The organism is Actinobacillus capsulatus DSM 19761, assembly GCF_000374285.1.
Lineage (GTDB): Bacteria > Pseudomonadota > Gammaproteobacteria > Enterobacterales > Pasteurellaceae > Actinobacillus > Actinobacillus capsulatus.
Window position 1 is genome coordinate 1 of sequence record NZ_KB893942.1, and the last position, 57,671, is coordinate 57,671.

Here is a 57,671-nt window from a genome sequence, read left to right on the forward strand (position 1 = left end):
TAGAAGAAAAGTGATTTATGGTAAATTGCGAGTGGATATAGAAGGATATTAAAGCAATTATGTCACTATAAAAATGTGGAAATTATCAAAGCACATGCAATGAAGAACCATATTCATATGCTCGTAAAGATTCCCCCGAAACTGGCAATATCAAGTTTTATGGGATATTTGAAAGGAAAATCTTCGCTGATAATATTCGAAAAGCATGCGAATCTGAAGTAGAAGTATGGAAACCGAAATTTTTGGGCAAAGGGATATTATGTGAGTATGGTAGGCTTAATACAAAAGTAGTTGAGGAATATATTAGGAATCAAGAAAAGGAAGATATGATTTCAGATAGTCTATCGAAGAAAGAATATATAGACCCCTTTAAGGGGTAAGCCATGGTGTTATTTGCAGCTGTCAGTCTTTCACATGCCCCTTGAGGGGCTGTGAAGTCCTAGGTCCTTATAGGGTAGCCTAAAAACCGCCCGTTTTACGGGCGGATTGTTATTAGCTGGTTGAGCTTAATGACTATCTAAATTAATTCGGGATAGGTAAGTAGGGATGGAGTTTCCGAAAATAAAAAAGCAGAGCTGATGACTCTGACTTTTAAAAAGAATGTGCTGAATGATATATGGATAATTATCCTAAGAAAATACCTAAGCTAAACAGTAAGTTAGTGATCAATGCAAGCCCAGCCATTTGTCCTAAAATGGGACGTAGTTCAATCGGGTCTTTATGGCGATAAACAAATAAGCCGTGTTTTGCAAGTAATGGTACGGCAAGCAGGAAGAGGAAGCTATACCAATGCTGAAATTCACTGATTGCAAAAATTAGATAAGAAACGACCGCTAGTACTAATAGCGTAACATGATAAATTCGCCCATTTTGGCTACCGATACGGACAATTAAGGTATTTTTACCCGATTGTTTGTCTTGGTTGATATCACGTAAGTTATTGATATTTAAAACTGCTACTGATAACAGACCGCAGCCGAAAGCTGGGATAAAAATCATCGCTGGAATACTATGCGCTTGTAAGTAGAATGTACCGATTACCGCCACAAATCCAAAGAAAATCAGTACGAATAAATCTCCCAGTCCTAAATAGCCATAGGCTTTTTTGCCGACCGTGTAGGTGATCGCCGCTACAATCGAAATTACCCCCAAGCTGATAAAGACTACTAAGTCTTGGATGGATTGATAAGCATGGACCGTCAAGCTAACACCGGCAATAAATGATAAAAGACTCAGCAGAATCACTGCATTTTTTAATTGCCCTCCGGTGATTGCGCCGTGCTGAATGGCACGTAATGGACCAATACGTTCTTTAGTATCGGATCCCTTAACATGATCGCCATAGTCGTTGGCAAAATTAGACAAGACTTGTAATAAAATGGTGGTAATAAAAGCAAGTAACGTAGTGATTACATCAAAATGCTCTACCCAGTATGCAAGTGCCGATCCTACGATGATGGATGCGAGCGCCAAAGGCAATGTTCTTGGGCGAGCGGTACTAAGCCAAATGGAAAAAGTTGAATGCTGATTCATAAATAGATTTAAATAAGATAGTAAGAACTAAAATGGTTTATATTAATACAAAATACCTATGCAGATTTTGATTTTTAACAGAAAAAGTACAATTTTAATTTTATGACGACTTTACAACCTTTAATACTAAATCCAATTGGAATTATCCATAGCCCTTATGATGAAAAGTTTTCAGTGCCACGCCAGTCGAATTTGGTTCGAGAAGGCAAAGGTATACTGAAACTGTTGCCGCCTTATAATTCGCCTGATGCGATGCGAGGTATTGAGCAATTTAGTCATTTGTGGCTGATTTTCCAATTTCATCAAATCCCTGAGCGAGAATGGCATGCAACGGTACGCCCACCTCGTTTAGGTGGGAATGAACGAGTTGGAGTATTTGCCAGCCGAGCGACACATCGTCCAAATCCAATTGGTTTATCTAAAGTAGCGTTAGAAGGCATTGAGATAAATAATGGAGAAGTGTTATTAAAACTTGGCAGTGTGGATTTGGTTAACGGCACGCCGATTCTAGATATCAAACCTTATATTGCGTATGCCGACAGCGAACCTGATGCGCATTCCGGTTTTGCGCAAGATAAACCGCAAGCTAAATTGGTGGTTGAGTTCTCGGAACAAGCATTACAAGCGGTCAAATTTTGCCAAAATTTTGCAAATTTCGGTATTACACAGCCACTTGATTTTATTCGTAATGTGATTGAGCAAGACCCTCGTCCGGCTTATCAGCAAGGCAAAATCACTGAGCGGATTTATGGCATGAACCTTGCCGGCTATAATATTCGTTGGCAAATCTGTATGCAAAACGCCAATAAAGCTATCGTTCTGAGCATTGAAAATGAACTTAACGAGAAAACGAACCTCTAAGCTAGCACTTTGGGTTGAACTCATAATCATTGAGGAGACAGAATGAAATTACAAAAAATTCTTGCAATTTTACCGCTTGCTTTCACTAGCATGGGCAGTAATGCTGAGGAAAAAGCGATGACGACAAACAATATGCCAACTCAATTTTCTTTTTCTACGGAAGTGAGTCGTACGGTAGAGAAAGACTTAATGCGAGCAACGGTTTATAGCCAGAAAGTAGGCAAGCCATTATCAGAACTCAAATCAACAGTATCAACAAATCTGAATAAAGTGATTGCGGATGCTAAGCCTTATATGGGGATTAAAATTCAGACAGAAGGTGTGAGCAGTTACCCTAATTATAGTCATAAAAATAAAGTAGATGGCTGGGTGGTAGAAGGTCGAGTTCTGTTTGAATCCAAAGATTTTGCAGCGATGGCGAAAGTTCTGGACAATTTAGGCGATGAAGTAGCGATTAGTCATATTTCATTTAGTGTTTCGCCGGAAAAAATGGCGGCGCTGGAAGATGAAATGACCTTAGATATTATCAAACAATTTCAGCATAAGGCGGAAGTGGTACAGAAAGGCTTAAATGCGAAACGTTATACCTTAAGCCAAGTACAATTAGAAACGCCTAATGGTGAAGGTATGCATCAACGTCCGATGATGGCGATAGCAAAAAGCAGTTACGCTGCACAGGAAAGCAGTTTGCCTCTTGAAGCAGGCAGTGAAACGATTTCAGCAAGAGCATCCGGTACGGTGACATTTGAGTAAAATTTATCTTTTTCTAAGAAAATGTGTAATGTTATTAGCATTAGACGTTTTTTAGAATGGCTATTCAATTTAACTTAAATGGATAGCATTGGAAAGTATAGACACATCTGTGTCATTTAATTTCATTTTTAAGGAAAATATAATGAAAAAATATTTCGCCGAGTTTTTCGGTACATTTTGGTTAGTATTTGGCGGCTGCGGTAGTGCGGTGTTAGCAGCGGGTATTCCTGAGTTAGGTATTGGTTATGCGGGGGTATCACTTGCATTTGGTTTAACCGTATTAACCATGGCTTATGCAGTAGGTCATATTTCAGGTGGTCACTTTAACCCGGCAGTTTCTATTGGTTTATTAGTTGGCGGCCGTTTTAATGCAAAAGACTTAGTGCCTTATATTGTTGCACAAGTTGGCGGTGCGATTGCAGCAGCAGCGGTGTTATATACGATTGCTTCTGGCGCAGCAGGCTTTGATGTGACGGCTGGTTTTGCAAGTAACGGTTTTGCAGAACACTCTCCGCACGGTTATTCAATGATGGCGGCACTTGTAATTGAAGTGGTGTTAACCGCATTCTTCTTAATCATCATTATGGGTGCAACAGACAAACGTGCGCCGGCTGGTTTTGCACCGATTGCGATTGGTTTAGGTTTAACATTAATTCACTTAATTTCAATTCCTGTAACCAATACTTCGGTAAACCCGGCTCGTTCAACCGGTGTTGCGTTATTCCAAGGTTCTTGGGCGATTGAACAACTATGGTTATTCTGGGTTGCACCAATTTTAGGGGCAATTATCGGTGCATTAGTATACCGCTTTATTGCTGAAGAAAAATAAACTTTAGTATCGTATAATGATAAATGCAGCGCTATTTCGGTAGCGCTGCATTTTGTATATAAGATATATAGAATAAATATGAAATCGTTATTTAAAATTTTGGTGCTTACTGTAGGTTGTAGTGTATTAAGTGGCTGTTTGGTTACTTCGGTAGTAAGTGGCGTTGTCGGTACTGCTGTTGATGTGGTTGATACGGTTACACCGGATATTACCGATTAAATTTGCAAATTTCGTGCAAAATCAGACCGCTTGTTTTAACGAAGCGGTCATTTTATTTCTATATTTTGGCAAACCTTTGCAAATCTGTGATAAACCGCTACAATGAATCGTATTTTTACCTAAATATATAAAAAGGAATCTTTAATGAAAATCGCAAAAAATGTTGTTCCAAGCATTGCTTATCAAGTTCGTACGCAAGATGGTGTATTAGTTGATGAAGCACCGATAAACCAGCCGTTAGAATATTTACACGGTCATAACAACCTTGTTGAAGGTTTAGAAAAAGCGCTTGAAGGCAAAGCGGTAGGTGATGTTTTTGAAGTTCGCGTTAAACCAGAAGAAGGTTACGGCGAATACAACGAAAATATGGTTCAACGCGTACCAAAAGACGTATTCATGGGTGTTGATGAATTAGAAGTCGGTATGCGTTTTATCGCAGATACGGATTTAGGTCCGTTACCGGTAGTAATTACCGAAGTTGACGGTGATGAAGTTGTGGTTGATGGTAACCATATGTTAGCAGGTCAAGAGTTATTATTCTCTGTTGAAGTGGTTGCAACACGTGAAGCAACATTAGAAGAAATCGCGCACGGTCATATCCATTCTGGTCACGAACACGGCGGTTGCTGTGGCGGTCATGGTGAAGAAGGCGGCTGCGGATGTGGCGGTCATGACCATGAGCACGACCATCACCACGGTCACGGCAGTTGTGGCTGCGGCGGTCACCACTAATTTCGATTGATATCATTATTGGCGCAAGCGGTTATCGCTTGTGCCTTTTTAGTTTTTTCAAATCAACCTGACGTACCTCTCAATACGCCGATAGTTAAAGTATAAAAATATAAAAAATACAGAGCAGTGTTATGAGCAATCCAACAATTCAATCCGGCACCGATTATCTCCGTGCTATCTTAAGTTCCAATATCTACGACCTTGCACAAGTGACGCCACTCCAGAAAATGGAAAAACTTTCCGAGCGTTTAGGCAACCAAATTCTCATCAAACGTGAAGATCGCCAACCGGTACACAGTTTCAAACTGCGCGGCGCTTTTGCGATGATCTCAAATCTTTCAGCCAGCCAAAAAGCGGCAGGTGTAATTACCGCTTCAGCGGGCAATCATGCTCAAGGTGTTGCGCTTTCAGCAAAACATTTAGGGCTTCGTGCGCTTATCGTGATGCCGCAGAATACACCAGCAATTAAAGTGGATGCGGTAAGAGGATTCGGTGGCGAAGCATTATTGTTCGGTGCTAACTTTGATGAAGCGAAAGCGAAAGCATTAGAACTTTCCGAAGAACTCGGTATGACTTTTGTACCGCCTTTTGATCACCCGATGGTGATTGCTGGACAAGGTACAATCGGTATGGAATTAGTACAGCAACGTTCCGATTTAGATTATGTGTTTGTACCGGTCGGCGGTGGCGGTTTAGCGGCAGGTATTGCAGTGTTGATTAAACAGGTCTTACCGAATGTGAAAGTGATTGGTGTTGAATCCAAAGATTCAGCTTGTTTGCAACATGCGTTGAAAGTCGGCCAACCGGATAACTTGGAACGTGTCGGATTATTTGCAGATGGGATTGCGGTAAGACGTATCGGCGATGAAACTTTCCGCTTATGTCAGCAGTATATTGATGAAGTGGTGTTAGTCGATAATGATCAAATTTGTGCGGCAATGAAGGATATTTTTGAAAATGTACGCGCGGTTGCAGAACCTTCCGGTGCGACTTCATTAGCCGGCTTAAAAAAATATGTTAAAGAGCATCAGCTTGAAGGTAAAAACTTAGCTTGCGTGCTTTCCGGTGCGAATTTGAATTTCCATACATTACGTTATGTTTCGGAACGCTGTGAAATTGGTGAGAAACATGAAGCCTTATTAGCGGTAACCATTCCTGAGCAAAAAGGCAGCTTCTTAAAATTCTGTGAAATTTTAGGTAATCAAGCGGTTACCGAATTTAATTACCGCCATGCAGATGATCATCAAGCTTGCATTTTTGTCGGTGTACGTATTACCGGCAGCACAGAAAAGGCTGAGATTATTCGGGATTTACAACAAAACGGTTATGATGTCACTGACCTTTCAGATGATGATATTGCGAAAACGCATATTCGTTATATGGTTGGGGGACGTCCTACTACTGTTGAAAATGAGCAACTTTATAGCTTCGAATTTCCGGAGCAAAAAGGTGCATTATTAAAATTCTTGCAAACCTTAACCGATTGGGATATTTCCTTATTCCATTACCGTGCGCACGGGGCGGATTACGGTGATATTTTGGCTGCTTTTGCATTAAATAGTGAAGACGAAGCCAAATTTAAACAACATTTAGAACAGCTTGGATACCGTTATCAAAATGTGACAGATAGTCCCGCATATCGTTATTTTTTAAAATAAACGGTGGGATGCGAATTATTTGATTAATCTGTTGTCAAAGCCCATGCAATTTTTGGCTTTTTTCTTATTAACTTTTTCTACTCTCTTTCGAGGATTTAAATATGGCAGAACGTAAATATTTTGGTACGGACGGTGTACGTGGCAAAGTAGGTCAATTCCCTATCACTCCGGATTTTGCATTAAAACTAGGCTGGGCAGCAGGTAAAATTCTTGCAACACAAGGTACAAAAAAAGTTTTAATCGGTAAAGATACGCGTATTTCCGGTTATATGTTGGAGTCAGCACTAGAAGCAGGTCTTGCAGCGGCAGGTCTTTCGGCTGCATTTGTGGGTCCAATGCCAACACCGGCGATTGCTTATCTTACTCGTACTTTCCGTGCCGAAGCGGGTATTGTGATTTCGGCATCGCATAACCCATATTACGATAACGGTATTAAGTTTTTCTCGAATGTCGGTGAAAAATTACCGGATGAAGTAGAAGAAGCGATTGAGGCACTGTTAGATCAACCGATGGATTGTGTTGAATCGGCACAATTAGGTCGTGCAGCGCGAATCAATGATGCGGCGGGTCGTTATATCGAATTCTGTAAAGGAACCTTCCCGGCAAATGCAAGCTTGAAAGGCTATAAAATTGTAGTGGACTGTGCGCACGGTGCAACTTACCACATCGCACCTAACGTAATGCGTGAACTGGGTGCGGAAGTAATTGAAATCGGTACTAAACCGGATGGTTTAAATATCAATGAAAAATGTGGTGCAACTGATATTACCGCATTACAAAAAGTTGTCGTTGAATCAGGTGCGGACGTTGGTCTTGCTTATGACGGTGATGGCGACCGCATCATGATGGTTGACCATTTAGGTAATAAAGTAGATGGCGACCAAATCCTATTTATTATTGCCCGTGAAGCATTACGTTCAGGCAAATTGCACGGTGGCGTAGTCGGTACGTTAATGAGTAATATGGGCTTAGAAGTGGCATTAAAACACTTAGCGATTCCATTTACCCGTGCGAATGTTGGCGACCGTTACGTATTAGAACAATTAAAAGAAAAAGGCTGGAAATTAGGTGGCGAAAACTCAGGTCACATTATCGTGTTAGATAAAAACACCACCGGTGATGGTATCATCGCTTCTCTTGAAGTGCTTGCAGCGATGGAAGCGCATAAAATGAGCTTAAATGATCTTGCGCGCGCAGTACCATTATTCCCGCAAGTGTTACTTAACGTTCGTTTTGAAGGCGGCAAAAATCCGTTAGAAAGCGATGCGGTAAAAGCGGTTGCGGCAGAAGTAGAAAAACGTCTAGCAGGCAAAGGACGTATTCTTCTGCGTAAGTCTGGTACAGAGCCATTAATTCGTGTTATGGTGGAATGCGAAGACGGTGTATTAGCACAAAGCTGTGCGGAAGAAATCGTTGAAGCGGTTAAAAATAACTAACTAATGACAAGCGGTCGAATTTTTGCAAAAATTTGCGGAAATTCGACCGCTTTTATTTATGGTAAATCGGTTTGTTACTGATAATATTTCAAGTGTTCATTTTAAAATAAAACTAATATAAAAAAGGATTAATTATGACCCAACAAGAAATGAAAAAAATTGCCGCGCAAGCCGCACTTCAATTTGTAAAGCCGGATACTATCGTGGGTGTCGGTAGCGGTTCTACCGTAAACTGTTTTATTGATGCGTTAGCCTCAATGAAAGATCAAATTAAAGGTGCAGTAGCTGCCTCAAAAGCTTCTGAAGAGCGATTACGTGCGATCGGTATTGAAGTTTTTAACGCCAATGAAGTGGCGGAATTAGACGTGTATATTGACGGCGCGGATGAAATTACTCCTCAAGGTGCAATGATTAAAGGCGGCGGTGCAGCCTTAACCCGTGAGAAAATCGTTAGCTCGCTGGCGAAAAAATTTGTTTGTATCGTGGATAGCTCAAAACAAGTGAACGTATTAGGCTCAACTTTCCCGTTACCGGTAGAAGTGATCCCAATGGCACGTTCTTATGTCGCTCGCCAATTAGTAGCGTTAGGCGGTTCACCAGAATACCGTGAAGGCGTAGTGACCGACAACGGCAATGTCATTTTAGACGTACATAATTTCCATATCCTTGAACCGCTCAAAATGGAACATACCATCAATAATATTGCTGGTGTCGTGACAAACGGAATTTTTGCACAGCGCTATGCAAACGTAACCATTGTCGGTACTCCTGAAGGTGCGAAAATTATTGAGTAAATTCGTAAAACACACGAACTATTTTCTTGATTTGTTATGATGATAACTTCTATCAAATTCGAAAATTTTTCGTGTGTTTCGTTTTATAAAATGGTAAAACAATAAAAAGCAAACACAACAGGAATCTAGTATGACAGTTCAAATTGACAAATCAAAAATTAAATTTCTCTTACTTGAAGGCGTACATCAAAATGCGTTAGACGTATTACAGGCGGCCGGTTATACCAATATTGAATATCATAAAAAAGCGTTAGACGGTGATGACTTAATTAATGCCATTAAAGATGCGCATTTTGTCGGTTTACGTTCTCGCACTTATTTAACTAAAGAAATCTTAGCACACGCTAAGAACCTTGTTTCAATCGGTTGTTTCTGTATCGGTACCAACCAAGTCGATTTAAATGAAGCGAAGCGCTTAGGTATTCCGGTATTTAATGCACCGTTCTCAAATACTCGTTCGGTGGCGGAATTAGTATTAGCCGAAATTATTCTCTTAATGCGCCAAGTGCCAAAAGCGAATGCGGAGGTACATCGTGGCGTATGGAATAAATCGGCAGCCGGTTCAAATGAAGTGCGTGGTAAAAAATTAGGGATTGTAGGTTACGGTCATATCGGTTCGCAATTAAGCGTGATGGCGGAATCTATCGGTATGCAAGTGTATTTCTATGATATTGAAAATAAACTGCCATTAGGTAACGCACAACAAATTACAAACTTAGATGAACTGCTTGCCAGCTGCGATGCGGTTTCATTACATGTACCGGAAAATGCTTCAACCAAAAATTTAATGAATGCGGCTCGTATTGCGCAATTAAAAGAAGATTCGGTGTTGATCAATGCGGCGCGTGGTACGGTGGTTGATATTGACGCTTTAGCAGCACGTTTAGCGCAAGGTACGTTACGTGGGGCAGCGATTGACGTATTCCCAGTAGAGCCGGCTTCAGTTAATGATCCGTTTGAATCACCGCTATGCCAATTCGATAATGTGATTTTGACTCCGCATATTGGCGGTTCAACCGCAGAAGCACAGGCGAATATCGGCACCGAAGTAGCAAACAAATTCGTTAAATATGCGGATAACGGCTCCACCCTTTCAGCGGTTAACTTCCCTGAAGTATCGTTACCGATTCTGCATAATGATGCGAAACGCTTGTTACATATTCACGAAAACCGTCCGGGTATTTTGAATAAGATCAACCAAGTATTCGTAGATGGCAACGTGAATATTGCCGGTCAGTATCTACAAACCGATCCGAATATCGGTTATGTAGTAATTGATGTGGAATTAGACGATGCGAGCAAAGCGCTTGAACGCTTACAGCAAATTGACGGCACAATTAAGGCTCGAGTGATTTCATAACATTTATATCAAATGACAAGCGGTGGAATTTGCAGAAAATTTTGCAAATCCCACCGCTTATTTTTTATCTTTTGATTACTTCAAACATTGACTGAATTCATCAGCAATCGCTTGTAAGAATTGCGGGTAAGCCATTTGGCTTAATTCGATTTTTGCGCCAAGCGGATCTAATTGCCCGACTTTAACTTGTGTACCTTTGCTGAGGCTTTCAATTACTTTTGGCGTAAATTGAGGCTCGGCAAATAAACATTGCGCTTTGTGTTCAGCAATATTTTTCTTAATTACGCTTAACGTTTTCGCACCCGGTGCTACACTTGGGTTAATCGTAAATGAGCCTAATGAGTTTAAACCGTAAGCACGTTCAAAATAACCATAGGCATCGTGGAAAGTATAGTAACCTTTACCTTTCACCGCAGCTAATTGTTGACGAATCTGTTCACTCTTAGCGGTTAAATTTGCTTTAAATGTTGCAAGATTTTCTGCAATTTTCGCTTTGTGTTGTGGTAATTGTGCGCTTAGGCGTTCTGCGATCTGTTCTGCCGCAGCAAGGCTTGCTTCAGGCGAGAACCAAATGTGCCAGTCTTTATCATGGCTGTGACCTTTGTGATCATGGTGATTATGACCTTCATGAGCGTGTTCATGATGCTCATGTTTGTGATCGTGGTGTTCGTATTTATGACCGTGTTCATGTTTATGGTCGTGATTATGTTCATACTTTTCATCGTCATCATGATCATCATGTTTTTCAGTAGCATCGACAATCGCTTTAATTGTCGGCACATCATCTAAACTAAGCACTTTCTCTTTCGGTAATTTATCAATACTTTTTTCTAAAAACGTTTCTAAATCTTCACCCACCCAAACCACAAGTTGCGCAGATTTTAACTGCTCTACATCAGACGGTTTTAAACTGTAATCGTGCGGAGATGCGGTCACAGGCAATAACACCTTGCTCTCTGTAACGCCTTCGGTAATTGCACTTGCGATAAAACCTAACGGTTTTACAGTAGTAAGCACATCGGCATTTGCTACTGCGGCAGTGCCTAATAGAGATAATGCTAATACGGTTTTCTTAAACATAGGATTCTCCTTTGGGGTTAGGGTCTGGCGATTCTATCAAACTTTTACATAATTTCATAATTTTTTTATGGGTATTTTTTATTGATTGTTTTCTATATACTAGCGGTCAGAATTTTTCTGATTTTTTACCAATATGAAATATAAAGACTTACGTGAATTTTTAGCACTATTGGAAAGCCAAGGCGAATTAGTGCGAGTTAAGCAGGAAATCGATCCTTATCTTGAAATCGCGGAAATTTCCGACCGCACGTTGCGTAAGGGCGGGCCGGCGATTTTATTTGAAAACCCGAAAGGCTACCAAATGCCGGTACTGTGTAATTTGTTCGGTACACCGAAACGTGTTGCGTTAGGTATGAGGCAAGAAGATACGCAAGCTTTGCGAGAACTCGGCAAATTATTAGCGTTTTTTAAAGAACCAGAGCCACCGAAAGGTTTTAAAGAGCTGATCGGACAATTACCGCAGTGGAAACAAGTGTTGAATATGCCAAGTAAGGTATTGGGTAAAGCGGATTGTCAACAAGTGGTATTGAGCGGTGATGAGGTTGATCTGTATAAATTACCTATTATGCACTGCCACGAAGGTGATGTTGCGCCGCTCGTTACTTGGGGATTAACTATTACCCAAGGGCCTTATAAAAAACGCCAAAATCTTGGGATTTATCGCCAACAGCTGATCGGCAAAAACAAGCTGATTATGCGTTGGTTATCGCATCGTGGCGGTGCGTTGGATTTTCACGAATGGAAGGAAGCTAATCCGGATAAACCGTTTCCGGTTTCGGTGGCTATTGGCGCTGATCCGGCAACTATTTTAGCAGCGGTCACACCGATTCCCGATACCTTATCGGAATATGCGTTCGCCGGTTTATTACGTGGTCAGAAAACCGAGGTAACTAAGTCAATTAGTAATGATTTAGAAGTGCCGGCAAGTGCGGAAATTGTGTTGGAGGGTTATATTGACCCGAATGAAACGGCATTGGAAGGCCCGTACGGCGATCATACCGGCTATTACAATGAACAAGAGTATTTTCCGGTATTTACTGTTACGCATATCACCATGCGTCGTGATGCGATTTATCACTCGACTTACACCGGTCGTCCGCCGGATGAACCAGCAGTTCTCGGCGAAGCGTTAAACGAAGTATTTATTCCGATTTTGCAAAAGCAATTTCCGGAAATCGTGGACTTCTATCTACCGCCGGAAGGATGTTCTTATCGCCTTGCAGTGGTGACGATTAAAAAACAATACGCCGGGCATGCAAAACGGGTGATGATGGGCGTGTGGTCGTTCCTCCGTCAATTTATGTACACCAAATTTGTGATTGTCTGTGATGACGATGTAAACGCAAGAGATTGGAAAGACGTAATTTGGGCGATTACCACACGTTGTGACCCAAGCCGAGATACCACCTTGATTGATCATACGCCGATTGATTATCTGGATTTCGCTTCGCCGATTGCGGGCTTAGGCTCCAAAATGGGGATTGATGCAACCAATAAATGGCCGGGTGAAACCAGCCGTGAATGGGGGACACCGATTAAAAAAGATCCGAATGTCGTTAAACGTGTTGATGAAATTTGGGATCAATTGGGGCTATAACTTTAAGAAGACTGTGAAAAGTTCGCTGAAAATTACAAGAACAAGCGGTTAAATTTCCTTAAAAATTTACCAAATAAAGACAGCTTATTTCAGCAGCTTTCGCCGTGTTTGATTTTTATTTTCTATTACCATTTATGAAAGGAGAACTTATGTTACTGGTAAATCTTACCTTTATTAGCTTTTTTATTGTTCGTTTGTATAGTTTGAGTATTTCGATTAGAAATGAGAAAACGCTTATCCAAAAAGGTGCTACACAACACGGCAGTAAAAATTCAAAACTATTATCTATTGTGCATGTCCTGTTCTATTTTTCGGCATTATTTGAAGCGAATTATTTTGCCCATCATTGGGATTATTTCAGCACGATCGGCACAATTACCTTATTTTTTGCCTATATTGCGCTCTTTTGGGTAATCAATGAATTAAAAGAAATTTGGACGGTAAAACTCTATATTTTGCCAAATCATAAAATTAACACTTCAACGTTATTCAGAACGATTAAACACCCTAACTATTTCCTAAATATCATTCCGGAATTAATTGGCGTGGTACTACTTTGTCATGCGTGGAACACATTGATGTATTTGTTCCCTGTTTACCTCGTTGTGTTAGGTATTCGCATTTATCAAGAAGAAAAAGTGATGAAGCCATTATTTGAGCAAGTTAAATAAGTACCAAATAACAAGCGGCTAAATTCGCAAAATTTTCTGCAAATTTAACCGCTTGCTTGCATGGGGTTAATTATTCATTTTCAGCTTGGATATGATCTGGAGCTAAATCGTAGCCGTCTTTCGGTTTACGTTGATATTCCGGATTGAGTAACTGATTAATTTCGTACCAAGGAACAGTCAAGCTAATTTCACCTTCAGCGAATGGGCCTAACGCATACGGCGGATAAATAAATTTCACCCCGTCATCAGTAAATAAGAAATTTTCTGAAATGTAAAAGTCTTGTTTCGGGGTAAAGGTGCTGTATTTGCCGTTTGCATCCGGTTCGTTACGCTGTTCGTAATGGTCCCACAAAATCGCAGATAGCTCCACTTGTTTTGCCGGTGAAAGTAAGTCATCCAGTAAAATGATACGTTTTTTATTTACATCGACATTAAAGTATTTAGTGTGGTAATTATTATGCGCACCGCCGCTATATTCGTCATAGTTTTGGAAAAAGGTCACGATATTATGGCGTTGTCCTAAATAAATGGTTTCGGCAGTGCGAGAAATGCCGAGTGTCATTCCTTCTTTTAAAGTTTCTAAACTTTCCTGATAATCTTTTTCTAATACCGTTTTCAACTGATTTAACTCATCGCCGGTTATCGCATTACGATCTATTTTACTGTCGGCATCCGCTGGAATAGGCTGATAGCTGATTAAAATCTGTTTCGCCAATAAGTTATCTAGCCAGTCGAAGCTGGTTTTGGCGAGACTGATGAAATAATATTGTTCTGCGGAAAGAATCGCTTGTTCTTGATTAGCTTGCGGTTTGAATTTTATGCGCTCCGCCTTAGAAAAAAATGGATAAATTTCAACATTGAGCGCCGGAAAAATAGCTAATGAGGAATCGTTTTTTCCCGCAATTGATTGCTGTAAAGTGGTCAATTCTTGCTGAGATTTTGCAAGTTTTTCATTTAATTGAGAAATTTTTTGTTCGGCTTGTTGTAATTGTGCAGTGGCAGCATCGGTATTTTGTTCATCACAAGCTGAAACAAGCATGCTCATCACAACTACTATTGCTAATAATGATTTTCTCATTAAATTCTCCTTTAAAATAAGATTAAATTCCATACAAAAATAGCAAAAATTTAACAAATTGCAATATTTTCTAAATAAACGAGCTACTCAAACTAGCGATATTTGCCTTGCCTATTAAGCCCTTAAAATGCAATAATAATACGCTTTTTCTTGTCATAAAAATTGCACGGCAATCTTAGTAAAAATGACGCAAAAGCACTGCTTGCTAAGCTGCAAGTCGAAAAGCTAAGTGATTGATTCTGCGGTTAATTCGAGACAAGAAGAATGAAACGTAAGACAAAATCAGCACAAATTGAGCCACTTAATTAAAACCTACTTTTTGACAGTCGGGAGACTGCCCGAAATCCAATAAGAATACAGAGGTATTTCACGTAATATAAGAAGGATTTAATTCGGCGTATTAATGCTTAATAAAGTATGTTTAATTGTAACGGCAATTAAAAACAAAAAACAAATAATGAGAAAACACAATGAAAAGAATGTTAATCAATGCAACTCAAAAAGAAGAGTTGCGCGTTGCACTCGTTGACGGGCAACGTTTATTCGATTTAGATATCGAAAGCCCGGGACACGAACAAAAAAAATCAAATATCTACAAAGGGAAAATTACCCGTGTTGAACCAAGCCTTGAGGCTGCATTCGTTGATTATGGTGCAGAGCGTCACGGTTTCCTTCCTTTAAAAGAAATCTCTCGTGAATACTTCCCTGCGGATTACGTATTCAGCGGTCGCCCGAATATCAAAGATATCATCAAAGAAGGGCAAGAAGTTATTGTTCAAGTAAGTAAAGAAGAGCGCGGCAATAAAGGCGCAGCACTGACTACTGTTATCTCGCTTGCCGGTAGCTATTTAGTATTAATGCCAAATAATCCGCGTGCAGGCGGTATCTCTCGCCGTATTGAAGGTGATGAACGCTTAGAATTAAAAGAAGCGTTAGACTGCTTAGACGTACCGGAAGATGTAGGTTTAATAGTGCGTACCGCCGGTGTAGGCAAATCACCGGAAGAGCTTCAATGGGATTTAAAAGTACTGTTACATCACTGGGAAGCGATCAAAAAAGCGGCGGAATCTCGTCCAGCACCATTCCTTATCCATCAAGAAAGTGACGTGATTGTTCGTGCGATCCGTGATTATCTCCGTCGCGATATCGGCGAAATCTTAATTGATAACAAAAAAATCTTCGAAAAAGCGAAAAACCACATTCGCTTAGTGCGTCCTGATTTCATCAATCGAGTGCGTTTATATGAAGGTGAAGTACCGTTATTCAGCCATTATCAAATCGAATCACAAATCGAATCGGCATTCCAACGTGAAGTGCGTTTGCCGTCCGGCGGTTCAATCGTTATTGACGTAACTGAAGCATTAACGGCGATTGATATTAACTCATCACGTTCAACTCGTGGTGGCGATATCGAAGAAACCGCACTAAATACCAACTTAGAAGCGGCGGATGAAATTGCACGTCAATTACGTTTACGTGACTTAGGTGGTTTGATTGTAATTGACTTTATCGATATGACTCCGGTGCGTCACCAACGTGAAGTGGAAAACCGTATCCGTGAAGCGACACGCCAAGACCGCGCGCGTATTCAATTCAGTCGTATTTCACGTTTCGGTTTATTAGAAATGAGCCGTCAGCGTTTAAGTCCGTCACTAAGTGAAGCATCAAGCCACGTATGTCCCCGCTGTCAAGGTACGGGTAAAGTGCGTGATAACGAATCTATCGCACTTTCGATTTTACGTTTATTAGAAGAAGAGGCGATCAAAGAAAATACTGCACAAGTTCATACTATCGTGCCGGTGCAAATTGCGTCTTACTTACTCAATGAAAAACGGAAAGCGATCTCAAGTATCGAAAAACGCCATGATGTACAGGTGGTTGTAGTACCGACAGAGAGTATGGAAACACCGCATTTCAGCGTATATCGTTTACGCGAAAACGAAGTATTAACAACACTTAGCTATGATTTAGCGAAGCACTATCATGCTCGTGAAGAAGATACTCAACCAAATACACATACAGTTCCGGAAGAAGCGTTGGTGGCACGTAATGAATCAGTGATTACCGTAGAATCTGTGTTGCAAAGTTCTGAGTTAAATCTTCAACCTGCACCGATACCGGCAGCACCGGCAAAGCCTTCACTACTTAGCTGCTTAATTGCGAAAGTGAAGAGCTTGTTTGCAGCGGAAGAAAAAGTTGAAGAAAAACCGAAGCCGAAAGCTCGTAACCAACGTGAGCGTCGTAACCGTCGTGAGCGTCCAAGCCGTGCAGAACGCCAAGAACGTAAACAGCAAGACGAACAGAAAGCGCAACGTCAGGAACGTAATCAAGAACGTGTCGAATTGAAAAAAGCGCGCAGTCAAGTAATTGAAGAGGTTGCAGGTATTCAAGAATCACAAACGGAACAAACACAGAGTCTGCAACGTGAAAACCAAGCAGCAGAACGTCGTCAACGTCGTGACTTACGTAAGAAAGTGCGTGTTGAAGCAAATGACAGCAACGATGCTAATGAAGCAAACCAAGCAGCAAATCTAAGTGTTGCTAAAGTGGCTTCTGAAAAAGTGGCGGTAGAACCTAAAGTTCATCCTTTAGTAAGCCCAGAAGTGATTCCAGCAATAGAGGAGAGTAAACCGTTAGATGAAAGCGTGAAAACATCAGTGCAAGACAGCGTAGAGAAAGTGATTGCGGAAGAACGTGTTGAACAGCGTGAAAGTAATCGTCAACGTCGTTTACCTCGCCATTTACGTGTGGGTAATCAGCGTCGCCGTGAAAATAATCGCCGTGAACATTCTGTCGTTGCGGCAATGCCTTTAGCAGCGGCGGTTGCCTCTCCGGAAATGGCAAGCAGTAAGATTTGGGTGAAATTTAGCAATCAAGCATCAGTAGCTACTAGGGTAGCACCAAAAGCCGAAGAGAAACCGCGCTTCTTATCTGTAGATGAAATGTTAGAGCAGCAACGAGAACTGGAAGTTGCACCAACAGATCTAACCGTTGAGAAAAGCGTTAACTCTGCAGCACCTTTTGGCGCCTTTGTGACTCAACACTCTGATCGTGATTTAGTGAAAGAAAATAAAGAACGTGTACAGCATATTGTGTCTGATGAGCCGAAAGAAGATGCTCAATTAGTTGAAAAAGCAATGGCAAAACACGTTGCACCACTCGGTGGCTTTGTTTCTCAACATACTGATCGTGATTTAGTAAAAGAGAAGAATGAGCGTGTACAGAAACACCAAGCACAAGCAACGTCTGCGCCGGCGCTTGAAAATGTAAGCATGGAAGAGATTGTGGTTCCGGTATCAAGCTATGAAAGTAGCTATAGTTTCTCTGGTAATTTAGGTACATTCTCTCGTGTACAACATACTAAAGTGGCAATGACGGTGGCATCAGCACAGGCAGAAATGCCTGCTGAAGCAAATATAACGGAGTGGACGCAATCAAAATATTACTTCCATGGTAAAGGTTTTGGTGGTCATTCTAGTGCGGTAAGTCATGTACATTCAGCACCACGTATTGCAGGTGCAGAGGCGGAATAACCGTTATTTCATCGTTTTCAAAAAGCCAATTATTTAGTTGATTGGCTTTTTTTTGTGCAATAAAGCTGTTATAGTTGCAACTTCTGAGAATAAGCTCAGTCTAAAAATTCCGAATGCGCTTGATTTAATAAGCCGCATACTCTCTTTTTACATAAGGAAAATCAAATGAAAAAATCTCTTTTAGCATTAGTATTAGGTGCAGCGTTTACATTAAGCGCTTGTGATCAAGCAAACCAAGCGAAAGACGTTGCAGCGGCAAAAGTTGAAGAAGCGAAAGTAGCAACTCAAGAAGCTGCACAAATAGTAGTAGATAAAGCGGCTGAAGTGAAAGATGTAGCATCTGCTAAAGCTGAAGAAGTAAAATCAGCAACTCAGGAAGCGGTACAAGCAGTAGCAGACAAAGCGGTTGAAGTGAAAGATGCGGCGGCAGCTAAAGTTGAAGAAGCAAAAGCAGTGACTCAAGAAGCGGCACAAGCAGTATCGGATAAAGCAGCGGAAATGAAAGATGCAGCAGCAAGTAAAGTGGCTGAAGTAAAAGGCGCAGCAGTAGCGGAAGCAGAAGAAGCAAAAGCAGCAGCTCAAGATGCTACACAAGAAGTAGCGGATAAAGCAGCTGCAATGAAAGATGCAGCGGCAACTAAAGTTGAAGCCGCAGCTAAAGCTGTAAAAGAAAAAGCAACTGAAGTAAAAGAAGCAGTTGAAGCTAAATAATTCTTGCTAAGGTATCTCCAAACCAAAGCAAAAAAGCCCGCAAATTGCGGGCTTTTCTTTTAGGTATCGATAGCTAGTGCTACTGAATACCGATAAAAAAGCGGTCAAATTTGACCGCTTTTCTACTATTTATCTCGATTAAAGATTTTCAATCGCTTGATATTGCTGCTGCAATTTCGCGAGTCCGCTTTGGTACTCTTGCATTTTTTCACGTTCTTTGGCGATCACTGCCTCTGGGGCTTTGGCAACAAAGGCTTCATTGCTGAGTTTGTTTTCAATGCGAGCCACTTCGCCATTGAGTTTTTCGATCTCTTTGGTTAAGCGCGCTAGCTCTGCCTCTTTGTTGATAAAGCCTGCCATTGGGATCAAGATCTCGCCATTTGCCACCAATTTCGCCACCGATAGCGGTGCGTTTTCGCCATTTTCAAGCACTTTTACGCTATCCAATTTCGCCATTGATTTGAGCAAGACTTCGTTCGCATTCAAAATCGCGACTTCTTCCGCAGAGAAATTGCGTGCCACTAAATCCAAGCCTTTGCTTGGGGCGATGTTGCTTTCGGCACGAATGTTACGCACCGCCACAATCACTTCTTTGAGGAAGTTGATTTGATTTTCTGCCACTTCATCAATCGCAAGCGGGTCGAATTGCGGGAATTTTTGCAACATAATGGTATCCGCCTCAATGCCAACAAAGCCTTTCACTTTTTGCCAGATTTCTTCGGTGATGAACGGCATTACTGGGTGAATTAAACGCAGTAATTTCTCCAACACATTCAACAAGGTGCGACTTGCCCCACGGCGTTGGGCATCCGTGCCTTTGAAGAAGATCGGTTTGGTGAGTTCTAAATACCAGTCGCAGAATTGATCCCAAGTAAATTCATAGATCGCATTGGCCATTAAGTCGAAACGGTATTGCGAAAGTGCGGTGCGGAAGGTTTCCACCGTGCGGTTGAATTGGCTTTCGATCCAACGATCCGCTAATGAAAATTCGACTTCGCCCTCGCTCAGATCCAATTTTTCGTTGGTAAGCACAAAACGGCTCGCATTCCAGAGCTTGTTGCAGAAATTGCGGTAGCCCTCTAAGCGTTTCATATCCCAGTTGATGTCGCGGCCGTTGCTCGCTAAGGCGGCCAAGGTGAAACGCAAGGCGTCCGTGCCGTGAGCCGCAATCCCTTCTGGGAACTGCTTAGCAGTTGATTTGGCGATTTTTTCCGCGAGTTGCGGTTGCATCATATTGCCCGTGCGTTTTTCGAGCAGATCATCAAGGCTAATGCCGTCAATCATATCGATTGGGTCAAGCACGTTCCCTTTCGATTTCGACATTTTTTGACCCTGTTCATCACGGATCAAGCCCGTGACATACACGGTTTTGAACGGCACTTGCGGTTTGCCGTTTTCGTCTTTGACGAAGTGCATTGTGAACATAATCATTCGGGCGACCCAGAAGAAAATGATGTCAAAGCCCGTGATGAGCACGTCCGTTGGGTGGAACATTTTGAGTTCTTTGGTCTGCGCTGGCCAGCCGAGGGTTGAGAACGTCCACAAGCCCGATGAGAACCAAGTGTCTAGCACGTCTTCGTCTTGTACAAGCGGTAGGTTTTCCGCCAAATTATACTTCTGACGTACTTCTTCTTCCGAGCGAGCCACATACACATTGCCCGCCTCGTCATACCACGCTGGAATACGGTGTCCCCACCAGAGTTGGCGAGAAATACACCAGTCTTGAATATCTCTCATCCAAGAGAAATAGAGGTTTTCATACTGTTTTGGCACGAATTGGATTTCGCCGTCTTCCACCGCTTTCACCGCCACTTCGGCAAGCGGTTTGACGCTCACATACCATTGGTCGGTGAGCATTGGCTCAATCGGCACGCCACCACGGTCGCCGTAAGGCACTTTTAAATCGTGCGGTTTGATTTCGTCTAATAAGCCCAACGCCTCGAAATCTGCCATCACTTTTTTGCGTGCCACGAAACGCTCTAAGCCTTGATAATCGGCTGGAATTTTCGCCTCGTAAGTTGCGAGCGGTTTGCCATCCGTGCCGATTACTTCCGCCTCAGCACGAATATCGGCATTGAGGGTCATCACATTGACCATTGGTAGGCTATGGCGTTTACCGACTTCATAGTCGTTGAAATCGTGGGCTGGGGTGATTTTTACCACGCCCGTACCAAATTTACGATCGACATAATCGTCCGCCACAATCGGGATTTCACGGTTGGCAAGCGGTAGGATCACGGTTTTGCCAATCAAATCTTGATAACGCTCATCTTCGGGGTGAACCGCCACCGCCGTATCGCCCAGCACGGTTTCAGGACGCGTGGTCGCCACCACCAAATAATCTTTGCCGTCTGCCGTTTTCGCGCCATTGGCAAGCGGATAGCGGAAATGCCAAAGCGAGCCTTTGCTCTCTTTGTTTTCCACTTCCAGATCGGAAATAGCGGTGTGCAGTTTTGGATCCCAGTTTACAAGGCGTTTACCACGATAAATCAAGCCCTCTTCGTGCAGGCGAACGAATACCTCTTTCACTGCGTTCGATAAGCCCTCGTCCATTGTAAAACGCTCACGATCCCAGTCGATTGAGTTCCCTAAACGACGCATTTGCTGGCTGATTGTACCGCCTGAATAGGCTTTCCAATCCCAGATTTTGTTGATAAACGCCTCGCGCCCATAATCGTGGCGAGTTTTGCCCTCTTCGGTGGCAATTTTACGCTCCACCACCATTTGGGTTGCGATCCCTGCGTGGTCTGTCCCCGCTTGCCAGAGGGTATTATTGCCCTCCATACGGTTGAAACGGATCAGCGTATCCATCAAGGTTTGCTGGAATGCGTGCCCCATATGCAAACTCCCCGTCACATTTGGCGGAGGAATCGCAATACAGTAACTCGGCACGTCAGGATTCTCAGACGGCTTAAAATAGCCCTGTTCTTCCCAGTGTTTATAAAGTGCTTGTTCTACCGCAGACGCCTCAAAGCGATCTGCCATTTGGAGGTTTTGGGTCATTGTTTTACTCTTATTTAATATGATAGTTTTTGTTGTACATTACTAATTCTGTTTCTTAACTCTATACACAAATTAGAATTAACCTGATAACTAGAGTTACAGCTATTATTGTCGTATTTATTTTGCCAATACTTGATTTCCCTTGATATGTTAGTTTGTCCCTGCATTGCTCTTATCGACTGCTGATTTTCTTTAATTAAATTTTTGATATCTAATATATTTGTATCTAACTTTGATTGTAAATTATTAGTTACACTAGTGAGCTCTGATTTTAAAGCATATTTAGAAGTATTGTTTTGCAAATTTTCCAAGTCTTTTTTATATAACTCTAAAGTGTTTTTAACTTCTTGTATTGGCGTTATAACCTTTACTCCTGATGATTGTGAGAAATTATCTAGCCAATTTTTAGGTTCGATTAAACCAAAGTGAGAGCATAATAAAAAAATTAATGCTGCAGAATTAAAGTAAGATAAAAGAGATGGTTTATTCATATAATTCTCCGATAGTACTCATCAGGAGACGAGCGTTAGCATTTGGAATTGCAAATTTTTGCAGAAATCCAACCGCTCGTAATCCACGCACGGCAAGCCGTACGAGGTTACTATCAGCCTTCGGCTGAGTGAGCTACTCTGTAGCTCCTTATTTTTCTAATTTTCAGCCCCAGTGGGCAGAATTATGCATAACCTAGTACGGCTTTGCCGTGCTAGGGATTTCCTGGGCTATTTTGACTTCCTTATACCACTTCGGCACTTCATCAATAAACTGCGTTAATTCGTTTTCACTAATATGAAAAACTAAATTTGGTTGTTCGCCTGAATTATCGTAAATAAATACTTCATCGCAAAGCGGTAAGATTTTGGTTAAATTTTGCAAACTGATGTCGTAGCGGTTACGAATAGTTTGCTCATCAATAAAATGTCCACCCGCTTTTACTCTTGCTTGAACTCGCTTTACGTTAATATCAGGATCATTAACACCGATATAATTTAACCGAAGAAAAAAGCCGTTTTCTTTGGCTTTTTTTATCCGCTGTAAAATGGAATTGCCCGATAAGGTCGATTCCATTGAAAACGGAATTTGATGTTTAATCGCAAAATTAAATAATTCAATCGCCTTTCTGCCTGCGATACTATCTACCAAACGAGGATTTTCAGGGTTAATTTGCATTGCGATATGATCGGAATCGATCACAATTTGCACCGTATCTTTATTAAACCCTCGTAAAGTGGTTTTGCCCGCCCCGTTTGTACCGCAATAGAAAATCGCTAAATTATTTTGCATATTTAATTACTTTTTCCGTACCGTCTGGATAATGCTCAACGATATTCCCATTCGGTCGCATAAAGGTCAACACTTCACGCTTTTTCTTGTCGTCCATCCACGCTTTAAATAAAAGGTGTAGCTGGCGTTGCTGTTCTCTAATTTGTTCAATTTTGGTCATTTTCTTTCTCCAAAATTTGTAGATTTTTACGGAAATTTAACCGCTTGTATCCCACATACAGTAAGCCTTACGTGGCTAGGATCAGCCTTTGGCTGAGTGATCCACGCTGTTGCTCGGTATTTTTCTAACTTCCAGCCCTAGCTAGGCATCGGAATTACCTTAATTTTTAGCGTATTCTTAGTTTGCTGGTGTTTGATGGCATTTTTTTAATTTAAACACGTGTTGGAATTCCGGATCTTGAGCTTTCTCGTAGAATGCGTGGAATTTTCGGATTTCATCTTCTAAGTTAACCGTACGAATAATTTGTTCTTGGATATAATCGTGTTTGTTACGGTTTGCTTCTAAATAGCAGGTGATGGTTACTGTTTCGAATTCAACTTGTGCGGTGAGTTGTAAATCTTTATAAGGGATGCGTAGCGCATGGAAGTTGTCTTGTACATACAGTCTTAGATGTTTGCTAAGTTGTTCATTAAAAAAGTTGAAGAATTTATAGTTATTGACATATTCGTAATAATCTATGTCAAAGATATTTTCACAGCTAAAGCGAAAATACATCATTTCCCTATCAATTTGGCGATATACATAATATGCCGCACTCAATAATAAAATGATGAGAATAAGGTAATAAAGATTGTCCATCATCAATGTTTTCCATACATACAATTGTTAACGAGTTAACGCCATATCCAAATGCGGGATGTTATCTTCCAAATAAACATCGGAAATCGCACTAAAGCCAAGGGATTGATAAAACTGTGCTAAGTGAGATTGTGCTTGGATATATATAGTGTGCTGCGGCCAAGTTTGTGCAGCGTAAGCAATTGCCGTTTGCATTAATTCACGAGCTAAGCCTGAGCCTCGAGCCTCAATTGCAACCAGCACTCGACCGATATGTACGCCATCTTCTTGCAGGAAGATACGGCAATAAGCGGTCAAATTCTGTTGTTTTTTTGCGAAATGGTGATAAGCAATAAGATCTTTATCATCCACTTCTTGATAGGGGCAATCTTGTTCAACCACAAAAACGGCAGTGCGTAATTTGTAGATTTCAAATACTTCCGTGGTGGAAAGTTGTTCGAACGATTTGGTTTGCCACTTCATATTCGTCTATACCGTTCTATGCTTGTACCGTTTCAAGTTGCCAGCCAAGTTGGCGATATTGTTTATAACGTTCGCGCGCTTGCGCTTTTTCCGTTTCATCCGCCGGTACGAAATCAATAATTTGATTAAAGCTATTAATAAAGTCCGGTAGATTTTTTTGGAGCGAAATAAGCAAATCACGACGCTGTGCATTACGTTTGCCGAGCCATGATATTTCTATCGGTGTGGCATATTGGGTAACTTCGCCAGAAAGATTATGCGGTACAAAAGAATCAGGATCTCTCGCCCATAACGCTTCATCAATTTTTAGGGCTTGTTGTTCGGTTTCGCAGGCGATCAGAACTCGTTTGCCGAGTTTCCAAGCCTGAGCGCTTAATTCACAAGCCATTGCTTCGGCAGCGCTGAGATCTTCAGAAGACGCTTGGCTCAGTAAATAAAATTTAACTTGTTTCACCTAACTGCCCTAATAAAATAATCAAGAATATAAAGGGGATTAATTCTAGCCGAAAATGCGGAAAATTTGAAATGTAAGCGGTTAAATTTGCAATATTTTTTGCAAATTTAACCGCTTGTTGTTTGAATTTAGTGAAATCTATCTAAAATGAGGTTTGTGTTAAGCGCATATTTGTAATGCTTTGCCTATTGAACTAATCTTGCTCTTAAGGTTCTAATTCAGTGATCCGGCTATTTCAATCACCTTATAATGGTGTAAAATATAGTCTCCCTTAAACCTAACTTTAGAGGACTTTACCATGGGTTTATTTGATTTTGCAGCGAATATCGGCAAAAAACTTTTTAATAAAGAAGAAGAGGCGTCACAAGCCGTAACGGAACATTTGAACGAAGACAATCCGGGCGTTGAAAATGTACAAGTAACCGTTGAAAACGGTGTGGCAAATTTAAGCGGTGTGGCGGCAACAGCTGCTGCGGTAGAAAAAGCGGTATTAATGGCGGGTAACATTGAAGGTATTTCAGAAGTGAAAATCGACGGTGTTCAAATTGCTAACGGCGAAGCGCTTGCAGGTGATGACGAATTTTATGTGATTCAAAAAGGCGATACTTTATGGGAAATTGCAACCAAAGCTTACGGTAACGGTGCAAAATATAAAGCGATCGTTGAAGCGAATAAAGAAGTGATCAAAGACGAGAACAAAATCTTCCCAGGTCAAAAAATTCGTATTCCAAAAAGCTTATAATTTTTTAGGAAAGAAGGCGTAACCTAACGCTATTGCAAAAAATCAGTAAAATCACACCGCTTGTTCGGTAAATTTTGCTGATTTTTTTCATTTCTGCGCCATCATTTGGCGATGTTCTGCGCAATATTCCTCGACAGCCCATTGACATAACGTTACAATGAATGTCTATTTCTGTATCTTTTATATACCCACAACTTGAGGTTTAAGAATGTCAATTTCTATTGAAACTTTAGAAGGCTTACAACGCCGTGTAACTATTACTGTAGCTGCAGATAAAATTGAAGCGGCTTATAGAGAACAATTAAAAGGCTATGCGAAAAATGCTCGTGTAGATGGTTTCCGTAAAGGTAAAGTACCACACGCAATTATCGAACAACGTTTCGGTTTAGCGGCTCGCCAAGATGTATTGTCTGATGAAATGCAACGTGCTTTCTTTGATGCAGTAATCGCTGAGAAAATCAACCTTGCAGGTCGTCCTACATTTACTCCGAACAACTACCAACCGGGTCAAGAATTCAGCTTCACTGCAACTTTTGAAGTATTCCCAGAAGTTGAATTAAAAGGCTTAGAAAACATCGAAGTTGAAAAACCGGTTGTAGAAATCACAGAAGCTGATTTAGACAAAATGGTCGATGTGTTACGTAAACAACAAGCAACTTGGGCTGAATCACAAGAGGTTGCACAAGCAGAAGACCGTGTTGTGATCGATTTCGTAGGTTCTGTTGACGGTGAAGAATTCGAAGGCGGTAAAGCGACAGACTTTACTTTAGCAATGGGTCAAGGTCGTATGATCCCTGGTTTCGAAGAAGGTATCGTTGGTCACAAAGCTGGCGAACAATTTGATATCGATGTAACTTTCCCTGAAGAATACCATGCTGAAAACTTAAAAGGTAAAGCAGCGAAATTTGCAATCACCCTTAAGAAAGTAGAAAACATCGTATTACCTGAATTAACAGAAGAATTCGTGAAAAAATTTGGTTCAGCAAAAACTGTAGAAGATTTACGTGCAGAAATTAAGAAAAATATGCAACGTGAACTTAAAAATGCGGTAACTGCACGTGTTAAAAACCAAGTAATTAACGGTTTAATCGCACAAAACGAAATTGAAGTGCCAGCTGCAGCAGTAGCGGAAGAAGTTGATGTATTACGTCGTCAAGCGGTTCAACGTTTCGGTGGTAAATCGGAAATGGCTGCACAATTACCGGCAGAATTATTCGAAGCGGATGCAAAACGTCGTGTTCAAGTAGGTTTATTACTTTCAACTGTAATTGGTACTAATGAATTAAAAGTTGATGAAAAACGTGTTGAAGAAACGATCGCAGAAATCGCTTCAGCTTACGAACAACCGGCAGAAGTTGTTGCTCACTACGCGAAAAACCGTCAATTAACCGAAAATATCCGTAACGTGGTATTAGAAGAACAAGCGGTTGAAGCAGTACTTGCAAAAGCGAAAGTAACTGAAAAAGCAACCTCTTTTGATGAAGTAATGGCTCAACAAGCTCAGGGCTAATTCTCACATACAAAGCTCTCCATTCTGGAGGGCTTTTAATTAGCATTTTATAAGCGGTTGATTTTAGGAAAAAATTTGCAAAAATTTCTCTAAAAGTAACCGCTTTTATTTTAACCAAAAGAGAGTTTAGTCATGGATTTAACCTTTACTCAACAGCTTCAACAATTTGTTAGCGCCCATCCAATTCTTGTGTTTGCGTGGGTTGCGGTATTTGTTGCGGTGTTATTTAGCCTTTATAAAGGCGCTACCAGTAAATTTAAAACAATCGAAAATGCACAAGCGACACAACTTGTGAACAAAGAAGAGGGGGTATTCCTCGATTTACGTTCAGAAGATGAGTTCCGCTCAGGTCATATCGTAGATAGTCACCATATTCTGCCAAGCGAAATCAAGGCGAATAATGTTCATCCGATTGAAAAATATAAAGATCGTCCGGTCATTCTAGTGGATAGCAATGGTTTTTCGGCTGGATCAAGCGCAGATTTACTTGCAAAACAAGGTTTTAGCAAAGTATATGTGCTAAAAGAAGGTATTTTAGGCTGGCGTTCGGCAAACCTTCCAACTGTTAAAAAACATAAATAATTTAGTTAATTAAGGAAATATTATGGCTGAAGAAAATCAAGTTGCTGCTCAAGAAGAACAGCTTCCATTTGAACTCCAAATTCAACGTATTTATATCAAAGACGTTTCGTTTGAAGCACCAAATTTACCCACCATTTTTCATCAAGAGTGGAAACCGCAGTTAGGCTTCGAACTTGATACTGAAACTAAACAATTAGATGAAGATCTTTATGAAGTGGTATTACATATTAATGTTTCAACAACATTAGAAGATAGTGGTGATACTGCATTTATTTGTGAAGTAAAACAAGCGGGTGTCTTCACGATCAAAGGTTTAGAAGGTATTCAATTAGCACACTGTTTAGCGTCACAATGCCCAAATGTACTTTATCCTTATGCACGCGAGTTAATCGCTAGCTTAGTAAATCGTGGTACATTCCCAGCATTGAACTTATCTCCGGTAAACTTTGATGCACTATTTATGGACTACTTACAGCGTCAAGAAGCAGAACAAAATGCAGAAGCGCCGGCAGTAAACTAATCTTTTTTAAAGGTATGCACTTTGGCATACCTTTTTCTTTTTTCAGCCTTTAATTATCGTTCTAACAACGTAAAGCTTTGTATGGTCTAAATCGGCGGAATTGACGGATTTACATCAAATGATATATTGAGCTTTTCTATTTAATCAGCCTATGCTGATGCTAATCTTTAAATACTCCATCGCATAAGGATAATATTAATGAGTGAAATGTATTCCGCCCCCGTTACGGTTTTAGGTGCAGGTTCTTATGGTACGGCACTTGCTATTGCGCTTGCTCGTAATGGTCATAAAACCTATTTATGGGGACATCAACCGGACAAAATGGCAATTTTAGCCGCTGAACGAATGAATAATGCGTTTTTGCCAGATATCACCTTTCCTGATGCTTTGGAAATTGAAAGTGATTTGACGCAGGCACTAGCAAAAGCAAAGGATATCCTAATTGTTGTGCCAAGCCATGTGTTTGCCGATGTATTAAAGCAGATAAAACCATTATTAAATGCTCATCATCGTATTATGTGGGCAACAAAGGGGCTGGAACGTAATACCGGAAGATTATTACAAACGGTTGCCGAAGAAATTCTTGGTACTCAGTATCCGCTAGCGGTGCTTTCCGGTCCGACTTTTGCAAAAGAGTTAGCATTAGGTTTACCGACAGCTATCGCTTTAGCTTCAAACGATAAGCAATTTGCTGACGAAATGCAGCAGCGTATCCACTGTTCTAAGGCTTTCCGTGTTTATTTAAATAGCGATATGGTTGGCGTACAATTAGGCGGTGCGATTAAGAATGTAATTGCCATTGGAGCTGGTATTTCTGATGGAATGGGTTTCGGTGCAAATGCACGAACGGCACTTATCACCCGTGGTGTAGCTGAAATTAGCCGTTTAGGTGCATCATTGGGTGCAAATGCCAATACTTTTATGGGAATGGCTGGACTGGGCGATTTGGTTCTAACCTGTACCGACAATCAATCACGTAACCGCCGGTTCGGTTTAATGCTCGGGCAAGGAAAATCCACAGAGGAAGCCATGGCGGAAATCGGTCAAGTGGTAGAAGGCTTTTACAATACAAAAGAAGCGTATTTACTAGCTCAAACCCAAGGGGTTGAAATGCCGATTGTCGAACAGATCTACCAGATGTTATTCTGTGGTAAAAATGCACATGATGTTGTTGCAACCTTATTAGGGCGTGAACGCAAAGGCGAATAAAGAGGTTTTACATGAACGAAAGCGAACTTAATCAAATTTGGCAGAATATTCGAGAAGAAGCACAAGAATTGGTTGATAGTGAGCCGATGCTTGCCAGCTTTTTCCATGCAACCATTTTAAAGCATAGTAATTTAGGTGGTTCACTAAGTTATATCTTAGCCAATAAACTGGCTAACCCAATTATGCCGGCGATTGCTTTAAAAGATATTATTGAAGAAGCCTATCAAGCAAATCCTCAAATTATTGCCAGTGCTGCTTGCGATATTGATGCGGTTCGCACTCGAGACCCAGCGGTAGATAAATGGACAACACCATTGCTGTATTTAAAAGGTTACCATGCGATTCAAAGCTATCGTGTGACCCATTACCTTTGGCAACAAGGTCGTAAGGCATTGGCAATTTACCTACAAAATGAAATCTCTGTGGCATTTGATGTTGATATTCATCCGGCAGCGAGATTAGGTTGTGGCATCATGTTTGACCACGCAACGGGTATTGTCGTAGGTGAAACGGCGGTAATTGAAAATGATGTGTCGATTTTACAAGGCGTAACGCTTGGCGGTACGGGTAAAGAACACGGCGATCGTCATCCGAAAATTCGTGAAGGTGTGATGATAGGGGCTGGTGCAAAAATCCTAGGTAATATTGAGATTGGGCGCTATTCAAAAATTGGCGCAAATTCGGTGGTATTACAACCAGTGCCGGATCACGCAACCGCTGCAGGTGTGCCTGCTCGTATTATCGGACAATCTTCCGCACAGAAACCGGCTTTTGATATGAACCAATATTTTGAAGATATCGAAGGGACTTATGGTGACGGTATCTAATCTAAATAGCTGTTATATCTAGCTGCTATTTAAGTAAGCCATAAAAGGGCTGAATCCGGTAATATTCCGAATTCAGCCCTTAATATTAGTCTAATGCTATGGAAAGTGTAAGACAAGCGGTCAATTTTAAATGCTAAATGACGAACCACAGCCACAAGTTGAACTTGCATTCGGGTTTTGTACTACAAAGCGAGAACCATCTAAGCCTTCGGTGTAATCAACCGTGCCACCGATTAAATATTGCAGACTCATTGGATCAACTACCAAACCAACATTTTGGTTTTCGATAGTTAAATCACCCTCATTAATCTGGTCGTCAAAGGTAAAGCCATACTGGAACCCACTACAACCGCCCCCCGTAATATACACTCGTAAACGAAGATTCGGGTTATCCTCGCCCTCAATTAAACTCTTAACTTTCTTCGCCGCCGCATCAGTAAAGATAAGAGGAATTTGAATATCGTTCATTTTTTCTTCTCACACCAAATTCTAGGTAAGCCTTCATTATGTACTAAGATTGAACATTGGGCAATAGGCCAAATTAAAAGGAATAAATGTAATATCTTTTGTAAGGCTATTAAAATACTGGTATGATCCTTAAGATTTTTTTATATATTGTTGCATAATAACCAACTATATCCGTAGGTTATCTATATTGTTTAAGAGGGCTAAATGATTAAAGCTATTGTCGGAAAGTTTGAGCGTTTTTTAGCTTTTGATGAGTTGCTAAAACAGCTTATCGTGCGTGATGTAAAGTTAAAATATAGACGAAGTTATTTAGGATATTTATGGAGTATTTTAAATCCATTAATGTTAATGATGGTTTTAGTGGTTGTTTTTTCTAATTTATTTAGATTCGATATTCCTAACTTTCCCCTTTATATGATTGCAGGGCAAACCATTTTTAACTTTATGGCAGAAGCGACAAATATGTCGATTGGCTCTATTATGGGCAATGCGGCATTATTAAAGAAAACTTATGTGCCTAAATATATTTTCACTCTATCTAAAGTGGGGAGTGCACTCGTTAATTTATTATTTTCGCTTGGTGCTCTCTTACTTGTAATGATTGTAACAGGTGCAACATTCTCTTGGAATTTATTATTTTTCCCAGTCATTATTCTACAAGTTTTAATTTTTAGTTTAGGACTTGGATTATTCTTAGCGGCTGCAACTGTATTCTTCCGAGATATACAATATTTATGGGGTGTTTTTGTTTCAATGTGGTTATATCTCACGCCATTATTTTACCCTGTAACAATTATTCCAGAAGAATATCAAACGCTATATAAAACCGCTAATCCAATGTATTGGTATATTGAACAATTTAGAGATATTGTTTTATATGCAAGATTCCCTGATGTAAATTCTATCTATATGGGATTCGGTGTTGCAATCTTAGTGCTTATTTTAGGCGCGTGGTATTTCAATAAAAAACAAGACGAATTTATTTTATATATCTAATGAATACTGAAACTGTAATTAAAGTAACAAATGCTACTGTACGTTTTAATAAAGCTACAGAAAGTTATAACGGCTTAAAAGAATATGTCATTAAAATGCTAAAAGGTGAACTAATGTTCCAAGAGTTTTTAGCATTACAAGATGTAAATCTTGAAGTGAAACGTGGCGAATCTTGGGGACTGATTGGTACTAATGGTTCTGGTAAATCGACTTTACTTAAACTAATTTGTGGTATTTTGAAACCTTATAAAGGTTCTGTAGAAGTAAATGGTAATATTGCTCCATTGATTGAGCTTGGCGCTGGATTTGATGGCGAATTAACCGCAAGAGAAAATATTTACCTCAATGGTGCGTTGTTAGGGCATAAAAAAGCTTTTATGGAGCAACATTTTGATGAAATTATTGAATTTGCTGAATTACAAGACTTTGTTGATGTACCAATTAAAAATTTCTCATCAGGTATGGCAGCACGACTTGGTTTTGCTGTTGCAACCATTGTAAAACCGGAAATATTAATTGTAGATGAAGTTTTAGCAGTGGGTGATGCGGCATTTCAAGAAAAATGTAAACAGAGAATGGCTAAAATGTTAGAGGGAGGGACAACATTACTATTTGTTTCACATTCTATCGAACAGGTAAAAGAGCTTTGCCAGAATGTAATTTGGATTGATAAAGGCTTGGTAAGAGCTTGTGGAAAGGCAGAAGATGTTATTCCTTTGTATGAATAATCATTATTATATAGTTTTATAAATTTTAGAGAGGTTTTATGAAAAAGATACTTATCTTTTCATACCATTTGAATGGTACAGGTGGCACAGAATCAGTATTAAATGCATGGTTTAATAATTTAAATTTAGACTCTGGATATAAATTAGATTTACTTATTTATGGAGGTCAGCCAGATCTTAGCTTTTTGAAAGCTAAATCTGTATCAGTTATACATAAGGAAGATACTTTAAAAAGTAAAATAATCGCGTTATACAAATTAAGAAATCAGTTGGCTAAAAATAAGTATGATTATGTTATTTGCTTAGGGTTGAATACTCTTAAAGCAGTACAAATTGCATTAAAAACTTTACCTAAAGTTAATACCAAAGTATTTTATTGGACTCATTTCCGAGTGGAAAATAGCCAGTTTAATGAAAAAGTAGAAAAACAATTATCGGAAACAGATGGTATTATAACCTTATGTGAAGGAATGACAGAGCAATTTTATAGGTTTAATCTGGATAGAAATAAAATTCATACAATTTATAACCCTGTAACTCCAGTTGATTCAATAAACTTTAAACCTAGAAGTAAAGATAGTAATAATTTTTACTATATTGGTCGATTAGATGAAAACCAAAAAAGAGTATCTGATATTATTAAAGCATTTCATTTATTAATCAATAAAGAGAAGATCAAAGCAAGACTCACTATCATTGGCATTGGGGATAGTTATGACTTTTACGAATACTTAATTAAAAAATATAAATTAGAAGATAGTATAGAATTATGTGATTTGTGGTTTAAAGATCCATGGGATTATATCAAAGAGATTGATGCTTTAATTTTATCTTCAAATTTTGAAGGCTTTGGAATGGTTATTGCTGAAGCATTAACTAGAGGTGTACCAGTGATTTCATCTAATTGTAGTGTTGGCCCAGCAGATTTAATCCAAAATGGTCACACAGGATATTTATATGAAGTTGGTGACCTTTTAGCATTAAAAGAGTGTATTAAGAAAGTAATCAATAAAGAGATTTCTACATCTCAAGAAGAAATATCAAAGAGTTTAGAGAAAATGTATATTGAAAATTATTTTGCAAGGGTAAAAGAGATTTTCCAATAAATGAAAAAATTTCTCTTAGTCGGCGCAGGCTTTTCAAATACAGTTATTGCTCGTGAACTTGCAGAACAAGGTTATCAAGTAACCGTTATTGACCAGCGTAATCATGTGGCGGGAAACTGCTACTCTGAACGTGATGCTGAAACGAATGTGATGGTTCACGTTTATGGTCCGCATATTTTCCATACGGATAACGAACGAGTATGGAATTATGTGAATCAATTTGGCGAATGGATGCCGTTTGTTAATCGAGTGAAAACAATTAGCCAAGGTGCAGTGTACTCATTGCCAATTAACTTGCATACGATTAACCAATTTTTTGGTAAAACTTGCTCACCAAGTGAAGCGAAAGCGTTGATTGAGAGCCAAGCGGATATGTCGATTGCCGATCCGCAAACGTTTGAAGAACAAGCGATGCGTTTTGTAGGACGTGATTTATATAAAGCGTTTTTCTACGGTTATACCAAAAAGCAATGGGGTGTAGAGCCAAAAGAATTACCGGCAAGTATTTTAAAACGTTTGCCGGTGCGTTTTAATTATGACGATAACTACTTTGCGCATAAATTCCAAGGTATGCCGAAAGACGGCTATACTGTGATTGTGGAAAATATTTTAAAACACGAGAATATTGAAGTACGTTTAGCGACACCATTTACTGAAAGTATGAAAGCGGAATTCGATCATGTTTTCTGGTCTGGGCCTCTAGATGCGTATTTTGGCTTTGAGCTAGGCCGTTTAGGTTATCGTACGCTAGATTTTGAAGCATTCCGCACTGAAGGTGATTTCCAAGGTAATGCGGTAATTAACTATGGTGATGAAGAAGTTCCATATACACGTATCTCAGAACATAAGCATTTTGCTCCGTGGGAAAATCACGAAAAAACGATTTGTTATCGTGAATTTAGCCGCCTATGCGAAGAAAAAGATATTCCATACTATCCGATTCGCTTGGTAAAAGATAAAGCGTTATTGCAGCAATATGTTGAAAAAGCGAATAAAGAAACGCAAGTTACCTTTGTTGGACGTTTAGGCACCTATCGTTATTTAGATATGGACGTAACGATTAAGGAAGCGTTAGAAGCTGCTGATGAGATTAAACAATCCTTAGCGAGTAATAAGAATTTAAAACCATTCTACGTAAATATGGATGTGTAAAATTCTTTAGAAAATAGACCGCTTGTTTTTATAAAGCGGTCTTTTATTGATAGATTGTCTTATGCAAAATAAAGCTATTTGTGCCGTTGTAGTGACATACAACCGAAAAGAATTATTATTAAATTGCCTACGAGCTTTGCAAGTTCAAAGTTATCCACTAGCTCATATTGTAGTGGTCAATAATGCTAGTACGGATGGGACAGTGGATTTTTTACGTGCTGAAGGTTGGTTGGATAGCAATAAGTTTACACTTTTAACGCTTGATAGTAATCAAGGTGGAGCAGGTGGCTTCTATGCTGGCATTGAGTTTGCTTATCAGCGTCAGTTTGATTATATCTGGTTAATGGATGATGATGGTTTTCCTTCAGTAACTTGTCTAGAAAAATTAACAGGTTATAGTTCGGAGAAAAGTTATATTGGACCTATAGTACTAGATCCTAAGACCCAAGATAAATTAAGTTTTGCTTTGCGTATTCCGAGTACTATTAAGGTTATTGATTCTTATTCAGAAATTCCTCAAGAATTTAAGCAAAGTAATACTATCTTTAATATTATATTACCATTTAATGGAACATTAATTTCAACTAATTTGGTAAAGAAAATAGGTTTAATAGAGAAAGATTATTTTATTTGGGGAGATGAAAAAGAGTATACAGTTCGAGCAGGTAAATCAGGTGCTGAAGTTTTAACGGTTGTGGATGCAATTTTTTATCACCCTAAAGATAGTTCTTCATCTACGCCTATGTTTTTTGGAAAATTACGTTTTAATTATGCAAATTCAAAATTAAAGCTATATTGTTTTTGCCGCAATTCAATTGCGATTTTCAAAAAACATAATGGTCTAGCACATATATTAGCCTTTATGGTAAAAACAACTTGGTTCTTTGCTTTTACTAAGCCAAGTTTACGTAATTTAGTATTTAGTTGGAGAGCAATGTGGCATGGTCTTATTGGTGATTTCTCCCACCATAGAGAATACTTATAAATATTATGAGCAAAGTTAAGGTTCTAATTGCAACGCATAAACAATATGAATTTCCTTGTTCATCTACGTATGTTCCAATCTATGTCGGAAAAGCACTTCATCAACAGCAATTAGATATTCAAAGTGACGATACTGGCGATAATATTTCTTTGAAAAATGGCTCGTTCTGTGAGTTAACCGCTTTATATTGGGCGTGGAAAAATAATGCATTTTCAGAGAGTGATTATATTGGGTTAGTTCATTATCGCCGATATTTTAGGGGCAAAGAGTTAACTCTTAAGGGACACACAATTGCTTCGGAAAATGAATTATTATCCGATTTAGCTCAATATGATGTAATTGTTGCTAAGAAGCGTAATTATTATATTGAAACAATTTATGAGCATTATAAGAATGCGCATTATATTAAAGATCTAGATTTAGCTCTGAAAATTATTGAGCAAGATTTTCCTGAATATACTATTGCATTTAATAAAGTAATGTCAGGAAAAACACTGCATCTATTTAATATGTTTGTATTAAATAGAAAGCACTTCGCACAATATTGTGAATGGCTGTTTTCTATTTTGTTTAAATTAGAAAAACAGATTGATATTACCAGCTACGATAATTACCAGAAACGAGTGTTTGGATTTCTTGCGGAACGTTTATTTAATGTTTGGCTTGTACATCATTGTTTAAAAATAAAAGAAGTTAATGTGGTTTCACTAGAAGGTGAAAATTTATTTAAAAAAGCATTAGGCTTATTAAAAAGAAAATTTCTAAAAAATAAAAGGTAACTAAAATGAAAAAGCAGATGTTATGTAAATACATTCTTGCATTTACTGATTTTTTGCTCTTTTCGCTTTCTTTTTTACTTTCCTTAGAATTATTGCAGCTATGGACTGGAGATTTAGATAAATACTTTCCCTATGATCAAATTGAAGATCGAGTAATTATCCATCTTTTTCTTGCAGTAATTTGTGTTGCTTGGTTTGGTATTAGGCTAAGGCATTATACCTATCGTAAGCCCTTTTGGTTTGAGTTAAAAGAAGTTGTAAGAACATTGGCAATTTTAGCTGTTATTGAATTAGCGACAATTGCGTTTTCCAAACTATATTTTTCTCGTTATTTATGGGTGCTGACTTGGTCGCTTGCATTAGTGTTTGTTCCGTTGGGACGAATTTTAGTTAAGAACTATTTGATTAAAACCAAGCTATATCTGAAAGATACTATCATCATTGGTGGTGGAAAAAATGCGATAGATGCTTATTACGCTCTGATGAGTGAACCTTATTTAGGGTTTAAAGTAAAATATTTTATTGTATTGACGGAAGATCCCGAATTAAAGCAGTTAGGTGTGCCAGTTATTAATGAAACACGGCAAAGCTTATGGGAGCTGGTAACCAAGAAATCGGATCAATTTATTATTGCACTTGAAGATAATGAAAATGATCAGCGTGATAATTGGTTAAGGTACTTATCCAAACAATGTTATCGTTCGGTATCAGTAGTACCTACGTTAAGAGGATTGCCGTTATACAGCACGGATATGTCATTTTTATTTAGTTATGAAGTTATCCTATTACGAGTAAATAATAATTTAGCCAAGCTCTCTTCTCGAGTGTTAAAACGAGCAATGGATATTGTTGGTTCTATTTTGTTGATTATTTTTACCTCTCCTATTTTAATTTGGCTTTACTTTACGATTAAGAGAGACGGTGGCAATGCAATTTATGGCCATTTGCGAATCGGACAAAATGGAAAACCATTTAAGTGCTTAAAATTCCGTTCGATGGTGTTGAATTCAGAGCAAGTCCTGAATGAGCTGTTGGCTTGTGATGAAATAGTGAAGGCGGAGTGGGAAAAGGACTTTAAATTAAAGAATGATCCTCGAGTGACAAAGATCGGCGCTTTTATTCGGCAAACAAGCTTAGATGAGCTACCACAATTATTTAATGTCCTCGTTGGGCAAATGAGCTTAGTTGGCCCTCGTCCGGTTGTAACGGATGAACTTGTTTATTATAAAGAGAATTTGGATTACTATCTGATGACAAAACCAGGTATGACAGGTTTATGGCAAGTGAGTGGTCGTAATGATGTAGATTATGATACACGCGTCTATTTTGACTCTTGGTATGTAAAAAACTGGTCATTATGGAACGATATTGCGATTCTTTTTAAAACAATTACTGCTGTGCGTAAGCGAACGGGAGCATATTAAAAGTAAAAGCAGAAAGATTTTCTTTCTGCTTTTTTATTGCTCATATAAAATAGAATATATCTTTAATTTGCGATGTATTTATGAAAACGATCTTTATTACAGGTGGAGCGGGATTTATTGGATCTGCCGTGATTCGCCATATTATTAATTATACCCAAGATGTTGTCGTTAACATTGATAAACTAACCTATGCTGGAAATCTTGCTTCATTGGAAAGTGTGAGTAAAAGTTCACGTTACCATTTTGAGCAAGTTGATATTTGTGATAGCGGTCGAATTTCGCAACTTTTTTGCAAATATCAGCCGGATGCAGTTATGCACCTTGCAGCGGAAAGTCACGTTGATCGCTCAATTGACGGGCCATCGGCTTTTATACAAACTAACGTTATCGGTACTTACACCTTACTTGGGGCGGCTCGTAGTTATTGGAACGGTTTAAGTGCAGCTAAAAAAGCTGCTTTTCGTTTTCATCATATTTCAACAGATGAGGTTTATGGCGATTTACATGGTATGAAAGGGCTATTTACCGAGCAAACCTCTTATGCGCCAAGCAGCCCTTATTCAGCTTCGAAGGCAGCAAGTGATCACTTAGTTCGAGCTTGGTTTCGCACTTATGGTTTACCGATACTCGTGACGAATTGTTCGAATAATTACGGTCCTTATCATTTTCCGGAAAAGCTAATTCCATTGATGATTCTAAATGCGTTGGAAGGTAAACCTCTACCGGTTTATGGCGATGGTTTACAAATTCGAGATTGGTTATTTGTAGAAGATCATGCGCGTGCGCTTCATAAAGTACTATGCGAAGGTAAAGTGGGCGAAACTTATAATATTGGTGGTCATAATGAAAAGACCAATATTGAAGTTGTGCGTACGATTTGTCAGTTATTAGAAGAATTTGTCCCCAATAAACCAAATGCTATAGAAAGATATGAAGATTTGATCACTTATGTCGCCGATAGACCGGGGCATGATGTTCATTATGCGATTGATGCAACTAAGATAGCTAATGAATTAGGCTGGCAGCCGCAAGAAACGTTTGAATCGGGGTTACGTAAAACGGTGCAATGGTATTTAACGCATCGAGATTGGTGGCAAGCGATTTTAGATGGTACATATAACCGTGAGCGTTTAGGATTGCGGGAGGAATCATGAAAGGGATCATTTTAGCCGGCGGATCCGGCACGCGTTTGTATCCAATTACACGAGGTGTCTCTAAGCAATTACTGCCGGTATATAATAAGCCGATGATCTATTATCCGTTATCCGTGTTAATGTTAGCCGGGATCCAAGAAATTTTGGTGATTACCACACCGGAAGATAATGAGAGTTTTAAACGCTTATTAGGAGATGGATCTGATTTCGGTATTCAGCTTTCTTATGCTATTCAACCCAGTCCGGACGGTTTAGCACAGGCATTTTTAATCGGTGAAGACTTTATCGGTACGGATAATGTTTGTTTGATTTTGGGAGATAATATTTTCTACGGTCAGGGATTCACACCTACCTTACGTAAAATTGCCGAGCGAAAACATGGCGCAACGATTTTCGGTTATCAAGTGAAAGATCCCGAACGATTCGGAGTGGTGGAGTTTGATCAGTCTTACAGCGTAATTTCGATTGAGGAAAAACCGCTTTACCCAAAATCAGATTGGGCGGTCACCGGTTTGTATTTTTATGATAATCGAGTCATAGATTTCGCCAAAAAAGTCACGCTGTCAACGCGTGGGGAGTTAGAAATAACCTCAATTAATCAAATGTATTTACAGGACGGATCTTTAAATATCCAACTCCTTGGACGGGGCTTTGCTTGGTTAGATACCGGTACGCACGATAGTTTGCATGAAGCAGCTTCATTTGTGAAAACGATTGAGCATGTGCAAAACCTACAAGTTGCTTGTTTGGAAGAGATCGCTTGGCGTAATAATTGGTTGAGTTCCGAGCAGGTTGAGGCGTTAGCTAAACCTATGGCAAAAAATGCGTATGGGCAATATTTACTAAGATTGATTCAGACAAGCAGAGATATTTAGGATCATTTTGCGATTCTAAATGTCTGGTAATTGGGTTAATGAACAAAAATAGATGAAAAAATAGTAAGTTTTGAACCATTTTCTAGGTAAAATTACCCTTTACTTTAAAGGCTAGCTGCGGTAAAATGCGCTACCTTTTTTAGTTCTATGTCGCCAAAAATTGATGTGCGACTTTATTTAAACATATATTTCCTGAGGTGATGGCATATGCCAGTAATTAAAGTTCGTGAAAATGAATCATTTGACGTTGCATTACGTCGTTTCAAACGCTCTTGCGAAAAAGCAGGTTTATTAGCAGAAGTTCGCGCTCGTGAATTCTACGAAAAACCAACTACAATTCGTAAACGTGAAAAAGCGTCTTTAGCTAAACGTCACGCTAAACGTAATGCACGTGAAAATGCACGTAACACTCGTTTATACTAATTAGCAGTCTGCTGTTTAGCTTAAATTAACTAAAACCGTGAAACCTTTTGGAATCACGGTTTTAGTGTTTTTAGTGAACCCACCTATGTAACCTATTAGTAAATAAGCGGTCAAATTTTCATAATTTTTTGCAAAATTTAGCATAATTTTAACCGCTTGCCACTATGACAAGGAGAATCAATGAAAGGCACAATTCCTCGTTCGTTTATTGATGATCTTGTTGCGCGTACCGACATTGTTGAGCTGATCAATAGCCGAGTCAAGCTCAAGAAAGCAGGGCGAGATTATCAAGCCTGTTGTCCGTTTCATCACGAAAAAAGTCCCTCATTTACCGTAAGTCAATCTAAGCAGTTTTATCACTGTTTTGGTTGTGGAGCGCACGGTAATGCGATTAGCTTTTTGATGGATTACGACAAACTGGAATTTCCGGAGGCGGTTGAAGAACTTGCTGCGATGCAGGGCTTGGAAGTGCCACGTGAAAATGTGATCGCTCGTGATGGCAAGCCTCAGGCAAGTTATAAAACTAAGCGTAATTTATATGAGCTGTTAGAAGCGATTAGTCAGTTTTATCAACAAAACTTAACTCAAGATATTCCTAGCCAAAGCTACTTACAAAGCCGTGGGTTGTCACCGGAAATTATCGCGCGCTTTGAGATCGGCTTTGCACATAATTCAATGGATTCTGTGTTACGTAAATTCGGCACGAATCGCGATGAAGTACAGAAATTGTTCGATACGGGCATGATTACGCAAAATGATAGCGGTCGAATTTATGATAAATTTCGCAATCGAGTAATGTTCCCGATTCGTGATAAACGTGGACGTGTGATAGCTTTTGGTGGGCGAGTGATGGGAGATGAGCGTCCTAAATATCTAAACTCACCGGAATCGGCAACTTACCATAAAGGTAATGAACTATACGGCTTATTTCAAGCGCTGCAACAGAATGAAAACCCATCCTCATTAGTCGTGGTCGAAGGTTATATGGATGTGGTTGCATTGGCGCAATTTGGGGTAGATAACGTGGTGGCCTCACTTGGTACGGCAACTACCGGTGAGCAAATTCAGCAAATGTTCCGTGTCACTGAGCAAGTGATCTGTTGTTATGATGGTGATAGAGCCGGACGAGAGGCGGCATGGCGAGCGTTTGAAAATGCATTGCCGTATTTGCATGATGGGCGTCAGCTGAAATTTATTTTCTTGCCGGACGGTGAAGATCCGGACAGCTTTGTACGTGCGCAGGGCAAGCAGGGCTTTGAAGCATATTTGCAAAATGCGATGTCACTCAGTGATTTTTTGTTTGATTCGTTGATTGCGCAGGTCGATCTCTCTAACAAGGAAGGTAAATCGAAATTGGCAGCGCTGGCAGTGCCACTGATTAACCGTATTCCGGGGGGAATATTGCGTGTTTATTTACGCAACATTCTTGGACAAAAGCTTGGAATTTTAGATCCGGCGCAATTGGAAGCAATATTGCCAAGTCGAGTGCAATCCGTACAGAAACCAGCGGCACAACCATTGCAAATTAAGCGAACACCAATGCGCTTACTCGTTGCTTTATTATTGCAGAACCCTGAATTGGTTAAATTTGTGCCGGATATTTCTGCTCTCAAAACACTGGATGAGCCGGGATTTGAGTTATTACTGGAACTGGTTGATGTTTGCCGCCAGAAAGTCGGTGTCTCAATGGGCGCATTACTTGAACATTGGCGAGATAGAGCGAATTATCGCACTCTTGAGCTGTTAGCGAATTGGGATCATCTGGTAACACCGGAAAATATTGAAAGTACCTTTATTGAAACGCTTGATTTTCTTTATGCGAAATTAGTGGAAAAACGGATCGAAGTATTGATAGCCAAAGATCGTACAGTAGGTTTAAATGCAGAAGAAAAGCAAGAATTGGTGATGTTAATTGCACAGTAATTAAGCGGTCATTTTTAAGAAATTTTTTGCAAAACTATCAAGAAAATCGCAATTAATGGTATAATCCAACACTATTTTTGCTCGCACACAAAACGGATACAATTATGGAACAACAATTAGAACAGCAATCTCAATTAGAACTTCTGATTGCCCAAGGGCGTGAACAAGGTTATTTAACCATTTCAGAAGTGCACGACCACTTACCAGAAGAGTTGGTTGATGCGGAGCAGATCGAAGATATTATTCAAATGATCAACGATATGGGGATCAAGGTGTTAGAAACCGCCCCTGATACTGACGAGCTGATGCTTGCAGAAAATATCGCTGATGAAGATGTCGTGGAAGAAGCGACTAAGGTACTTTCAACTGTAGAATCGGAATTAGGTAGAACAACAGATCCGGTTCGTATGTATATGCGTGAAATGGGTACGGTTGAATTACTTACCCGTGAGGGCGAAATTGATATCGCAAAACGTATCGAGGAAGGTATCAATGAAGTGCAATGTGCGGTTGCAGAATATCCGGAAGCATTAACTGAATTAATCGGTTTTTATACACAAGTTGAAGAAGGCACAATGCGTTTGTCCGACTTAGTGACGGCGTTTGTTGATCCGAATGCGCAAGAAGAAGCAACGGTAGAAGAGCTAGAAGCTGTGCTTGATGATGAAGACACAGAAGCGGTTGCTGATGTTGATGATGAGAGCGAAGAGGAAGAAAGCGATAGCAATGCAGATACAGGAGATGATAACTCAATCGATCCTGAGCTTGCTCGTGAGAAATTCTATGCGTTACGTGAGCAACACGAGAAAGCATTGCAAGCGATTCAAAAACATGGCCGAGGTCATAAAAAATCAAGAGAGCAGATTCAAGCACTTTCAGATATTTTCCGTGAGTTCCGTTTAGTGCCGAAGCAATTTGATTTACTTGTCGAATCAATGCAAAAAATGATGAAGCAAGTACGTGCGGAAGAACGGCAGATTCAACGTTATGCGGTTGAATATGCGCAAATGAAAAAAGCGGATTTCTTAAAATTATTCCAGGGTAACGAAACTTCGGAAGAATGGATTGAAAAAGCAATCAATGCGAAAAAAGGTGCCGCACCGAAACTGGCTAACTACATTGATCAAATTCGTGTCAATATCGCCAACTTACAGCGTATGGAACAAAACACCGGTTTGACCGTGGCGCAAATTCGTGAAATCGGTGGTCGTATCGCAAATGGTGAGTTAAAAGCTCGCCGTGCGAAAAAAGAAATGGTAGAAGCTAACTTACGTTTAGTAATCTCGATTGCGAAGAAATATACCAACCGTGGTTTACAATTCTTAGATTTAATTCAGGAAGGTAACATCGGTTTGATGAAAGCGGTAGATAAGTTTGAATACCGTCGTGGTTACAAATTCTCGACTTATGCAACATGGTGGATTCGTCAGGCGATTACCCGTTCAATCGCAGACCAAGCTCGTACAATCCGTATTCCGGTGCATATGATTGAAACGATCAATAAACTTAACCGTATTTCTCGCCAATGTTTACAAGAAATGGGACGTGAGGCGACTCCGGAAGAGTTAGCAGAACGTATGGGAATGCCGGAAGATAAGATTCGCAAAGTGCTGAAGATTGCAAAAGAGCCTATCTCAATGGAAACACCGATTGGTGATGACGATGATTCACATTTAGGTGACTTTATTCAAGATGAAAGTCTTGAATTACCGTTAGATTCGGCAACATCAGAAAGCTTACGTATCGCAACTAATGAGGTGCTAGAAGGCTTAACACCACGTGAAGCGAAAGTATTACGTATGCGTTTTGGTATTGATATGAATACTGATCACACACTTGAGGAAGTTGGTAAACAATTTGACGTAACTCGTGAACGTATTCGTCAGATTGAAGCGAAAGCATTACGTAAACTTCGTCATCCAAGCCGTTCAGAAACGTTACGTAGTTTCTTAGATGACTAATAGAGTAAATGAGAGAATGCCCAACCCTAAGAGTTTGGGCATTTTTATTTATATCCGCTAATTGGAACACAATCTAAATAAGCTAAGATACCTAGGCTTACTTTTTATAGCGTTTCATTATAGAATAACGATTTCTTATTACATGAAGGATTTACTTTTATGACATATCCAGCTTGCCCGCAATGTAAGGGCGAAAATACTTACTATGACTCAATTCAATTCGTTTGTTCTGATTGTGCACATGAATGGACAGGCGAGGAAGCTGAAGAGCATGATGAAGATCAGTTAATCGTTAAAGACAGTAACGGTAATTTACTAGCTGATGGTGATGATGTTCTTTTAATCAAAGATTTAAAATTAAAAGGTTCGTCAGAAGTACTGAAGAAAGGGACTAAATTTAAAAATATCCGTTTAGTAAATGGTGACCACAATGTTGATTGTGGCAAAATTATGTTGAAATCGGAATTCTTGAAAAAAGCTTAATTGCTTATTAAATTTTGCTTATTTTAAACGCTCACTTTGGTGAGCGTTTTTTATTTCATAGTTTATACATATTATTGATATAGATTTTATAGATTAAAACTATTGATTAAGCTCAAATAATATTCTGTCTTTTTTAGGGATAATAAGACTTCATATTTCTGATGGGGGACTAATATGAAAAAATATTTACTTTCGGCCTTAGCCGTAGCTGGCATTGGCTATTTTTCACTTGTGGGATATGCGTATTGGTTCGATAAAGAACAAGCGCCTAAATTACTGGCTGCAGCCGAATTACCGGAATCACACCAAGCCGTTGCGGGTGTGATGTTTGAAAATGGCTGTCAATACTGTCACACACCAAATGCGGAATTACCTGCTTATTCAAAATTACCTATCGCAAGCCAAATGATGGCAGCGGATATTGAAAAAGGAACTCGCTTTTTTCGTTTGGATCGTTTAATTGAAGGGATGAAAGATCCAAGCAAACTTTCAGAAGCTGATTTGGCTAAGTTGGAACAAGTTATTCGCAATGATGAAATGCCGATTGCGAAATATATCCATGTACACTGGGGCGCTCGTCCAGATGCGGAACAGAAGAAAGTGATTTTAGATTGGATTACTGCACAGCGCCAAGCACACTTCTTACCAAAAGCGGAAGGCACAGATGCAACGCGTTTAGTGCAGCCGATTCCAGATCAATTAGCAACCAATCCGCATAAAGTTGCGTTAGGTGAGGGGCTTTATTTTGACGGACGTTTATCTGATGACGGTTCAATCCAGTGCCGCACTTGTCACCAATTAACGCAAGGTGGGGTGGATAACTTACCGGTGTCGGAAGGGATTCACGGCTTAAAAGGCGGTATCAATGCACCAACCGTATTTAATGCGGCATTTAATAAATGGCAATTCTGGGACGGTCGTGCGAAAACATTAGCCGATCAAGCAGGCGGTCCGCCAACCAATCCGGTTGAGATGGGGTCAAAAACTTGGGATGAGATTTTGGCTAAGTTGAGCCAAGATGAAGACTTTATGCAACGTTTCCTTGCGGTTTATCCGCACCTTGACCAAGCAAATGTGACCGATGCGATTGGTGAATTTGAGAAAACACTTATCACACCAAATAGTGCATTCGACCGTTTCTTAAAAGGTGAACAGAACGCATTAACTGACGTACAAAAACGTGGTTATGAACATTTCAAAAATGCGAAATGTGATACCTGCCATACTGGTACGGCAATGGGCGGACAATCATTCGAATATATGGGCTTATACGGCGATTACTTCAAAGATCGTGGTACGGAATTAACGGAAGCGGATCACGGTCGTTATGCAGTAACGAAAGATCCAAGTGATATGCATCGTTTCAAAGTGCCGACTTTACGTAACGTGGCATTAACCGCACCATATATGCACGATGCAAGTGCGAAGGACTTAAAAGAAGCGGTTCGCATTATGGGTATTTACCAAAGCAATAAACAGTTCTCTGATACGGAGCTTAATGAGTTAGTTGCTTTCTTAGAATCACTGACCGGTGAATATAAAGGCAAATTGCTAACTAATGAAAAAGTGAAATAATTTCACATAAACAAGCGGTGGAATTTCTGCAAAACTTTGCAAACATCCCACCGTTTTTTTATTTATTCAGCAATGCTTCGATTTCCTTCGGAAGCAATTTCGGCTCCGGCACAAATAATTGCTTATGTCGCTGTAGCTCACCTTTCTCCAGCACGATACTACTTTTAGGCACTTTAAATAACTTGCTCAAATATTTCAGCAAATGCGCGTTAGCCGCACCGTCAACTGGCGGAGCAGTGATGGCAATTTTGAGTTCGTTATCGTGTAAGCCGACAATTTGATCGCAACTTGCCTTGGGTTGTAAAAAATCCGCAGGCGGATGCCACAAGGATTTTCAATACGTTCTACCGCTTCCATTTAAGCGATCGCCCAAAGTACGCCAAATACGCGATAGAAAAGGTTATTGAGCAGAATTAAGCCGAAACCGAGTACCATAACCGAAAAATCTAACATACCGGTACGCGGTAATAATTTACGGATAAAGCCTAATACCGGCTCGGTGATTTGTGCTACCATATAATCTAACGGATGATCGCCACGTGTCACCCAACTCATTAAGGCGCGAATTAAAGTGGTGAAAAACAGAATTTGACCAAAGGTTTTCACCACGCCTAATAAGCCGGCCAAGACTGCCATTGCAACAGGTACACCTAGCACAAATTTCTCGAATGCCAGTAATAGCAGCGCAATCAGTAATGCGGCAAAATTAATGTTTTTTACGGTCGGGATCACTTTGTTTACCGGATTGACTAATGGTGAGGTAAGACGTAATAGCGATTGTGATAACGGCATATAAGGATCAACTCGGCAGAATTGCAGCCAAGTACGCAAAATTAATACGAAGCTAAAAAAGCCGATAATGATTGAAAGAACAGGGGCTAAAAATTCCATCTATCTTCCTCTTATAAAAATATTTCTATAAACTATTCGGACGGGAATACACCGCCCTCATGATAGAAAGCGGTCGGATTTTGTCATTTTTTTGCAAAATCTAACCACTTGCCGCTAAAGTATTAGCCTTGAACCGGGCAGTCCCACCAAATATCGAATAAATCGCTTACTTCGACTTGAGTTAAGCCATTGTTTTCTAACCAAGTTTTTACTAATTGTTGGTGAGATTCGTCACATTTGCCTAATTTTTCTAAGCAAACTAAACCTTCCCAGTGTAAGTAGCCGCTACCTTCATAAGCTAAACCGTTTGGTTTGATTACTTCTGCGATAAAACGGTCTACGGTCAAATCAATTTGATCAATACCTGTGTTTTCCGCAAATTGGAATTTTACTAAGAAGCCTAATTCTTGGAATTCTGCTAAGTGCATTTTTTTACGCTGACGCGCGTTACGTTGAATAGCCATTTGTATCTCCCCTTATTTAATGAGAATGGATAAAATCAATCGTTAAACCGATTGTGCTTGTTTAACGAAATATAAGTCCCACACACCGTGTCCAAGACGATGACCGCGTTCTTCAAACTTGGTTAAAGGACGAAAATCCGGGCGTGGAATAAAGTCATTGGTTGTCGAGGTATTGCGTAACTCTTTCTCGAATTGACGTAATACTTCCAGCATATGTTCTGCATAGTTTTCCCAGTCGGTTGCGAAATGGATAAAACCATTATCCCCTAATTTAGTTAGCACTCGAGTGATAAATTCCGGCTGTACAATACGGCGTTTATGGTGTTTCGCTTTTTGCCACGGATCCGGGAAATAGAGTTGTAAACCGCCTAATGCACCGTCAGCAATCGCATCACGTAAAATTTCTGTTGCGTCATGGCAAATCACACGTAAGTTTTTTACGCCTTTTTCTAATGCATAAGCGATACAAGCGCCGACACCCGGCGTATGTACTTCAATACCGATGTAGTTACGATCCGGATTTTGTTCCGCCATTTCAACCAATGAACGTCCCATACCGAAGCCGATTTCTAACACAACCGGATTGTTGTTACCAAAAATTTGTTCAAAATTGAAAGGCGTGTTTTGATAATCTAAACCGAGATTCGCCCAGTTGTTATTCATCATATCACGTTGGTAATCACTCAAACGGCCAGTACGTAATACGAAACTACGTATTTTACGAAGATAACGACCGCCTTCGGTAAATTCGGCTTGTTCTACGGTTTTACGTTTTTTATCTGCAAAAGTTTGTTTTTCTGACATTTGTAAAAATTCTATCTTTTTTGACCGCTTGTTAGAGACAATATTGGTTAAAAACGAACAAGAGCAGAACCCCAAGTCCAACCGCCACCAAATGCTTCAAGTAGCAATAATTGACCGCGTTGAATACGTCCGTCACGCACCGCTTCATCTAACGCAACTGGAACGGTTGCTGCACTATTGTTACCATATTTCTCAACAGTTAATACCACTTGCGACATATCCATTTCGAGTTTTTTTGCAGTTGCGGAAATAATACGAATATTCGCTTGGTGCGGTACTAGCCAGTCTAAATCCGATTTCTGTAAGTTATTCGCTTCAAGGGTTTCTTCCACCACACTTGAAAGCTGACCAACTGCAAGTTTAAAGGTTGCGTTGCCTTGCATTTGAATAAAGCCGGATTTTTCATTACCACGTTGTTGTGCTGGTAGGGCAAGCATATATTCACTATCGGAAGATGAATGTAAGTGAGTTGAAATAATACCTTGCTCTTCACTTGCTTCAAGAATAACTGCACCGGCTCCGTCACCGAATAACACAACAGTACTGCGATCGGTTTCGTCCAATGCCCGAGAGTTTAAATCAGAGCCGATTACCAGCGCTTTTTTTACTTTTCCGCTACGTACAAATTGATCAGCAACACTTAATGCATAAACAAAACCCGTACAAGCGGCAGCAACATCAAATGCAATCGCATCTTGGATATCTAACATACCTTGAATTTGGCAGGCGGCACTTGGATAAGCGTGCGAGTTAGTTGTGGTACCAACTACAATCAGATCAATTTCATTGTGATCAATCTTCGCCATTTCTAGTGCTTTTTTAGCTGCTTGCGCACCCATTGTCGCTACCGTTTCATCTGCAGCAGCAATACGGCGTTCTTTCATACCGGAACGAGTAAAAATCCACTCATCAGTTGTATCAACCATCTTTTCTAAATCAACATTAGTACGAATTTGAGCAGGTAAATAGCTACCTGTTGCTAAAATTTTGCTGTACATATTTTGTTCTCTATAAATTTTGATGTAATTTGTTTAAACCTTGCGAAATTTTATCAGGAATTTGCTTTTGGATCTGTCTAATTGCATGCTCAATTGCATAAAAATATGCATTAGTGCTTGCACCACCATGGCTTTTTACCACTACAGAGGATAATCCTACTAAGGTTGCCCCATTGTGGCGATCCGGATTGATTTGTTGCAATTTTCGATAAGAGCGATAAAAAATAGCTCGTAATAAATAACGTTTAGCATTTTGACAAATAAAAGAACCTTCAGAGGATCTTTTTAATAGTGAAAGAATGTTTTTGGCGGCACCTTCCACTGCTTTTAAAGCGATATTACCGGTAAATCCATCACAAACAATGACATCCGCCATATTATTCATCAGCTTATCACTTTCTAGAAAACCGATATAATTTAAATCATTGCGCTGTTGTAAACGTTTATCCGTATTACGAATAGTTTGTGTGCCTTTGCTATTTTCTACGCCGATATTTAATAGTGCTAAACGCGGATAAACTAAATCTAGCATCACTTCGGCAAAAATATTTCCCATTTCAGCAAACTGAATAAGTAAATCACTATCTGCTTCTACGTTTGCACCTAAATCAAGCATCACGCTTGATTTTCCGTTCATGCTTGGAATGAGCGTGGTAAGCGCTGGGCGTTCAATATTCGGTAACGGTTTTATTAATATTTTAGCTAACCCCATTAATGCAGCAGTATTTCCACCGCTAATGCATCCTTGTGCTTCACCATTGGCGACAGCTTCTAATGCCAAACGCATAGAACTTCCTTTACTTTGGCGTAATGCTTGCATTAAAGGAATATTTGCATCAATAGCATGAGGCGTATGAACAAATCGAATACGTTTTAGCTGATCGTTAGGGAGAGCATTCAGAAAAGAATTTGCTTGGCGCTGATCACCAAATAGTATAAAAGATAGCATTGGATTTTGTGCCAATGCTAGAGATAATGCTGGGATAGTAACACGGGGACCAAAGTCCCCGCCCATCACATCTAACGCAAGGGTTAGACGATTCAACTGATACCTCGAAACTAACCGAGATTATTTGTTGATTACTTTGCGACCACGGTAGTAACCGTCAGCAGTTACGTGGTGACGTAAGTGAGTTTCACCGGTTGTTTTATCTACTGAAACTGCTGCTGTTGTTAATGCATCGTGTGAACGGCGCATATCACGGCGTGAACGAGATTTCTTATTTTGTTGAACAGCCACGGGCTTTCTCCTAGATCTAGTTTTTCTTTAAATTAGCTAATACAGCGAATGGGTTAGGTTTCTTTGCCAATTCTTTAGGCAATTCACCAAACACCTGTTCACTCACGGACACTTCACAGTGTTCTTCACTATGCATCGGGACTAGAGGTAATTCAATGATAAACTCATCTTCAATCATATCTAGTAAATTTACTTCACCAAACTCGTTTACTTCGATAGGCTCATAAATTTCGGGCAGATTGTCCGCCTGATCTATATTAGACACTGGACTGAAACAAAATGAACAGTCGAGTGTTTGTGTAAACGGCTTACCGCATCGTTGGCAATCGAATTCCACTTCAACTTTAGTCGTACCTTTAATGACGGTTAAGCGTTGCGGATCGATATATAACGAGAGAGTAACTTGTGCGTCGCTTAGCACATTGCCCACAGATTCACCCAAACGGCTAAGGAGACTACTTGAAATGTAGCCTTTGTAATCCATTCGACGCTGTGCGTCTTTGTATGGGTCAATGGTGAGGGGTAGTTTTACCTTTTGCATAGGGAGTGCATATTACAGATAGAAAGCAAAATAGTCAAAGAGAAAATCGGATTTTTCTAAAATATGTTCGTGCAGAAAGCAAATCTCTCATTTGGGTTTGATGTAAGGTAAATTATACTAATTTTTTCTAGGTAATTTGACCACTAACCATAGCAAAAAAGCTATAAAACTGGTACTTTTATCACCTAACTAAAAATTACTCTTATATTTATGTTAAACACGGGACGATGATGTTATTTGCTATTTTAGCGATCCTTGCTTATTTAGGCGCTTTATTATGGGTGGCTCCAACTGTTGCCAATTTAGAGAACCAAGCTAATAGCCAAAAACCGAATATTAAAGCGGTCTTTGGTATCGGTTTACTTGCTGTGTTATTTCATGCGATTAGCTTGTCTCAAGAATTTATTTCAACTGAGAACGGACAAAACTTTTCGCTTTCTAATGTTAATTCATTGATGAGTTTCTTGCTCAGTGCATTTGCGACACTGGCGTTACCTCGTTGGAGAACGATTTGGTTTCCGTTAATGGTGGTTTATACCTTTGGTATTTGTAGTGTGGCGGTATCAAGTTTTGCCACGGGCAACTTCATTAAAAACTTAGCGGATAATCCAGGCTTGGTATTCCACTTAGGCATAGCCTTATTTTCTTATGCATTGTTTTTTTTGGCTTTACTTTATGCCTTACAATTAAAGTGGTTAGATAACAAACTGAAAAGTAAAAAACCGGTATTTTGCAGTATGTTGCCGCCATTAATGACCGTTGAGCGTCATTTCTTTACTTTGACGTTAGCAGCACAGGCGATGCTGACGGTGACGTTGATTTCCGGCATAATTTATCTGCACAACTTTTTTGCTCCGGAACAAATTCATAAAGCGATTTTTTCGTTTATCGCTTGGATTGTTTATGCGATTTTATTACTCGGACAATGGAAATTCCGTTGGCGTGGAAATCGGGTGCTAATTTATTCAATTTTAGGTACAATATTATTGACTATCGGTTATTTTGGTAGTCATGTGATTTCTTAATCACGGGCGGAAGCGGTCGGATTTTCGGCATTTTTTGCAAATTATTTTTCAAATTTGACCGCTTAATTATTCATTTATATAGGACTTTTATTTTGGACAGTATTCCCCTGAGTACTCTTTTTATTTCACTCGCAATTCTTTTATTCCTTTCTGCATTTTTCTCAAGTTCTGAAACAGGGCTCATGTCGCTCAACCGCTATAAAATGCGCCACCTTGCCGAAAGCGGTCACAAAGGGGCGAAACTTGCAGAAAAACTTCTCAACAAGACGGATGTGTTACTTAGTCTTATCCTTATTTGTAATAACTTAGTCAATATTGCCGCTTCTGCGATTGCGACGATGATTGGTATGCGTTTAGCTGGAGATGCCGGTGTGGCGATTGCAACCGGTGCATTAACCTTTGTAATGCTGGTTTTCTCAGAAATTCTGCCTAAAACCATTGCTGCAATTTATCCGGAAAAAATTGGCTTTTTTGCCAGTTATGTCTTAACACCGTTAAAAAAAATATTAATGCCGCTTGTGTTTTTGATGAATCTAATCATCAATGCACTGATGAAATTATTACGTGTTAAAAAAGATGAAAATACTGGATTAAGCGCGGAAGAATTACGCAGTGTAGTTTTAGAAGCCGGAAAATTTATTCCGACCGAGCACCAAGAGATGTTAATTTCCATTTTAGATATGGAAAAAGTGACGGTCGAAGACATTATGGTGCCTCGCAACGATATTGGCGGTATTGATATTGATGACGATTGGAAATCAATTATGCGTCAATTAAACCATGCTGCACACGCCAGAGTGGTGCTATATAAAGGCAATATGGATAAAAATGTGCTGGGTATGTTGCGTGTAAGGGAAGCTTTCCGCTTACTGTTAGAAAAAGACGAACCAAGTAAAGAAACACTGATTCGAGCAGTGGATGAGGTTTACTTTATTCCGGAAGGTACGCCTTTAACGACTCAGCTAATGAATTTTAAAACCAATAAAGAACGTATTGGTTTAGTGGTAGATGAATATGGTGATATTAAAGGTTTAGTCACTTTAGAAGATATTTTGGAAGAGATTGTCGGTGAATTTACCACCTCGACTGCTCCAAGTTTGGCAGAAGAAGTGAAGCAACAATCGGATGGTTCGGTCATTATTGAAGGCTCGGCAAATTTACGCGATCTGAATAAGCTGTTCGGCTGGAATTTACCGGTTGATGAAGTGAGAACTTTCAATGGCTTAATTTTGGAACATCTTGAAAAGATTCCAGATGAAGACACTCAATTTGAACTGAACAATTTAAAAGTGACGGTGTTGGAAGTGGCGGACAATATGGTGAAACAAGCAAAAGTTGAGCCAATTTCCCCATCGGAAGAAGGCTAAGCCGGTAAGCGGTCGATTTGGTAAAATTTTTTGCGAAATCGACTGCTTGTTTTTTGTGGATTTGACTCGTACTATTGTTCTATTTTAGTTTATTTTTTAAGCTAATGAAATTCAAACAGTTGTGCTACAAATTTAACAATGAATTTATATAAACATCTGAATCTATATTGATATTAGATTAATATGCTAAATAGATAATAACTTTTTAGTTTAAATCACTGATAAATTCTAAAAAATCACGTCTAAAATTTATTTTATTCTCTTTACTTCTTAACAATTCTTCGGCATATTTCTCGCCCTTGCGAGCTCTATTCGCAACCAATTTTCTTTTATTCAAATAAAAACTTAGTGTGTTTAATATTTAACATTTGAGGTATCTCTCGTGTCTTCTAGCAACGCAATTGCAGCAAAACGCGCTACATTTTCTGGCCGTAATGCTTTTATTCTCGCTGCCATCGGTTCTGCCGTTGGTTTAGGAAACATTTGGCGTTTCCCTTATACCACTTATGAAAATGGTGGTGGTGCATTTATTATTCCTTATATCGTAGCGCTTTTAACCGCAGGTATTCCGTTATTGTTTTTAGATTTTGCAATTGGTCACCGTCACCGTGGTGCGGCGCCATTGTCATTCCGCCGTTTAAACCGTCATTTTGAAGTATTTGGTTGGTGGCAAGTATTAGTAAATGTGATTATCGGCATCTATTATGCGGTCGTACTTGGTTGGGCGGCAGTTTATACCTATTTCTCTCTGACTAAAGCGTGGGGAGATAAACCGGTTGATTTCTTTGTCGGCGAATTCTTAAAAATGGGCGATGTTGCTAATGGCATTAGCTTTGAATTTGTCGGTATGGTTGTTGGTCCACTTATTGCCGTGTGGATTATTGCTTTAATCGTATTAGCATTAGGAGTCGAGAAAGGAATTGCGAAATCATCAAGCATTTTGATGCCAGTATTAGTCACAATGTTTATTGTTTTAGTGATTTCGTCATTGTTTTTACCGGGTGCAGCGAAAGGCTTAAATGCGTTATTTACACCGGATTGGACTAAATTAGCTGACTCGAGCGTATGGATTGCAGCGTATGGTCAAATCTTTTTCTCGCTTTCAATTTGCTTCGGTATCATGATTACCTATTCTTCATATTTGAAGAAAGATGCGGATCTTACCGGCACGGGTATGGTGGTCGGCTTTGCGAACTCGAGCTTTGAGGTATTAGCCGGTATCGGGGTATTTGCGGCATTAGGCTTTATGGCAACCACAGCTGGTCAGGAAGTGAGTGAAGTGGCAAAAGGCGGTATCGGTCTAGCGTTCTTTGCTTTCCCTACGATTATTAATGAAGCACCGATGGGAACATTACTTGGTGTGTTGTTCTTCGGTTCATTAACCTTTGCGGCGCTAACTTCTTTCATTTCAGTAATTGAAGTAATTATTGCCGCTGTTCAAGACAAATTAAAATTTGGTCGTGTAGCTTCAACATTTATTGTCGGTTTACCGATGATGGCGGTGTCAGTTGTGTTATTCGGTACGACAACCGGCTTACCAATGTTGGATGTAATGGATAAATTTGTAAACAACTTTGGTATCGTTGCAGTAGCATTCGCTTCATTAGTGGCGATCGTGGTAAAAGGTAAACTGAGTACGCTTGGTCATCATATTAATAAAACGTCTTCCATTAAAGTGGGTACATTCTGGCGCTTATCTGTTGTAGTTACCACGGGAGTATTAGCCTTTATGTTATTTAGTGAAGCGATCAAAGTGTTTAATGAAGGATACGAAGGTTATCCAAGCTGGTTTGTGAATAGCTTCGGTTGGGGCATGGCAGTGGCTTTGGTCGTCATAGCATTTATTCTATCTCGCTTAAAATGGCATAATGAAACAGAATTTAATCCAGAAAACGAATAGGAGAAAACAAAATGAGTACTCCAGCAATTATTATGATGAGTATTGCGCTTGTGATTATTTGGGGCGGTTTAGCTTTTGCAGTTAAGCGCTTACCAAAAGAGTAAAAAATTTACAAAAATAAATAAAAAAGACCGCTTGTTACCTTAGTAAGCGGCTTTTTTTACAGTAAAATTTCAAAAAATGTTCAATTTGTGAAAATTAATTTCATTAATAAATAAATTGTCCTAAATGGTATTGATTAATAATTGGTCAGGTGAATAAGATAAATGAGAGCTAGATCACAAATCTGATAAATGCCATTTGTGTTATGTAAAGAACCATCTACAATTTACTCCGATTTTCACTCTATTTGAAAAGAAATTTCATAAGAATCCCATTAAGGAGTAAATAATGAGCATTGCTATTATCATAGCGACCCACGGTGTTGCGGCGGAGCAGCTTCTCAAAACGACCGAGATGTTGATCGGCGAGCAGCCAGACGTTGCCTATATCGACTTCGTACCTGGCGAAAATGCAGAAACCATTATGGGTAAATATCAAGCATTAGTGGAAGGTGAATTATCACATTGTGATCAAGTGCTTTTCCTTGTTGATATGTGGGGCGGCAGTCCGTTTAATGCGGCAAACCGTTTTCAAGAAGGCAAAAACAATATGGACGTAGTTACCGGCGTAAATATTCCAATGTTGGTTAATGCGTGTATGGCTCGCGATGATGTTGAATCGCTAGAAGAATTAGTTGAAGTGGCGTTAGAAGCCGGCGCAACAGGCGTGCGTTCATTAAATCACCAACCGGCTGCAGCAGAACCGGTAGCTCCTGCGGCACAAGAACCGGCAGCGCCTACACCACAACCACAAATTGCGGATGACGGTCGCCGTATGACAATTGCTTTAGCACGTATTGATGACCGTTTAATTCACGGCCAGGTTGCAACCGTATGGACAAAAGAAAGTAAAGTAAAACGTATCATCGTAGTAAATGATGATGTTGCAAAAGATAAGGTACGTTCTACGATGTTGAAAAGTGTAGCTCCACTAGGTGTAACGGCTCACGTGGTTGATGTTGCGAAAATGATCCGTGTATATAATAACCCTGAATATGCTGACGATCGTGTAATGCTATTATTTACTAATCCAAGTGATGTATTAAGCTTAATTGAAGGCGGTGTTCCGTTAACTTCAATCAACGTAGGCGGTATCTCTCATAAAGAGGGTAAACAAATGGTTAGCCACGCGGTAGCAGTGGATCAAAAAGATATTGATGCATTTAAAGCGATTGACGCAAAAGGCGTTGAATTAGAAGTGCGTAAAGTATCAAGCGATAGCCGTCAAGCAATGATGGATCTATTGAAAAAGAATAACTTAATTTAAGGGAAATTATTATGGAACTCTCATTCTTACAAATTCTTTTAGTGTTCCTTGCCGCTTGTATTTCAGGTGCAGGTTCAATCCTGGATGAATGGCAAACCCAGCGTCCAATCGTGGCGTGTACGTTAGTCGGTTTAGCGTTATCAGTAGGTGCGCCGGACTCAGCAGAAGTGATTAAAAATGCAATCATTATCGGTGGTACGCTTGAATTAATGGCATTAGGTTGGATGAACATCGGTGCGGCAGTTGCACCGGATGCAGCATTAGCTTCTGTTGTTTCAACTATCCTTGTTATTGTTGGCGGTCAAGAAATCGCAACAGGTATCGCAGTTGCAATTCCGCTTGCAGCAGCAGGTCAGGTATTAACTTATGTAGTACGTGCAATTACCGTTGGTTTCCAACATGCGGCAGATAAATCAATTGAAGACGGTAGCTTAACTCGCTTAGACTGGTTACACCGTGGTGCGTTAATGCTTCAAGTAATGCGTATTGCAATTCCGGCACTTGTTGTTGCATTAACAGCAGGTACTGATGTTGTACAAACAATGTTAAATGCAATTCCACCAGTTGTGACAACAGGTCTTAAAATTGCAGGTGGTTTTATTGCGGTAGTAGGTTACGCAATGGTTATAAATATGATGCGTGCAGGTCACTTAATGCCGTTCTTCTTTGCAGGTTTTGTAATTGCCGGCTTTACCGATTTCAACCTTGTTGCACTTGGTGCATTAGGTGCAATCATGGCATTGCTTTACATCCAATTACATCCTAAATACAACAAAAGCCAACAAGTTGTGGTAGCACAAGCAGCTG

At 39.8% G+C, this 57,671-nt stretch carries 57 protein-coding genes and 2 pseudogenes (1 of these 59 running past the window's edge); 40 read left to right on the forward strand and 19 right to left on the reverse strand.

What is annotated here, in order from left to right; genetic code table 11:
* A pseudogene (gene tnpA, locus C228_RS13575) lies at positions 1 to 380 on the forward strand (IS200/IS605 family transposase); the annotation flags it as partial.
* Between the two features lie 244 nt (positions 381 to 624).
* Here tnpA and C228_RS0109110 read toward each other — a convergent pair.
* Positions 625 to 1,533: a 1,4-dihydroxy-2-naphthoate polyprenyltransferase gene (locus tag C228_RS0109110; RefSeq protein ID WP_026313265.1), complete on the reverse strand. Its 909-nt coding sequence runs from the start codon at positions 1,531 to 1,533 to the stop codon at positions 625 to 627.
* Between the two features lie 102 nt (positions 1,534 to 1,635).
* On the opposite strand from C228_RS0109110, the gene tsaA reads away from it, so the two are divergent.
* From tsaA to serA, 9 genes are all read left to right on the forward strand, one after another.
* The gene (tsaA, locus tag C228_RS0109115; RefSeq protein ID WP_018652320.1) at positions 1,636 to 2,394 is read left to right on the forward strand and encodes a tRNA (N6-threonylcarbamoyladenosine(37)-N6)-methyltransferase TrmO; all 759 of its coding nucleotides are present in this window, start codon (positions 1,636 to 1,638) and stop codon (positions 2,392 to 2,394) included.
* Between the two features lie 42 nt (positions 2,395 to 2,436).
* Positions 2,437 to 3,147, forward strand: coding sequence for an SIMPL domain-containing protein (locus C228_RS0109120; protein ID WP_018652321.1), 711 nt, complete (start codon positions 2,437 to 2,439; stop codon positions 3,145 to 3,147).
* A gap of 142 nt (positions 3,148 to 3,289) precedes the next feature.
* A complete protein-coding gene (aqpZ, locus tag C228_RS0109125) occupies positions 3,290 to 3,976 on the forward strand; it encodes an aquaporin Z (protein ID WP_018652322.1) in 687 nt (228 codons plus the stop codon).
* A 78-nt stretch (positions 3,977 to 4,054) separates the two neighbouring features.
* Positions 4,055 to 4,195, forward strand: coding sequence for a hypothetical protein (locus tag C228_RS14480; RefSeq protein ID WP_018652323.1), 141 nt, complete (start codon positions 4,055 to 4,057; stop codon positions 4,193 to 4,195).
* A gap of 144 nt (positions 4,196 to 4,339) precedes the next feature.
* Positions 4,340 to 4,927: a peptidylprolyl isomerase gene (slyD, locus tag C228_RS0109135; RefSeq protein ID WP_018652324.1), complete on the forward strand. Its 588-nt coding sequence runs from the start codon at positions 4,340 to 4,342 to the stop codon at positions 4,925 to 4,927.
* 131 nt (positions 4,928 to 5,058) lie between these two features.
* Entirely contained in the window at positions 5,059 to 6,585 is a 1,527-nt protein-coding gene (gene ilvA, locus C228_RS0109140) for a threonine ammonia-lyase, biosynthetic (protein ID WP_018652325.1), read from the forward strand.
* Positions 6,586 to 6,686: 101 nt separating this feature from the next.
* Positions 6,687 to 8,021: a phosphoglucosamine mutase gene (gene glmM, locus C228_RS0109145; RefSeq protein WP_018652326.1), complete on the forward strand. Its 1,335-nt coding sequence runs from the start codon at positions 6,687 to 6,689 to the stop codon at positions 8,019 to 8,021.
* A gap of 134 nt (positions 8,022 to 8,155) precedes the next feature.
* Entirely contained in the window at positions 8,156 to 8,815 is a 660-nt protein-coding gene (gene rpiA / locus C228_RS0109150) for a ribose-5-phosphate isomerase RpiA (RefSeq protein WP_018652327.1), read from the forward strand.
* A gap of 130 nt (positions 8,816 to 8,945) precedes the next feature.
* Positions 8,946 to 10,175, forward strand: coding sequence for a phosphoglycerate dehydrogenase (gene serA / locus C228_RS0109155; RefSeq protein WP_018652328.1), 1,230 nt, complete (start codon positions 8,946 to 8,948; stop codon positions 10,173 to 10,175).
* Between the two features lie 75 nt (positions 10,176 to 10,250).
* Here the strand turns inward: serA and znuA are convergent, their stop codons facing one another.
* Entirely contained in the window at positions 10,251 to 11,255 is a 1,005-nt protein-coding gene (gene znuA, locus C228_RS0109160; protein WP_018652329.1) for a zinc ABC transporter substrate-binding protein ZnuA, read from the reverse strand.
* 133 nt (positions 11,256 to 11,388) lie between these two features.
* Here znuA and ubiD point away from each other — a divergent pair, with 133 nt between their 5' ends.
* Positions 11,389 to 12,852, forward strand: coding sequence for a 4-hydroxy-3-polyprenylbenzoate decarboxylase (gene ubiD, locus C228_RS0109165; protein ID WP_018652330.1), 1,464 nt, complete (start codon positions 11,389 to 11,391; stop codon positions 12,850 to 12,852).
* 149 nt (positions 12,853 to 13,001) lie between these two features.
* On the forward strand, positions 13,002 to 13,523 hold the full coding sequence (locus C228_RS0109170; protein WP_018652331.1) for an isoprenylcysteine carboxyl methyltransferase family protein: 522 nt from the start codon (positions 13,002 to 13,004) through the stop codon (positions 13,521 to 13,523).
* A gap of 70 nt (positions 13,524 to 13,593) precedes the next feature.
* Here C228_RS0109170 and C228_RS0109175 read toward each other — a convergent pair whose 3' ends face one another.
* Entirely contained in the window at positions 13,594 to 14,601 is a 1,008-nt protein-coding gene (locus C228_RS0109175) for an RsiV family protein (RefSeq protein ID WP_018652332.1), read from the reverse strand.
* A 470-nt stretch (positions 14,602 to 15,071) separates the two neighbouring features.
* Between C228_RS0109175 and rne the strand changes: the two genes are divergently transcribed.
* Together rne and C228_RS0109185 are read left to right on the forward strand one after the other, a co-directional pair.
* Complete coding sequence (rne, locus tag C228_RS0109180) at positions 15,072 to 18,134, forward strand: ribonuclease E (RefSeq protein WP_018652333.1); 3,063 nt, start codon at positions 15,072 to 15,074, stop codon at positions 18,132 to 18,134.
* A gap of 165 nt (positions 18,135 to 18,299) precedes the next feature.
* Positions 18,300 to 18,845, forward strand: a complete 546-nt coding sequence (locus tag C228_RS0109185) for a histone H1 family protein (RefSeq protein ID WP_018652334.1) — start codon at positions 18,300 to 18,302, stop codon at positions 18,843 to 18,845.
* 138 nt (positions 18,846 to 18,983) lie between these two features.
* On the opposite strand, the gene C228_RS0109190 is transcribed toward C228_RS0109185, so the two are convergent.
* From C228_RS0109190 to C228_RS0109220, 7 genes are all read right to left on the reverse strand, one after another.
* The gene (locus tag C228_RS0109190) at positions 18,984 to 21,848 is read right to left on the reverse strand and encodes a valine--tRNA ligase (RefSeq protein ID WP_018652335.1); all 2,865 of its coding nucleotides are present in this window, start codon (positions 21,846 to 21,848) and stop codon (positions 18,984 to 18,986) included.
* Between the two features lie 14 nt (positions 21,849 to 21,862).
* Complete coding sequence (locus C228_RS0109195; RefSeq protein WP_018652336.1) at positions 21,863 to 22,339, reverse strand: hypothetical protein; 477 nt, start codon at positions 22,337 to 22,339, stop codon at positions 21,863 to 21,865.
* A gap of 193 nt (positions 22,340 to 22,532) precedes the next feature.
* Positions 22,533 to 23,129, reverse strand: coding sequence for an ATPase (locus tag C228_RS0109200; protein WP_018652337.1), 597 nt, complete (start codon positions 23,127 to 23,129; stop codon positions 22,533 to 22,535).
* A complete protein-coding gene (locus tag C228_RS14485; protein WP_018652338.1) occupies positions 23,119 to 23,289 on the reverse strand; it encodes a hypothetical protein in 171 nt (56 codons plus the stop codon). The genes C228_RS0109200 and C228_RS14485 overlap by 11 nt, the downstream gene beginning before the upstream one ends.
* A 177-nt stretch (positions 23,290 to 23,466) precedes the next feature.
* Positions 23,467 to 23,931, reverse strand: coding sequence for a hypothetical protein (locus C228_RS0109210; protein WP_018652339.1), 465 nt, complete (start codon positions 23,929 to 23,931; stop codon positions 23,467 to 23,469).
* A gap of 24 nt (positions 23,932 to 23,955) precedes the next feature.
* Entirely contained in the window at positions 23,956 to 24,390 is a 435-nt protein-coding gene (locus tag C228_RS0109215; protein WP_018652340.1) for a GNAT family N-acetyltransferase, read from the reverse strand.
* A 16-nt stretch (positions 24,391 to 24,406) separates the two neighbouring features.
* Positions 24,407 to 24,844 carry a DNA polymerase III subunit chi gene (locus tag C228_RS0109220; RefSeq protein WP_018652341.1) on the reverse strand — a complete coding sequence of 146 codons (438 nt, stop codon included), beginning with the start codon at positions 24,842 to 24,844 and terminating at the stop codon, positions 24,407 to 24,409.
* A 298-nt stretch (positions 24,845 to 25,142) separates the two neighbouring features.
* Here C228_RS0109220 and lysM point away from each other — a divergent pair, with 298 nt between their 5' ends.
* From lysM to cysE, 6 genes are all read left to right on the forward strand, one after another.
* Positions 25,143 to 25,586, forward strand: a complete 444-nt coding sequence (gene lysM, locus C228_RS0109225; protein WP_005621301.1) for a peptidoglycan-binding protein LysM — start codon at positions 25,143 to 25,145, stop codon at positions 25,584 to 25,586.
* 208 nt (positions 25,587 to 25,794) lie between these two features.
* On the forward strand, positions 25,795 to 27,096 hold the full coding sequence (tig, locus tag C228_RS0109230) for a trigger factor (RefSeq protein WP_018652342.1): 1,302 nt from the start codon (positions 25,795 to 25,797) through the stop codon (positions 27,094 to 27,096).
* Positions 27,097 to 27,228: 132 nt separating this feature from the next.
* Positions 27,229 to 27,678 (forward strand): rhodanese-like domain-containing protein, encoded by a 450-nt coding sequence (locus C228_RS0109235; RefSeq protein WP_018652343.1) that lies wholly within the window; start codon positions 27,229 to 27,231, stop codon positions 27,676 to 27,678.
* 22 nt (positions 27,679 to 27,700) lie between these two features.
* Positions 27,701 to 28,198: a protein-export chaperone SecB gene (gene secB / locus C228_RS0109240; protein ID WP_018652344.1), complete on the forward strand. Its 498-nt coding sequence runs from the start codon at positions 27,701 to 27,703 to the stop codon at positions 28,196 to 28,198.
* Between the two features lie 198 nt (positions 28,199 to 28,396).
* A complete protein-coding gene (gene gpsA, locus C228_RS0109245; RefSeq protein ID WP_018652345.1) occupies positions 28,397 to 29,407 on the forward strand; it encodes an NAD(P)H-dependent glycerol-3-phosphate dehydrogenase in 1,011 nt (336 codons plus the stop codon).
* An 11-nt stretch (positions 29,408 to 29,418) separates the two neighbouring features.
* Complete coding sequence (cysE, locus tag C228_RS0109250) at positions 29,419 to 30,234, forward strand: serine O-acetyltransferase (RefSeq protein ID WP_018652346.1); 816 nt, start codon at positions 29,419 to 29,421, stop codon at positions 30,232 to 30,234.
* Between the two features lie 126 nt (positions 30,235 to 30,360).
* Here the strand turns inward: cysE and erpA are convergent, their stop codons facing one another.
* Positions 30,361 to 30,702, reverse strand: a complete 342-nt coding sequence (gene erpA, locus C228_RS0109255; RefSeq protein ID WP_005621291.1) for an iron-sulfur cluster insertion protein ErpA — start codon at positions 30,700 to 30,702, stop codon at positions 30,361 to 30,363.
* Between the two features lie 204 nt (positions 30,703 to 30,906).
* Here erpA and C228_RS0109260 point away from each other — a divergent pair, with 204 nt between their 5' ends.
* From C228_RS0109260 to C228_RS0109325, 14 genes are all read left to right on the forward strand, one after another.
* Positions 30,907 to 31,698 carry an ABC transporter permease gene (locus tag C228_RS0109260; protein WP_018652347.1) on the forward strand — a complete coding sequence of 264 codons (792 nt, stop codon included), beginning with the start codon at positions 30,907 to 30,909 and terminating at the stop codon, positions 31,696 to 31,698.
* Complete coding sequence (locus C228_RS0109265; protein WP_018652348.1) at positions 31,698 to 32,426, forward strand: ABC transporter ATP-binding protein; 729 nt, start codon at positions 31,698 to 31,700, stop codon at positions 32,424 to 32,426. Before C228_RS0109260 ends, C228_RS0109265 begins: the two co-directional genes overlap by 1 nt.
* A gap of 38 nt (positions 32,427 to 32,464) precedes the next feature.
* Positions 32,465 to 33,532 (forward strand): glycosyltransferase, encoded by a 1,068-nt coding sequence (locus C228_RS0109270; RefSeq protein ID WP_018652349.1) that lies wholly within the window; start codon positions 32,465 to 32,467, stop codon positions 33,530 to 33,532.
* Complete coding sequence (gene glf, locus C228_RS0109275) at positions 33,533 to 34,684, forward strand: UDP-galactopyranose mutase (protein ID WP_018652350.1); 1,152 nt, start codon at positions 33,533 to 33,535, stop codon at positions 34,682 to 34,684. It begins immediately after the preceding gene.
* A 61-nt stretch (positions 34,685 to 34,745) separates the two neighbouring features.
* A complete protein-coding gene (locus tag C228_RS0109280) occupies positions 34,746 to 35,669 on the forward strand; it encodes a glycosyltransferase family 2 protein (RefSeq protein ID WP_018652351.1) in 924 nt (307 codons plus the stop codon).
* A 5-nt stretch (positions 35,670 to 35,674) separates the two neighbouring features.
* Entirely contained in the window at positions 35,675 to 36,448 is a 774-nt protein-coding gene (locus C228_RS0109285) for a DUF4422 domain-containing protein (protein WP_018652352.1), read from the forward strand.
* A 5-nt stretch (positions 36,449 to 36,453) separates the two neighbouring features.
* On the forward strand, positions 36,454 to 37,872 hold the full coding sequence (gene wbaP, locus C228_RS0109290; protein WP_018652353.1) for an undecaprenyl-phosphate galactose phosphotransferase WbaP: 1,419 nt from the start codon (positions 36,454 to 36,456) through the stop codon (positions 37,870 to 37,872).
* Positions 37,873 to 37,952: 80 nt separating this feature from the next.
* Positions 37,953 to 39,026, forward strand: a complete 1,074-nt coding sequence (gene rfbB, locus C228_RS0109295) for a dTDP-glucose 4,6-dehydratase (protein ID WP_018652354.1) — start codon at positions 37,953 to 37,955, stop codon at positions 39,024 to 39,026.
* The gene (gene rfbA, locus C228_RS0109300; protein WP_018652355.1) at positions 39,023 to 39,901 is read left to right on the forward strand and encodes a glucose-1-phosphate thymidylyltransferase RfbA; all 879 of its coding nucleotides are present in this window, start codon (positions 39,023 to 39,025) and stop codon (positions 39,899 to 39,901) included. The genes rfbB and rfbA overlap by 4 nt, the downstream gene beginning before the upstream one ends.
* Positions 39,902 to 40,108: 207 nt before the next feature.
* Complete coding sequence (gene rpsU / locus C228_RS0109305) at positions 40,109 to 40,324, forward strand: 30S ribosomal protein S21 (RefSeq protein ID WP_005598703.1); 216 nt, start codon at positions 40,109 to 40,111, stop codon at positions 40,322 to 40,324.
* Between the two features lie 180 nt (positions 40,325 to 40,504).
* A complete protein-coding gene (dnaG, locus tag C228_RS0109310) occupies positions 40,505 to 42,247 on the forward strand; it encodes a DNA primase (RefSeq protein ID WP_018652356.1) in 1,743 nt (580 codons plus the stop codon).
* 104 nt (positions 42,248 to 42,351) lie between these two features.
* Positions 42,352 to 44,208, forward strand: coding sequence for an RNA polymerase sigma factor RpoD (rpoD, locus tag C228_RS0109315; RefSeq protein WP_018652357.1), 1,857 nt, complete (start codon positions 42,352 to 42,354; stop codon positions 44,206 to 44,208).
* Positions 44,209 to 44,367: 159 nt separating this feature from the next.
* On the forward strand, positions 44,368 to 44,691 hold the full coding sequence (locus tag C228_RS0109320) for a zinc ribbon domain-containing protein YjdM (protein ID WP_018652358.1): 324 nt from the start codon (positions 44,368 to 44,370) through the stop codon (positions 44,689 to 44,691).
* Between the two features lie 174 nt (positions 44,692 to 44,865).
* Positions 44,866 to 46,266, forward strand: coding sequence for a cytochrome-c peroxidase (locus tag C228_RS0109325; RefSeq protein WP_018652359.1), 1,401 nt, complete (start codon positions 44,866 to 44,868; stop codon positions 46,264 to 46,266).
* A gap of 58 nt (positions 46,267 to 46,324) precedes the next feature.
* Here the strand turns inward: C228_RS0109325 and yggU are convergent.
* The 8 genes and pseudogenes from yggU to yceD all read right to left on the reverse strand — a co-directional run bounded on the left by yggU (position 46,325) and on the right by yceD (position 51,204).
* Positions 46,325 to 46,623 (reverse strand): annotated as a pseudogene (gene yggU / locus C228_RS13580) (DUF167 family protein YggU).
* Positions 46,624 to 47,157 carry a YggT family protein gene (locus tag C228_RS0109335; RefSeq protein WP_018652360.1) on the reverse strand — a complete coding sequence of 178 codons (534 nt, stop codon included), beginning with the start codon at positions 47,155 to 47,157 and terminating at the stop codon, positions 46,624 to 46,626.
* A 122-nt stretch (positions 47,158 to 47,279) separates the two neighbouring features.
* A complete protein-coding gene (locus C228_RS0109340) occupies positions 47,280 to 47,621 on the reverse strand; it encodes a YggL family protein (RefSeq protein WP_018652361.1) in 342 nt (113 codons plus the stop codon).
* A 42-nt stretch (positions 47,622 to 47,663) separates the two neighbouring features.
* Complete coding sequence (trmB, locus tag C228_RS0109345; protein WP_018652362.1) at positions 47,664 to 48,425, reverse strand: tRNA (guanosine(46)-N7)-methyltransferase TrmB; 762 nt, start codon at positions 48,423 to 48,425, stop codon at positions 47,664 to 47,666.
* Between the two features lie 47 nt (positions 48,426 to 48,472).
* On the reverse strand, positions 48,473 to 49,423 hold the full coding sequence (locus tag C228_RS0109350) for a beta-ketoacyl-ACP synthase III (protein WP_018652363.1): 951 nt from the start codon (positions 49,421 to 49,423) through the stop codon (positions 48,473 to 48,475).
* 10 nt (positions 49,424 to 49,433) lie between these two features.
* Positions 49,434 to 50,468: a phosphate acyltransferase PlsX gene (gene plsX / locus C228_RS0109355; RefSeq protein WP_026313266.1), complete on the reverse strand. Its 1,035-nt coding sequence runs from the start codon at positions 50,466 to 50,468 to the stop codon at positions 49,434 to 49,436.
* 24 nt (positions 50,469 to 50,492) lie between these two features.
* Positions 50,493 to 50,663, reverse strand: a complete 171-nt coding sequence (gene rpmF / locus C228_RS0109360) for a 50S ribosomal protein L32 (RefSeq protein WP_005598552.1) — start codon at positions 50,661 to 50,663, stop codon at positions 50,493 to 50,495.
* Between the two features lie 16 nt (positions 50,664 to 50,679).
* Positions 50,680 to 51,204 carry a 23S rRNA accumulation protein YceD gene (gene yceD / locus C228_RS0109365; RefSeq protein WP_018652365.1) on the reverse strand — a complete coding sequence of 175 codons (525 nt, stop codon included), beginning with the start codon at positions 51,202 to 51,204 and terminating at the stop codon, positions 50,680 to 50,682.
* A gap of 230 nt (positions 51,205 to 51,434) precedes the next feature.
* Between yceD and C228_RS0109370 the strand changes: the two genes are divergently transcribed.
* The 6 genes from C228_RS0109370 to C228_RS0109400 form a co-directional block, all read left to right on the forward strand.
* Positions 51,435 to 52,229, forward strand: a complete 795-nt coding sequence (locus tag C228_RS0109370) for a cytochrome C assembly family protein (protein WP_018652366.1) — start codon at positions 51,435 to 51,437, stop codon at positions 52,227 to 52,229.
* Positions 52,230 to 52,321: 92 nt separating this feature from the next.
* Positions 52,322 to 53,596, forward strand: a complete 1,275-nt coding sequence (locus tag C228_RS0109380; RefSeq protein WP_155877787.1) for an HlyC/CorC family transporter — start codon at positions 52,322 to 52,324, stop codon at positions 53,594 to 53,596.
* Positions 53,597 to 53,978: 382 nt separating this feature from the next.
* Positions 53,979 to 55,496 (forward strand): sodium-dependent transporter, encoded by a 1,518-nt coding sequence (locus C228_RS0109385; RefSeq protein WP_018652369.1) that lies wholly within the window; start codon positions 53,979 to 53,981, stop codon positions 55,494 to 55,496.
* An 11-nt stretch (positions 55,497 to 55,507) separates the two neighbouring features.
* Complete coding sequence (locus tag C228_RS14180; protein ID WP_015674419.1) at positions 55,508 to 55,600, forward strand: methionine/alanine import family NSS transporter small subunit; 93 nt, start codon at positions 55,508 to 55,510, stop codon at positions 55,598 to 55,600.
* Between the two features lie 286 nt (positions 55,601 to 55,886).
* Positions 55,887 to 56,864, forward strand: coding sequence for a PTS mannose transporter subunit IIAB (gene manX, locus C228_RS0109395; RefSeq protein ID WP_018652370.1), 978 nt, complete (start codon positions 55,887 to 55,889; stop codon positions 56,862 to 56,864).
* Positions 56,865 to 56,875: 11 nt separating this feature from the next.
* Positions 56,876 to 57,671, forward strand: the 5' portion of a protein-coding gene (locus C228_RS0109400; RefSeq protein WP_018652371.1) for a PTS mannose/fructose/sorbose transporter subunit IIC. Its footprint extends 29 nt past the window's final position; 796 of the gene's 825 nt are visible here — the first part of the coding sequence; the start codon lies at positions 56,876 to 56,878; its stop codon lies off the right edge, out of view.

Excerpts from the sequence above, each read along its gene's own strand:
- tsaA (WP_018652320.1), top strand. The coding sequence starts at position 1,636 with ATGACGACTTTACAACCTTTAATACTAAATCCAATTGGAATTATCCAT.
- C228_RS0109260 (WP_018652347.1), top strand. The coding sequence starts at position 30,907 with ATGATTAAAGCTATTGTCGGAAAGTTTGAGCGTTTTTTAGCTTTTGAT.
- dnaG (WP_018652356.1), top strand. The coding sequence starts at position 40,505 with ATGAAAGGCACAATTCCTCGTTCGTTTATTGATGATCTTGTTGCGCGT.
- C228_RS0109110 (WP_026313265.1), bottom strand. The coding sequence starts at position 1,533 with ATGAATCAGCATTCAACTTTTTCCATTTGGCTTAGTACCGCTCGCCCA.
- erpA (WP_005621291.1), bottom strand. The coding sequence starts at position 30,702 with ATGAACGATATTCAAATTCCTCTTATCTTTACTGATGCGGCGGCGAAG.
- glf (WP_018652350.1), top strand. The coding sequence starts at position 33,533 with ATGAAAAAATTTCTCTTAGTCGGCGCAGGCTTTTCAAATACAGTTATT.
- cysE (WP_018652346.1), top strand. The coding sequence starts at position 29,419 with ATGAACGAAAGCGAACTTAATCAAATTTGGCAGAATATTCGAGAAGAA.
- C228_RS0109370 (WP_018652366.1), top strand. The coding sequence starts at position 51,435 with ATGTTATTTGCTATTTTAGCGATCCTTGCTTATTTAGGCGCTTTATTA.
- C228_RS0109280 (WP_018652351.1), top strand. The coding sequence starts at position 34,746 with ATGCAAAATAAAGCTATTTGTGCCGTTGTAGTGACATACAACCGAAAA.
- rpoD (WP_018652357.1), top strand. The coding sequence starts at position 42,352 with ATGGAACAACAATTAGAACAGCAATCTCAATTAGAACTTCTGATTGCC.
- C228_RS0109120 (WP_018652321.1), top strand. The coding sequence starts at position 2,437 with ATGAAATTACAAAAAATTCTTGCAATTTTACCGCTTGCTTTCACTAGC.
- C228_RS0109340 (WP_018652361.1), bottom strand. The coding sequence starts at position 47,621 with ATGGCTATTCAACGTAACGCGCGTCAGCGTAAAAAAATGCACTTAGCA.
- C228_RS0109270 (WP_018652349.1), top strand. The coding sequence starts at position 32,465 with ATGAAAAAGATACTTATCTTTTCATACCATTTGAATGGTACAGGTGGC.
- rpiA (WP_018652327.1), top strand. The coding sequence starts at position 8,156 with ATGACCCAACAAGAAATGAAAAAAATTGCCGCGCAAGCCGCACTTCAA.
- C228_RS0109200 (WP_018652337.1), bottom strand. The coding sequence starts at position 23,129 with ATGCAAAATAATTTAGCGATTTTCTATTGCGGTACAAACGGGGCGGGC.
- ubiD (WP_018652330.1), top strand. The coding sequence starts at position 11,389 with ATGAAATATAAAGACTTACGTGAATTTTTAGCACTATTGGAAAGCCAA.
- C228_RS0109320 (WP_018652358.1), top strand. The coding sequence starts at position 44,368 with ATGACATATCCAGCTTGCCCGCAATGTAAGGGCGAAAATACTTACTAT.
- trmB (WP_018652362.1), bottom strand. The coding sequence starts at position 48,425 with ATGTCAGAAAAACAAACTTTTGCAGATAAAAAACGTAAAACCGTAGAA.
- C228_RS0109170 (WP_018652331.1), top strand. The coding sequence starts at position 13,002 with ATGTTACTGGTAAATCTTACCTTTATTAGCTTTTTTATTGTTCGTTTG.
- secB (WP_018652344.1), top strand. The coding sequence starts at position 27,701 with ATGGCTGAAGAAAATCAAGTTGCTGCTCAAGAAGAACAGCTTCCATTT.
- rne (WP_018652333.1), top strand. The coding sequence starts at position 15,072 with ATGAAAAGAATGTTAATCAATGCAACTCAAAAAGAAGAGTTGCGCGTT.
- glmM (WP_018652326.1), top strand. The coding sequence starts at position 6,687 with ATGGCAGAACGTAAATATTTTGGTACGGACGGTGTACGTGGCAAAGTA.
- C228_RS0109350 (WP_018652363.1), bottom strand. The coding sequence starts at position 49,423 with ATGTACAGCAAAATTTTAGCAACAGGTAGCTATTTACCTGCTCAAATT.
- yceD (WP_018652365.1), bottom strand. The coding sequence starts at position 51,204 with ATGCAAAAGGTAAAACTACCCCTCACCATTGACCCATACAAAGACGCA.
- C228_RS0109185 (WP_018652334.1), top strand. The coding sequence starts at position 18,300 with ATGAAAAAATCTCTTTTAGCATTAGTATTAGGTGCAGCGTTTACATTA.
- wbaP (WP_018652353.1), top strand. The coding sequence starts at position 36,454 with ATGAAAAAGCAGATGTTATGTAAATACATTCTTGCATTTACTGATTTT.
- C228_RS14480 (WP_018652323.1), top strand. The coding sequence starts at position 4,055 with ATGAAATCGTTATTTAAAATTTTGGTGCTTACTGTAGGTTGTAGTGTA.
- C228_RS0109335 (WP_018652360.1), bottom strand. The coding sequence starts at position 47,157 with ATGGAATTTTTAGCCCCTGTTCTTTCAATCATTATCGGCTTTTTTAGC.
- C228_RS0109210 (WP_018652339.1), bottom strand. The coding sequence starts at position 23,931 with ATGATGGACAATCTTTATTACCTTATTCTCATCATTTTATTATTGAGT.
- C228_RS14485 (WP_018652338.1), bottom strand. The coding sequence starts at position 23,289 with ATGACCAAAATTGAACAAATTAGAGAACAGCAACGCCAGCTACACCTT.
- manX (WP_018652370.1), top strand. The coding sequence starts at position 55,887 with ATGAGCATTGCTATTATCATAGCGACCCACGGTGTTGCGGCGGAGCAG.
- C228_RS0109285 (WP_018652352.1), top strand. The coding sequence starts at position 35,675 with ATGAGCAAAGTTAAGGTTCTAATTGCAACGCATAAACAATATGAATTT.
- C228_RS14180 (WP_015674419.1), top strand. The coding sequence starts at position 55,508 with ATGAGTACTCCAGCAATTATTATGATGAGTATTGCGCTTGTGATTATT.
- rfbA (WP_018652355.1), top strand. The coding sequence starts at position 39,023 with ATGAAAGGGATCATTTTAGCCGGCGGATCCGGCACGCGTTTGTATCCA.
- rfbB (WP_018652354.1), top strand. The coding sequence starts at position 37,953 with ATGAAAACGATCTTTATTACAGGTGGAGCGGGATTTATTGGATCTGCC.
- C228_RS0109195 (WP_018652336.1), bottom strand. The coding sequence starts at position 22,339 with ATGAATAAACCATCTCTTTTATCTTACTTTAATTCTGCAGCATTAATT.
- ilvA (WP_018652325.1), top strand. The coding sequence starts at position 5,059 with ATGAGCAATCCAACAATTCAATCCGGCACCGATTATCTCCGTGCTATC.
- C228_RS0109265 (WP_018652348.1), top strand. The coding sequence starts at position 31,698 with ATGAATACTGAAACTGTAATTAAAGTAACAAATGCTACTGTACGTTTT.
- serA (WP_018652328.1), top strand. The coding sequence starts at position 8,946 with ATGACAGTTCAAATTGACAAATCAAAAATTAAATTTCTCTTACTTGAA.
- gpsA (WP_018652345.1), top strand. The coding sequence starts at position 28,397 with ATGAGTGAAATGTATTCCGCCCCCGTTACGGTTTTAGGTGCAGGTTCT.
- C228_RS0109175 (WP_018652332.1), bottom strand. The coding sequence starts at position 14,601 with ATGAGAAAATCATTATTAGCAATAGTAGTTGTGATGAGCATGCTTGTT.
- C228_RS0109325 (WP_018652359.1), top strand. The coding sequence starts at position 44,866 with ATGAAAAAATATTTACTTTCGGCCTTAGCCGTAGCTGGCATTGGCTAT.
- znuA (WP_018652329.1), bottom strand. The coding sequence starts at position 11,255 with ATGTTTAAGAAAACCGTATTAGCATTATCTCTATTAGGCACTGCCGCA.
- aqpZ (WP_018652322.1), top strand. The coding sequence starts at position 3,290 with ATGAAAAAATATTTCGCCGAGTTTTTCGGTACATTTTGGTTAGTATTT.
- C228_RS0109215 (WP_018652340.1), bottom strand. The coding sequence starts at position 24,390 with ATGAAGTGGCAAACCAAATCGTTCGAACAACTTTCCACCACGGAAGTA.
- tig (WP_018652342.1), top strand. The coding sequence starts at position 25,795 with ATGTCAATTTCTATTGAAACTTTAGAAGGCTTACAACGCCGTGTAACT.
- slyD (WP_018652324.1), top strand. The coding sequence starts at position 4,340 with ATGAAAATCGCAAAAAATGTTGTTCCAAGCATTGCTTATCAAGTTCGT.
- lysM (WP_005621301.1), top strand. The coding sequence starts at position 25,143 with ATGGGTTTATTTGATTTTGCAGCGAATATCGGCAAAAAACTTTTTAAT.
- C228_RS0109190 (WP_018652335.1), bottom strand. The coding sequence starts at position 21,848 with ATGACCCAAAACCTCCAAATGGCAGATCGCTTTGAGGCGTCTGCGGTA.
- rpsU (WP_005598703.1), top strand. The coding sequence starts at position 40,109 with ATGCCAGTAATTAAAGTTCGTGAAAATGAATCATTTGACGTTGCATTA.
- C228_RS0109235 (WP_018652343.1), top strand. The coding sequence starts at position 27,229 with ATGGATTTAACCTTTACTCAACAGCTTCAACAATTTGTTAGCGCCCAT.